Raw genomic sequence first — 56248 nt, 5'->3', positions numbered from 1 at the left:
CGGATCGGTGATGGTGTTCTCGGTGTGCTTCGGCATGCCCGTGCGCTGCAGCAGCTCGCGGACCTCGGCCTCCCGCAGCTGGGAGAAGATCGCCTTGCCCACAGCTGTGCAGTGGGGGAGCACCCGGCGCCCGACCTCGGTGAACATCCGCATCGAGTGACGGGAGGGGACCTGCGCGAGGTACACGATCTGGTCGCCGTCGAGCATCGCCATGTTGGCCGATTCGCCGAGCTCGTCGACCAGCCGGGCCAGGTGGGGGCGGGCCCAGACGCTCAGCATGTCGGACGAGCTCTCGCCGAGCCGGATCAGCTTGGGGCCGAGGACGTACTGCCGGGACGGCTCCTGGCGCAGGTAGCCGAGGTCGACGAGCGTGCGGACGAGTCGATGGATCGTCGGCAGCGGCAGACCTGAGGCGGCGGCCAGCTGGGACAGACCCATCATGCCGCCCGCGTCGGCCATAGTCTCGAGCAGCCCGAAGGCCCGCCCGATGGACTGGACGCTGCCGGAGCGGCCCTTGCCGCTGTTCTCTTCCGCCACTGGGGCCTCACTCTGCTCAGTACTTCCGGATGACGGAAGTTTAGCGCCAGATCCCGGAATACGACGCCGTTGCCACTTCCGCAGAGTAGATATTAGTATCCGCAATACGAAATCTGAAGAAGGTGGGTTCGGTCATGAGTGAGCTCGACGCTCTCGTCGATGAGCTGGATCGGCGGCTGGCCGATGCCGACGCGGCGCTGGCCGCGTACTACCCGGGCGATCGCGGAGTCCGGCAACCCGTCCACACTGTCTACGTTCCAGCCGACCAGTACGACGCCGGCACGGCGCGCGGGTGGGCCGAGGAGGCCAAGGCCGCGCTCGGTCGGCATGGCGGGTCGGCGGCGGAACTGGCCGATGCGCTGGAGTTGCCGGCCGGCCTGGCGGTCGAGGTGTATGAGCGGGTTCGCGCCAAACTTGATCGCGAGCCGATCGAGGACCTGCGCATCGACTTCGAGGACGGCTACGGAACCAGGCCTGACGAGCAGGAGGACGCGGCTGCGGTCGATGCCGCCCGTTCGCTGGCGGAGACCGTCAAGGCCGGCGCGGCCCCGCCGTACCACGGGCTTCGGATCAAGTCCCTGGAGGCGCCGACCCGCCGGCGCGGCGTCCGCACGCTCGACCTCTTCGTCCGCGAGCTGGCCGGCGCCGGGGCGCTCACGGATGGATTCGTGATCACGCTCGCGAAGGTGACCTCGGTCGAGCAGGTCGAGGCGATGATGCTCGTGCTGTCCGCGACCGAGCAGGCGCACGCGGTGCCCGCGGGGTCGCTGAAGTTCGAGATCCAGATCGAGACGCCTCAGGCGATCCTCGGCGCCGATGGCACCGCGCTGGTGGCCCGGATGATCAGGGCGGGCGCGGGGCGCGTCACCGGTCTGCACTACGGGACCTACGACTACTCGGCCTCGCTGGGCGTCGCCGCGGCGTACCAGAGCATGGATCACCCCGTCGCCGATCACGCCAAGGACGTGATGCAGCTGGCTGCCGCGGGCACGGGAGTGTTCGTCTCCGACGGCTCCACCAACGTTCTTCCGATCGGCGAGCGCGAGGCCGTGCACGCGGCCTGGCGGCTCCACCTGCGGCTGGTACGGCGTTCGCTTGCCCGCGGCATCTACCAGGGCTGGGACATGCATCCGGCCCAGTTGCCGAGCCGGTTCGTCGCGACGTACCTGTTCTACCGCGAGGGTCTGGAGTCCGCGGCCGCTCGGTTGCGCGCCTACGTGGGCGAGGGGGAGTCGGGCTACCTCGACGAGCCCGCGACGGCTGCCGCCCTGGCCGGCTACGTGCTGCGTGGACTGGAGTGTGGTGCCGTCGAGATGTCCGAGGTCGACAAGCTGATCGGTGTGGATGCCGCCGGATTGACGAAGTTGGCCCGCCGCCCCCTGCGGTCGTGACCGTTCCCGGTGGAGACAGCTAGCCTCGCGACATGCGACTGGTTGCGGAATTCACGACGGAGCCCTTCGAGGTCGAGGGGCAGCCGCCTGCCCACGCCACTGAGGCGCTGCGCGTGGCCGAGGAGGCCGGCCTGGAGTGCGACTTCGGGCCGTTGGGCACCCTGGTGCGCGGCGAGCAGGAGCTGTTGCTGCCGGCACTGACGGGGGTGCTGGAGACCGCGTTCGCGCACGGCGCCAGTCGAGTGACCTTGCAGGTGCGCAGCGATGGCTGAGCCCACGCATCCGCTCGTCGTGGCGATCTCGCCGCTGGTGGAGCGCCTGAACGCGGAACTGGTGGCTCCGGACGAGGCGCGCGCCGACGACGTACCGCTGGTCTGGGAAGGAAAGGCGGTCGCGGCCGTCCGCCTTCCCCGCAAGGCTCCGGCCGGCGGCGAGGGTGGCGTGAACGCGCTGCTCGAGGAGGTCGCCGAAGAGCTCGGTGGGCCGTTGCGCGAGTTGGCGCGTAATGACAAGCAGCGGGCGGTGCTGCTGCTCGAGGCCAAGGGGGCGTTCGACTACCGCAAGTCGGCGGAGATCGTGGCCGAGGCGCTCGGCGTCACCAGGTTCACCGTCTACAACTACCTCAACCGGGCTCGCGACTGACCCTGGCGCTGGCGCCGCCCGGCAAAATTCAACAAACTGTTGACGGAGTGCCAGGCTCATGCCACCCTCTCGTCATACGGAAATTCGATTTCGGGATTCGAGAAGGTGTGATCCGTGGATCTGCAGGAGTTCAACTCCGCTCCGGCCGGCCGGCTCCGTCCGATGCTGGCGGCCTGCTGCGACGTTCCCCGCTGGGTCGACGGCATCCTCGCCGGACGCCCGTACGGCGACGCCGTGGCACTGACCCAGGCCGCGGACCGGGCTGCGAGAGATCTCGGCGACGATGAGGTCGACCGAGCACTGGCAGCCCACCCGCGCATCGGGGACCGGCCGGAAGGTGCCGGCACCGAGGCCGCCTGGTCGCGCAACGAGCAGGCGGGCGTCGGCGACGACTCGGAGACTCGCGCGGCACTCGCGGCGGGCAATCGCGAGTACGAGCAGCGTTTCGGCCGGGTCTTCCTGATCTGCGCCACTGGCCTGTCGGCGCAGGAGATGCTCGCCAACCTGCGCGAACGGCTCACCCATGACGAGGCCACCGAGGCCGCCGTAGTACGGGACGAACTGCGCAAGATCGCCTTGCTCCGGCTCGCCAAAGTCGTCGATCAGGACATGGCAGACAAGGAGGCGCGGGCATGAGCTCGATCAGCACACACGTCCTCGATACCGGTCTCGGGCTGCCCGCTCGCGCTGTCCCGGTCCGGCTGTCGCGGATCACGGCCGATCAGACCGTCCTCCTCACAGAGGGCGCCACGGACGACGACGGCCGGATCACCGGGTGGGAGCCCGGACTCGAGCCGGGCACCTACCAGCTCCGCTTCGACGTCGCCGCCTACGCGAGCGCGTCCGGCCAGAGCATCTTCTTCCCCGAGGTCACCGTGACCTTCACGATCTCCGACGAGCGGCACTACCACGTTCCACTGCTGCTCAGCCCGTTCGCCTTTTCCACCTACCGAGGGAGCTGATCCCATGGCGATCCACCTGGGAGCCAATCAGTACGGCAAGGCCGAGAGCCGGGTCGTCCGCATCTACCGCGACACGCCCCGCCACCAGATCCGCGACCTGAACGTCTCGTCCGCCCTGCGGGGACGGTTCGAGGATGCGCACACGACCGGCGACCAGCGCGACGTGCTGCCCACCGACACCCAGAAGAACACCGCGTTCGCCTTCGCCAAGGAGAAGGGCATCGGCGCGATCGAGGACTTCGCGCTGACGCTGGGCGGTCACTTCATCGACTCCGCCCCGGCCGCCGACGGCGCGCGGATCGAGATCGAGGAGTATCCGTGGGAGCGGATCAGCGTCGACGGCGCGGGCCACGACCACTCCTTCGTCCGGGCCGGCAGCGGCATCCGGACGACGGTCGTCAACGTCGACGGGCGTGGCGCCGAGCGCAGGGCGCACGTCGTCTCCGGCGTCCACGACCTCACTCTGCTCAAGTCCACCGGTTCGGAGTTCCACGGCTTCCTCAAGGACAAGTACACGACGCTGCCGGAGACGGACGACCGCGTGCTCGCGACCTCGCTGGTCGCCCGCTGGCGCTACGACCACACCGAGGTCGACTGGGACAAGTCGTACGACGAGATCAAGGGGCTGCTGCTCGAGCAGTTCGCGCGGATCCACAGCTACGCGCTGCAGCAGACGCTCTACGGGATGGGCGAGGCGGTGCTCCAGCAGCACCCCGAGGTCGCGGAGATCAAGTTCTCGGCGCCGAACAAGCACCACTTCCTGGTGGACCTGAGCCCCTTCGGCGTGGAGAACCCGGGCGAGGTGTTCATCGCCGCTGACCGGCCGTACGGACTCATCGAGGCGACCGTCATCCGTGACGACGCCAGCGAGCCGGGCAGCGCCTGGCACGGCGTCCCGGGCTTCTGCTGACACGGGGTGTGTCTGCCGGGTCGCGCGGCAGACACACGCTAGGAGGAACCTCCAAGCCGCAGTGCCCATCGAGGGCCGAAGTTCGTGTCTCCTGCCGGTTACGGCTCATCGACCGGCGGAGTTGACTGACCCCACTGAGGTGACGCCGGTCGCCTTCCCGTGAGGAGCAGGACGTGGTCCGATGAGCACAGCCCCTATCGTGATCGACGGAGCGGCCGTGGTCACGCTCGACCGGGAGCGCCGCGAGCTCGCCACCGGGCATGTCGTTGCTGATGGCAACCGGATCGTCGCGGTCGGTGCCGGACCCGCGCCGCGGTACGACGGAGCGCGGGTGATCGACGGGCGTGGATGTCTGCTCACGCCCGGCTTCGTCAACACCCACGAGCATCTGTTCCAGTGGGCGACCCGTGGGCTCGCGGCCGACTCCACGCTGTTCGGCTGGCTGACCACGCTCTACCCGGTGTGGGCCGGCATCGACGAGGAGTCCGTTCACGTTGCCGCGCAGGCCGCGCTGGCTCAGCTCGCTCGCACCGGCTGTACCACCGCGGCCGATCACCACTACCTCTTCCCGCGGGCAGCCAACGACCTGCTCGGGGCGGAGATCCTCGCCGCCGCGGAGGTGGGACTGCGGTTCCACCCCGCGCGCGGCTCGATGGATCTCAGCGAGAAAGACGGCGGACTGCCGCCGGACTCGGTGGTCGAGGACCGCGACGAGATCCTGGCCGCGACCGAGGCCGCGATCGACCGTTGGCACGATCCGGGTCCCGGGTCGATGCTGCGGATCGTGGTCGGGCCCTGCTCGCCGTTCACCGTCACCGGCGAGCTGATGCAGGAGGCCGCCGAGCTGGCCCGCCGCAAAGGCGTCAGGCTGCACACGCACCTGGCCGAGACCACTGACGAGGCCGATTGGTGCCACGAGAAGTTCGACTGCGCCCCGTTGGAGTACGCCGCGCGCCTCGGCTGGACCGGTCCGGACGTGTGGTTCGCGCATGGCATCCACTTCGACGACGCGGAGATCAAGCAGCTTGGCCAGACCGCCACCGGTGTCGCGCACTGCCCGAGCTCCAACGCTCGCCTCGGCGCCGGAATCGCGCGCGTCGCCGACCTCCGGGCGGCCGGTAGTCCGGTCGGCCTCGGCGTGGATGGTGCCGCCAGCAACGAAGCCGGCAGCCTGGTCGAAGAGCTGCGCCATGCCTTGCTCTTCGCCCGTGCCCGGGGTGGTCCGCGGGCGCTCGACGTCCGTGCCGCGTTGGAGATGGCGACTCTCGACGGCGCCCGCATCCTGGGCCGTGACGACGAGATCGGCTCGGTGGAAGTGGGCAAACTCGCCGACCTCGCGCTCTGGCGAATCGACACCCTCGCGCATGCCGGCATCGCCGACCCAGTCGCCGCACTGGTCCTCGGCACCCCGCCGCCGCTGGAACTCCTCCTCGTGAACGGACGCCCCGTGGTCGAGCACGACACCGTCATCACCGTCGACGAGCCCACCCTGGCCAAGCAGGTGTCGAAGGTCCAGCACAACCTCCTCGCAAAGGCCGGCTGACACGCTCTGAGGGTTTGACCCCGGAGCGCAGGTAACCCTTGATCTGCGGCGTGGGGCGCGGCTGGCGGGTTGCACGGCTACTGGCGGCTTGTAGGGCGCCAGCGGTCGGACAACCCGCCAGCGGACGCCCTCGCTGGCCGCCGGGGAACTGGTGGCGGTGTGGCTGGGCGCTTCGGCGGGGTCAGGTGGCGGGAGCTAGGTGGGTGGGGCCGCTGGAGGATTCGTCCTGCAGGAGTTGGCCGTCGATCCAGACGGCGCGGACGTCGGCGGGGGTGCCCAGGGTGAAGATGCGGGCCAGGACCTCTTCGGCGTCGGCGGCGTGGGCGACTCCGACGGCCAGGGGTGAGCCGTCGGCCGGACGCAGAAGCTGGGCGTCGAAGCGCTTGCCGACGCTGAGATCGCCGACCTCGGAGCTCAGGCCGAGCGCCTCGGCGCCCGCTGTCGTTGCCAGGTGCAACAGGTGGGCGGCCGTGAGCGAACACCCCCGTTCGCCGAGCAACTGCTGGGCGAAGTACGCCTGCAGCCCTTCCTTGAGCAGCGAGAATCCCGTGCCTGCGCCGACGTCCGAGCCAAGCGCGACGCGTACGCCGGCTTGGAGGTGCCTTTCCAGCGGGAACAGACCGCTGCCGAGGGCGGCGTTGCTCGTCGGGCAGTGGGCGACCGATGCACTGCTCTCGGCGAGCACCTTGAGCTCCACGTCGGTCGGGTGGACGTTGTGGGCGAGCACGCTCCGGCGATCGACCAGCCCGTGCCGGTCGTACGTCGACACATAGTCGCTCCCGCCGAAGAGCTCGGCCACGGTCGCGATCTCCGCCTCGTTCTCGTTGAGGTGGGAGGTGAACAGCGCACCCGGGACCTCTTCGAGAACAGTGCGGCAGGCCGCGAGCATGTCGTCCGTGCAGGACAGGGAGAAGCGCGGAGTCACGGCGTACCGGTTGCGGCCGACGCCGTGCCACTTCTCTGCCAGGGCTAGCGATTCCGTGTACGCGCGCGCCGGGGTGGTGAGTAGGTCCGGCCGCAGCAGGCGGTCGCTCACGACCAACCCGCTGGTGATCCGGAGTCCGACCCGGGACGCCGCGGTGAACAGCACGTCCACGGCGTCGGCGTAATGGGCGCCGAAGACGAGCGCACTCGTAGTACCGGCGGCCGCTAGGCCACGGACGAACTCGGTGGCGACGCCCGTGGCGTAGCCGACGTCGGCCATGCGGGCCTCTTCAGGCAGCGCGTACTTGTCGAGCCACTCCATCAGAGGCAGACCCAGCCCACCGACTGCCCGGATCTGCGGGAAGTGGACGTGCGTGTCCACGAACCCGGGGAGCACCAGGCCGCCCGTCAGGTCTACGACCTCCTCGGCGGGATGTGCGCTACGGATGTCCGAAGCGTTGCCGCGAGCAACGATCAGGCCGTCCTGGACCAGTACTGCGGTGTCGGTGGCGACCCGCAGGCTGCCGCCGCTGAACGGGTTGTCCGGGGTGTCGAGGAACGTGCCTCGGAAGATCGTCATGCCTTTGCCTCACGATGAGCCGGCGCGGTGTTGCGCTCGGCAGAGAAGAGTTGGAGCAGCCAGGCCGCCACGCTGACCGCGATGGTGGCCGGCTCCTTGCCGGACAGTTCGGGTACGCCGATGGGCGTGGTGATCCTGGCGATCGCCTCGTCCGGATGGCCGTCGTCGGCCAGCTTGCGGCGGAACCGCGCCCACTTCGCACTGGACCCGATCAGCCCGATGGTGGCCATCCGGCCGTCGCGCAGGGTGGCGTCGCACAGGGCGGCGTCCTCGGCGTGGTCGTGGGTCATCACCAGCGCGTGGGTGCCCGGCGGGAGCTCGCTGATCACCAGTTCCGGCAGCACCGGCACGTGGTGCACGTGCACTCCCGCGACCGCGTCATCGAGCACGGACAGCCGCTCGGGGCTCAGTTGCTCGGGTCGCGAGTCGACCAGGTGCAGTTCTACGTCATGCCGAGCGAGGATCCGCGCGAGCTCGAGACCGACATGTCCGACGCCGAAGATCGCTACGGACGGAACCACCGGCAGCGGTTCGAGCAACAGCTTCACCTCGCCACCGCAGCACTGGACCCCGTGCTGGTACGGCGCCTTGTCCGAGAGCGCGAACTCGAGCACCTCCGGCTCGGTGCCACCCGTCGCGAGCAGTTCACGCGACCGGTCGATCGCGACCGACTCCAGATTGCCACCGCCGACTGTGGCCCAGACCTGGTCCTCCGCGACCACCATCTTGGCGCCGGCCTCGCGAGGAGCATGCCCGCGGACCGAAAGCACGGTAACCAGTACGCCGGGCCGTCGCTGCTCGCGTAGCCGGGTTACTGCCTTCATCCATTCCATCTCTGACGTCACACTCCACTCAATCCGGCGGGGGAGCGCATCAGCTCGACCGTCTCCAGTTGCTCCGCGCGGTGGCCGGACGATCGGGCCCCGTCCAGCGCCCAGTAGACGGCCTCGGGCGTCGCGGGCGAGCGCAGTACGACGCTCGTCCCAGGCGGGCCGAACGCCGCCGCGGCCTGCCGCAGCGCCTCTCGCACGGAGAAGGCGAGCATCAGAGGCGGCTCGCCGACCGCCTTCGAGCCGTAGACCGCGCCGTCCTCGTGGGCCTTCTCCAGCAGGCTGACGTTGAAGACCTCCGGCATCTCCGAGAAGCTGGGCAGCTTGTAGGTGCTGGCCGCCTGCGTGGCCAGCCGACCGCGGTTCGGGCCGTCGCTCTCGTCCCAGCGGAGATCCTCCAGGGTCAGCCAGCCGGCGCCCTGGACGAAGCCGCCCTCGATCTGGCCGAGGTCGATCAGCGGGCTGAGGCTGTCGCCCACGTCGTGGACGACGTCGACCCGGCGCAGGGTGTAGGCGCCGCTGAATCCGTCCACCTCGACCTCGGCGGCGGCCACCCCGTACGCGAAGTACTTGAAGGGTTCGCCCCGCATGGCGACGGGGTCCCAGTGCAGGCCTTCGGTGCGGTAGAAGCCGGCCGCCCACAGCTGGACGCGCTGGTGGTAGGCGTCATTCACGACGTCCTCCCACCGCAGCCCCTCGCCTTCGAAGGACAGCCCGCGGATGACGCCCTCGCTGAACCGCACGTCGCCGGGGCTGATGCCGAGGCGACCGCCGGCGACCCGCGCGAGGCGGTCGCGGATCTGCTCGCAGGCGTTCTTGATCGCCGCGCCGTTGAGGTCGGCGCCGGAGCTCGCCGCGGTGGCCGAGGTGTTGGGCACCTTGTCGGTGCGGGTCGGCGCCAGCCGGACACGCTCCAGCGGTAGGCCGAGCGTGGTGGCCGCCACCTGCAGCATCTTGGTGTGCAGGCCCTGCCCCATCTCGGTGCCGCCGTGGTTGATCAGCACCGAGCCGTCCTTGTAGACGTGCACGAGCGCCCCGGCCTGGTTGAACGCGGTCAGGTTGAACGAGATGCCGAACTTCACCGGCGTCATCGCCAGCGCCCGCTTCGTGTCCGGGTGGGTCGCGTTGAACTGCTCGATCTCCACCCGCCGGCGTTCGACCTCGCCGGTCTCGACCACCTCGCTCCAGCACGCCTCCAGCCGCTCCGCGTGGCGGACCGGCTGCCCGTACGGCGTGGTGTCGTGCGGCCGGTAGAGATTGCGGCGGCGTAGGTCCATCGCGTCGCGCCCGAGCAGCGGCGCGCACCTGCCCAGCACCTCCTCCACGACCAGCATGCCCTGGGGGCCGCCGAAGCCGCGGAAGGCTGTCTGGGAGGTCTTGTTCGTCTTGGCGATCCGGCCGTCGACGCGGACGTTCGGGATCCAGTACGCGTTGTCGACGTGGCACATCGCGCGGGCGAGGACCGGCTCGGACAGGTCGAGGCTCCAGCCTCCGTCGGCGGTGAGGGTGGCGTCGAGCGCCACCAGGCGGCCGTCGTCGTCGAAGCCGGCCGCCCACTCGGTGTGGAAGCCGTGGCGCTTGCCGGACATCGTCATGTCCTGCGTGCGGTTGAGCCGCAGCCGTACCGGCCGGCCGGTCAGGGTCGCGCCGAGGGCCGCGATGGCGGCGAAGCCGTGGGGCTGCATCTCCTTGCCGCCGAAGCCGCCGCCCATCCGCAGGCACTGCACGGTCACCGCATGGCTGGGCACGCCCAGAACGTGGGCGATGATCTCCTGGGTCTCCGACGGGTGCTGGGTGCTGCTCTGCGCGAAGATCTGGCCCGCCTCGTCGACCAGGGCCAGCGCGACGTGGGTCTCGAGGTAGAAGTGCTCCTGGCCGGCGAACTCGAACTCGCCCCGGAACACGTGGCTCGCCTGAGACAACGCCGTACCGACGTCACCGCGGTTCAGGTGCCGCCCGGTGCCCTGGAAGCTGCCGGCGGCGATCGCCTCGGGGACTGTCACGAGCGAGGGGAGTGACTCGTACTCGACTTCCACGGCCGCGGCGCCGAGCCGCGCTGCCTCCAAGGTCTCCCCGAGAACCCAGCAGATCGCGTGTCCGTGGAACATCACCTCGGTCGGGAAGAGCGGCTCGTCGTGCTTCACCCCGGCGTCGTTGATCCCAGGCACGTCGTCGGCCGTCAGCACCCGGACCACCCCCGGTACGTCGTACGCGGGCTTCACCTTCAGCGAGGTGATCCGGGCATGGGCATGGGGTGACTGGACAGGCCAGGCGTGGAGCGCGTCCTTGGTCCGGACGACGAGGTCGTCGGTGTAGAGGGCGTTGCCGGTGACGTGCAGTGCGGCGCTCTCGTGCGGCAGCGGCAGGCCGACGATGGCCTGCCGTGGACGTTCGGACAGCTGGCTCATGTGCGTACTCCTTCCGGTGCACGGTGTTCGGCGTAGAACCGGAGCAGCGACTGGCCGAGCATCGCGGAGCGGTACGACGCGCTGGCGCGGTGGTCGTCCATCGGCGTGCCCTCGGTGGCCATCACGGCGGCGGCCTCACGCACCGTCCGCTCGGTCCACGGCCGGCCGGTGAGCGCCTCTTCGGTGGCTCGGGCGCGCAGCGGCGTGGCCGCCACCCCGCCGAGCCCGATCCGGGCCTGGCGAATGACACCGTCCTCAAACTCGACGGCATAGCCGATGGCGACGCTCGAGATGTCGTCGAAGCGGCGCTTGGCGATCTTGTGGAAGGCGGTCAGCGGTGCGAGCGGCAGCGGAACCAGGATGTTCCGGATCAGCTCGTCGGGAGCCTTCAGCGTCTGCCTGTATCCCGTGAAGTAGTCCGCGAGCGGCACCACCCGGTCCCCGCGGCGGGAGACCAGCACGAGCGAGGCATCGAGAGCCAGCAGCGCCGGCGGCATATCGCCGATCGGTGACCCGGTGCCGAGGTTCCCGCCGATGGTGGCGCCGTTGCGGATCAGGCGGGAGGCGAACTGCGGGAACATCTGCGCCAGCAGCGGAACCCGTCCGTCGAGCAGCCGCTCGATCTCGCTCAATGTCAGGGCGGCACCGATACGCACCTCGTCAGCCCCGAACTCGAACTCCCGCAGCTCGGCAAGCCGATCGACGGCGACGACCAGAGCAGGCCGGGCGCCGCGCAGGTTCACTTCCACGCCGGCGTCGGTCGACCCCGCCACGACCTGCGCGTCGGCCCGGTCGGCCAGCACCTCGAGTACGCCGTCGAGGTTCGCCGGCCGGAGGAATTCTGATCCGGCGACCTCCATCGCGGTCGGCGCCGGCGGGGGCGGCGGGGCCAGCCTGCGCGCCGCGAACTTGTCGTCCGCGACCGGAGTACCGAGCGCGTACGCCGCGTCCCGGATCGGGCGATACCCCGTGCACCGGCACAGGTTTCCGCTGAGCGCGTGGATGTCGAAGCCGTTGGGGCCGTGCTCGTGGTCGCACGCCTCGGCCGCGGGCGCCGTACGGGCGGAACGGTAGTACTCGGCGGCCATGCTGCACACGAAGCCCGGGGTACAGAAGCCACACTGGGATCCGCCGCGGACGGCGAGCTCCTCCTGCACCGGGTGCAGCGAGGCCGGCGAGCCCAGTCCCTCTGAGGTGACGATCTCCTGACCATCGAGGGCCGCCACTGGCAGCAGGCAGGCGTTCACCGCGGTCCACTCGGTCGGGGTGTCGATCCCCGGGCGGGCGACGAGTACGGAGCACGCGCCGCATTCACCCTCGGCGCAACCCTCCTTGGCTCCGGTCAGGCCACGGTCGCGGAGCCAGTCCAGCGCGGTCGTGTGGACGGCCACCTCACCGATGGCGGTGTCCTCGCCGTTGACCTTGAGCGCGGGTGCGCTCAGGGCCACGGGCCGGTGGTCGGCTGTTGTAGTCATCGGTTGCTGCTCCAGCGGGTTCGTGCGCTGTGGATGGGGTTCGCTTCCTGGAGGAAGTCGTCGTACCGGTAGCCGGCGATCTTCGCGATCTCGAGCAGCGCGGCCGCGTGCTCCTGGTTCTCGCAGTTGCCCAGTCGCTCGCGGCCCTGCTCGACGATCCGGTCGAACGAGTCCGCGTCGCGAACCGAGATGACCAGCGGGAAACCGAAGCGCTCGCGGTACGCCGCGGTGATCGTCTCCAGTTCATCGCGTTCCGGCTCGGCAAGGAAGGTCAGCCCGCGTGCGGCCTGGTCCCGCAGTGACGCCTCACCGCTGAGGCCGTCGGCGACGAACTGCGAGCCGAGCTGCGGGTAGGCCTCGATCAGCTGGCGCTGTTCGTCGTGCGAGCCGGAGAAGAGTGCCTCCTGGAACGAACGGCGCAAGGCGTGAGTGTCGGCGAAGGGCCGCATGTTCCAGGCGCGTTCGACCATCCAGCGGGGACCCTGGAACAGGCCGGCGAAGGTCTCCACGAACTCCTCGCGGCTCATCTTGTTCACCTGGTCCAGCCGGACCGTGTCGCCCGGCTGCCCGGCCACCGCGGGGCCGTAGTCCTTGCCCACGTGGTGGAAGAGGATGTTGAGCCCGATCGCGGTCAGGCTGCCGAGCGTGATGCCGCTGCCGAAGATGATCTCGGCCCAGCCCGGCACCGCCTGGGCGACCTCTGGCTGCGCCGTGACGTACATGGCGAGGCCGACGCTGGTCGCCACGATGACGACGTTGCGGTGGTCATGGAAGTCGACCTTGGCCAGTGTCTGGAAACCGACGACGGCCACGGTGGCGAACATCGCCAGCGCAGCACCGCCCAGTACCGGGTGCGGGATGCCGGCGACGATGGCGCCCGCCTTGGGCACCAGGCCGAGCAGGATCATGATCGCGCCGGCCGCGGCGACCACCCAGCGGCTCCTGACCCGGGTGAGCCGGACCAGGCCGACGTTCTCGGCGAAACACGTGTAGGGGAAGGAGTTGAAGACACCGCCGATGGTGGTGGCCAGGCCGTCCGCGCGGAGCGCCCGGGCGATGTCCTCACGGCCGATCCGCTTCTCGACGATCTCGCCGGTCGCGAACACGTCACCGGTGGTCTCGACCGCGGTGATCAGCATGACCACGATCATCGAGATGATGGCGGCGACCGAGAACTGCGGCCAGCCGAAGTAGAACGGCGTGGTGACGCCGACCCAGCCCGAGTCACTCACCGCGCCGAAGTGGGCGTCGCCGAAGGCCCACGCGACCAGGGTGCCGGCGACCAGGCCGGCGAGCACGGCGATCGTGGCCATGAATCCCTTGAAGACCCGCTGGATCAGCACGATGAGCGCGAGCGTTCCCAGCGCATAGGCCAGGTTCTTGCCACTGGTCGGGTCCGAGGTCGGCCCGGCGCCACCGGTGGCGTCCCCGGCCGCGACCGGCAGCAGCGCCAGGCCGATGATCGTGATCACCGAGCCGGTGACGACTGGCGGGAAGAACCGGATCAGCCGGCTGAAGTACGGCGCGATAAAGAAGGTAGCCAGACCGGCGACCAGTACTGCGCCGTAGATCACCAGCAGGCCGTCCGTGCCGCCGCCCGCGGCGAGGCCGATCGCGATCATCGGCGACACCGCCGTGAACGTGACGCCCTGGAGCAGCGGGAGCCGTACGCCGACCTTCCAGAACCCGACCGACTGGATGATCGACGCGATGCCGCAGGTGAACAGGTCCGCGTTGATCAGGTGCACGAGTTGTTGCGTGCTCAGTCCGATCGAGTTCGCCAGCAGGATCGGGACGATCACCGCGCCGGCGTAGAACGCGAGGACGTGCTGGGTGCCGTAGACAACGAGCTTGCCAGCGGGCAGGACCTCGTCGACGGGGTGCCGGCCGGCGTTGCGGCTCGGTCGCGGGATTGCCTTCATCGGGCACCTTCCTCAGGGGCTCAGGCCTCAGGGGCTCAGGAGGTCGCGGCGTTTGTGTGACCTGCACGACAGCATCGGCTCGTCACGGCCGCGGGGGCACCCGGTGAACCTCCGAAAGTCGGCCCGCTGGAGCGTCCGGATCTGTGCGATCACCCAAACCGGGCGGTTCAGAGCGACTTGAGCGCCAGGAACACGTCGACCTTGTCCTCGAGCCGGGACAGATCGCGACCGGTCAGTTGCTCCACGCGTTCGATCCGGTACCGGACGGTGTTGACGTGCAGGTGCATCGCCTCGGCGGTCCGCGACCACGAACCCGAGCAGGCGAGGAACTCCTGCAGCGTGGCGAGCAGGTCGGACTGGGTCCGGCGGTCGTGGTCGAGCACCGGCCCGAGGACCCGGTGGGTGTAGGTCCGCCGGACGTCGTCGGGCAAGGTGGCGAGCAGGAGCACGTGTGAGGCGACCTGGTCCGAGGTCACCACCGACACCGACGTGCTGCCGGAACTGGCCACCCGGTGGGCGAACCGCGCCTCCTCGAGCGCTCCCGCCAGCGCGTCGATGCCGGTCTCGCCGCTGACCCCGACCGCGAGTCTCGTCCGTACGAGTCCAGGCGAGAGCCGACCGAACGCCCGGCGCAAAAGGTCCGGCAGCTCGGGGGACGACGGCAACAATGCGACCAGTACGCCGTCCCGCCCCGGCGCCACCACAGCCGGCCCCACCGTCAGAGCAACGTCCTCGAGCACCGTGACCGCCACCGCGCCCGGTCCGTCCTCGCGGAGACCGTGGCCGGGGCGGCCCGGTGGGGTGAGAGTCAGCTCCACCACCGCGACCACCATCGGCCGATCCGAGTGCGCACCGGCCTGGCGGAGCCGCGTGGCGACGTCCGTGTGCGGTGCGCCTGACTCGACCAGTTCCAGTGCCTCAGCCACCAGGGGTCGCAGCGCGAGCCGCCCCTCGTCCCGGCGCGCGCGGTCCAGCGCGGCGATCGTGCACAGCTCGTGCACGGCCTCGACATGGTCGCGAGACCACTGCGTGTGGTCGCCGTCGATGACCAGCACCCACGAGGTCAGCCGGTTGCCCAGGCCCGATCCGACCGGGAAGAGGCTGTACGACGTGTCGCCGGCGACGGCGACTGCCGGGGTGCGGGCCGCGGTGAGGAATGTGCGGGTGACCGCGTCGAGCGTCTCGTCGTCCAGCTCACCAGGACCCGGTACGACGTGGCGTCCGGTGGGCGTGATCACCCGGCAGTCATGGCCGATCTCGTCGGAGATCCTGGCCGCGAGCTCGTCGAGGCTCCGGCCGGAGGCGATCGAGGACAGCAGTTGGCGCTGGCGGACGAGACTCGCGGACAACCGGGCGCCGGTCTCGGCCGAACCCGCGGCGGCCACGTGCTCGGTCACATCGGCGAACGCGACCTCGGTGGGTACCTCGACGAGCGTGACCTGGTGCCGGCGGCAAGCTTCGAGCAAGTCGTCGGGGACGGTGCCGAACAACGCCTTGCCGGCCAGGATGGTGGCCGCGCCCCGCCCGGCCACCGAGGCCACGAAGACCTCGCTGTCGGTGTCGCTGCGGCGCCAGACCAGACCGGTGAGAACCAGTTCGCCGCCACTGAGGTAGCGGCCGGGCTCGAGCAGGTCGGTGGTGACGAGGCGGCCGATCGGGCGCTCCAGCGCGCCGGGAGCCGCGTGCAGGAGGCGGAGCCGCAGTTCCGGCGCGTCGAGCAGGTCGGGAAGCAGCACGGCACACCTCCTCTGGCCGATCCGATGGATGAAGCCGGCCCTTCAGAGGAACGTACAACGCGCGGACGCGCGCCTGATACCTCGCCTCGGCTCCCGGCGAAGGCCTCGGGCCCCGTACTCCGCCGGTGCTTGACGCATTCGCCGCTGTCATTCTATGGTCCTTTCGCAGAACAGAATTGCATTTCCACAATGCGGAATATCTCGGAAGGGACGCCATGAGCCACGAGCCGCGCTACACGGTGAACTGCTCGATCCTGTTCACCGAACTGCCGCTGCTGGAGCGCCCCGCAGCGGCCCGCCGGGCCGGCTTCGGCGCCGTCGAGTTCTGGTGGCCGTTCGCCGAGGCGGTGCCGTCGGACGCGGAGGTCGACGCGTTCGTGACCGCCATCCAGGACGCCGGCCTGCAGCTGACCGGTCTCAACTTCTTCGCCGGCGACATGCCCGGCGGCGATCGCGGCCTGGTGTCCTCACCCAAGCGATCCAGCGAGTTCCGGGACAACATCGACGCCACGGTCGGCATTGGTGAACGGCTCGGCTGCCGGGCCTTCAACGCCCTCTACGGCAACCGGGACAACCGTCATTCCGCGGGCGAACAGGACGATCTGGCCGTCGAGAACCTCGGGCTCGCCGCCCGGGCGGCCGCCCGGATCCAGGGCACCGTGCTGGTGGAGGCGGTTAGCGGCGCGGCGCAGTACCCGCTGCTGACCGCGGCCGACGCGCTGACCGTGATCGACCGGGTGCAGGCGTCGTACGGCGTGCAGAACCTCGGCCTGCTCGCCGATCTCTACCACCTCGCGGTCAACGGCGACGACGTCGATCGGGTGATCGCGGACCACGCCGACCGGATCGCCCACGTTCAGATCGCCGACGCCCCCGGCCGCAACGAGCCCGGCACCGGCACGCTTCCGCTCGAACGCCAGTTGGGCGCCCTTGCGGCCGGCGGCTACACCGGCTGGATCGGCCTTGAGTACAAGCCGTCCACCACCACCGTCGAGAGCTTCGGCTGGCTGCCGCGCGAGCATCGCGCCGTCGCCGGCTGACCCAGCATTGGAGATTCAGACATGACGAACATCGCTTTCATCGGCCTCGGCATCATGGGCAGCCCGATGGCCGTCCACCTGGCGAACGCCGGGCACCGGGTGGCCGGCTACAACCTCGACCCCGAGCGGGCCAAGCCGCTGGCCGAAGCGGGTGGCCGGGCCGCGGAGTCGATCGCCGACGCCGTGCAGGACGCCGACGTGGTCTGCGTGATGGTGCCGGACTCCCCGGACGTGGAGCTGGTGCTCACCGGCGAGGGCGGCGTGTTCCAGCACGCCAGGTCCGGCGCGCTGATCATCGACTTCTCCAGCATCCGGCCCGACGTCACCATCGAGCTGGCCGCCCAAGGCCGGGAGCAAGGCTTCCGGGTGCTCGATGCCCCGGTCTCCGGTGGCGAGGTGGGAGCCAAGAACGCCGCGCTGTCGATCATGGTCGGCGGCGAGGCCGGTGACTTCCAGACCGCGAAGCCGCTGTTCGACGCGGTCGGCAAGACCGTCGTCCATGTCGGCGCGAGCGGATCCGGGCAGACGGTGAAGGCCGCCAACCAGCTGATCGTCGCCGCGAACATCCAGGCGCTGTCAGAGGCGGTCGTCTTCCTGGAGGCGTACGGCGTCGACACCAAGGCTGCCCTCGAGGTGCTCGGCGGGGGCCTGGCCGGTTCGGCGGTGCTGAACCAGAAGCAGGAGAACATGCTGTCGCGCTCCTTCCAGCCTGGCTTCCGGATCGACCTGCACCACAAGGACATGGGCATCGTCACCTCGGCGGCCCGCGAGCGCGGCGTCGTCGTACCGCTCGGCTCACTGGTGGCCCAGCTGGTCGCCTCCGCCCGCGCGAACGGCGACGGCGGCCTCGACCACTCGGCGCTGCTCCGAGGCGTCGAACGCCTTTCCGGCAAGACCCAGGACTGAGGAGACGAGAACGATGACACGTATGCGCGCGGTCGATGCCGCGGTCCTGATCCTGGAGAAGGAAGGTGCCACCCAGACGTTCGGTCTGCCCGGCGCCGCGATCAACCCCTTCTACAGCGCGATGAAGAAGCACGGCGGGATCAAGCATGTGCTGGCCCGGCACGTCGAGGCCGCTTCCCACATGGCCGAGGGCTACACCCGCGCCAAGGCAGGCAACATCGGCGTCTGCATCGGTACGTCGGGTCCGGCCGGCACCGACATGATCACCGGCCTGTACTCCGCGTCGGCCGACTCCATCCCGATCCTGTGCATCACCGGCCAGGCGCCGGTGGCCAAGCTGCACAAGGAAGACTTCCAGGCGGTCGATATCACCTCGATCGCCAAGCCGGTCGCCAAGTGGGCAGTCACCGTGATGGAGGCCGCCCAGGTGCCGGGGACGTTCCAGCGGGCCTTCCACCTGATGCGCGAGGGTCGTCCGGGCCCGGTGCTGATCGACCTGCCGATCGACGTCCAGCTGGCCGAGATCGACTTTGACATCGCCACCTACGAGCCGCTGCCCATAGCCAGGCCGGCCGCGACCCGGGCCCAGGTGGAGAAGGCGCTCGCGTTGCTCAACGACGCCGACCGGCCGCTGATCGTCGCCGGTGGCGGGGTGGTCAACGCGGATGCATCCGACCTGCTCGTCGAGTTCGCCGAGCTCGTCGGGGTGCCGGTCGTCCCGACGCTGATGGGTTGGGGCACGATCCCGGACGACCATCCGCTGGCCGCCGGCATGGTGGGCCTGCAGACCTCGCACCGCTACGGCAACGCCACCCTGCTGGCCTCCGACCTCGTGCTCGGGATCGGAAACCGCTGGGCCAACCGGCACACCGGATCGGTGGGGACCTACACCGAGGGCCGGAAGTTCGTCCACGTCGACATCGAGCCGACGCAGATCGGCCGGGTGTTCGCACCGGACTACAGCATCGTCTCCGACGCTCGCGCCGCCCTCGAGGTGTTCGTCGAGGTCGCGAAGGACTGGGCCGCCGAGAGCAGACTGGCCGACCGCTCCGCCTGGGTGGAGGAGTGCAGGCAGCGCCGGACCACGCTGCAACGCAAGACACACTTCGACAACGTCCCGATCAAGCCGCAGCGCGTGTACGAGGAGATGAACCGGGCGTTCGGACCGGACACCCGCTACGTCAGCACGATCGGGCTTTCGCAGATCCAGGCCGCGCAGATGCTCCACGTCTACCGGCCGCGGCACTGGATCAACGCCGGCCAGGCGGGTCCGCTCGGCTGGACCGTGCCCGCCACGCTGGGCGTCGCCACCGCCGACCCGGACAGCACCGTCGTGGCGCTGTCGGGTGACTACGACTTCCAGTTCCTGATCGAGGAACTCGCGGTCGGCGCGCAGTTCAACATCCCCTACATCCACGTCGTCGTGAACAACTCCTACCTGGGGCTGATCCGGCAGGCACAGCGCGGCCTGGAGATGGACTACTGCGTGCAGCTGTCGTTCGAGAACATCAACAGTCCCGAGCTCAACGGCTACGGCGTCGACCACGTCAAGGTCGCCGAGGGCCTGGGCTGCAAGGCGCTGCGGGTGTCCGAGCCGGACGAGATCCTGCCGGCGCTGGAGCAGGCCAAGAAGCTGATGGTCGAGTTCCGGGTGCCGATCGTGGTGGAGATCATCCTGGAGCGGGTCACCAACGTCGCCATGGGCACCGAGATCGACAACATCGTCGAGTTCGAGGAGCCGGCCGAGCGCCCCGAGGACGCCCCGACCGCGATCGCGCTTGTCGGCTGACGATGGTTGATCTCCGGGTGGTCGTTGCCTCTGACAAGTTCAAGGGCACCCTGAGCAGTGACGAGGTCGCGGTCGCGGTCGGCATCGGCGTACGGCGGGTCCGCCCCGAGGCGTCCGTCGACTCGGTGCCCGTGGCCGACGGCGGTGATGGCACGCTCGCCGCAGCCGTGGCCTCGGGGTTCGAGTTGGTGCCGGTGACCGCCAGCGGACCAACCGGTGAGCCGGTGCGCAGTGGCTTCGTCCGGCGCGGCGAGGTGGCCGTGGTGGAGCTGGCCGACGTCTCCGGGCTGATCCGGCTGCCCGGCGCCAGGCCGGCTCCGATGACGGCGACCTCACGCGGTACGGGCGAGTTGGTGGCGGCGGCGATCGACAGCGGCTGCAGGCGGGTGATCCTCGGTATCGGCGGCAGCGCCTGTACCGACGGCGGAGCCGGTCTGATCCGGGCACTCGGCGGCCGGCTGCTCGACGGCAACGGTGCCGACCTCGCCGAGGGTGGCGCAGCCTTGACCGCGGCGGCGTCTCTCGACCTGACCGCACTCCACGAGCGGCTGGCGGGAGTCGAGATCGTTGTCGCGTGCGACGTGGACAACCCGTTGACCGGATCGGACGGCGCGGCAGCGACGTACGGAGGTCAGAAGGGCGCTAGCCCCACGCAGATCGAGCAGCTCGACGCCGCTCTCACGCATTGGGCCGACATCGTGGCTCGGGAAACCGCGCGCGATCTCCGGGACACCGCCGGTGCCGGCGCCGCTGGGGGAGTGGGCTTCGCGGCGCTGGCGCTGCTCGGCGCGGAACTGCGCCCGGGCATCGACCTCATGCTCGACCTGGCCGGCTTCTACCAGCAGCTCACCGGCGTGGACCTGGTGATCACCGGCGAAGGCGCACTCGACGAGCAGACGCTGCACGGCAAGGCGGCCGCCGGAGTGGCCGCGGCGGCCGGAGCGGCAGGCATCCCCGTGGTCGCCGTCTGCGGGACCAACCGGCTCGATCCTGGTCAGTTGCGCGCGGCCGGCATCGCCGCGGCGTACGCGCTGACCGATCTCGAGCCCGACGTACGAAGGTGCATCGCCGATCCGGCCCCACTGCTCCGCGGGCTCGGTGAGCGGATCGCGGCCGAGCACCTCCCGATCGCGGGCTCCCCGTGCGCCGACCAGGAGTAGACCTACGATGACAGCAACGGAGAGGGGCCTCGCATGACCGCGTTGGAGCTCGTGATCCGGGCTCGCCGGGTGGTGAGCACTGCCGGCGAGGTGGCGCGCGTCGTCGGTGTCCGAGACGGCCGGATCGTTGCCGTCGAGCCTTATGAGTCCGCACTCTGGGGTGAGGCTGCGGACCGGGTGGAGCTGGCCGACGACGAGGTGCTCATGCCGGGGCTGGTGGATTCCCATGTCCACGTGAACGATCCCGGGCGCACCGAGTGGGAGGGTTTCACCTCCGCGACCAGGGCGGCAGCGGCCGGCGGGGTCACCACGATCATCGACATGCCGCTCAACAGCATCCCCCCGACGTGCGACGTACCGGCGCTCGAGGTGAAGCGGAAGACAGCGCAGACCCAGGTGTACGTCGATGTCGGGTTCTGGGGTGGCGCGATCCCCGGCAACGTCTCGCAGTTGCAACCGCTGCATGAGGCAGGGGTGTTGGGGTTCAAGTGCTTCCTGCTGCACTCGGGCGTCGACGAGTTCCCGCCGCTGAATCCCGCCGAGCTCGAGCTCGCGATGCGCGAGATCAGCTCGTTCGACGGACTGCTGATCGTGCACGCCGAGGACGCGCACAGGATCGACCATGCCCCGGCGGCACATGGCGGGAGCTATCTCGGCTTCCTGCGCTCGCGACCGCGCGAAGCGGAGTACGCAGCCGTTGCCGACGTCATCGGCCTCGCCGCCCTGACCGGCTGCCGAGTGCACATCCTGCACGTGTCCAGCGCGGACGTCCTGCCGTTGTTGGCCGAGGCTCGCCAGGACGGAGTCCGGATCACCGCGGAGACCTGCCCGCACTACCTCACGTTCACCGCCGAGGAGATCCCCGACGGCGCCACGCAGTACAAGTGCTGCCCACCCATCCGTGAGGCCGAGAACCGGGAGCTGCTCTGGGAGGGCTTGCGCGACGGAGTGATCGACCTGGTCGTCTCCGACCACTCGCCGTCGACGATCGACCTCAAGTGCCTGGACACTGGCGACTTCGGAGCTGCTTGGGGCGGAATCGCCTCGCTTCAGCTCGGCCTGCCGGCGGTATGGACGCAGGCGCGCGAGCGAGGGTTCGACCTGGTCGACGTCGCCCGCTGGATGTGCCAGACCCCCGCGGCGGAGGCGACACTGCTGCACAAGGGCAGGATCGAGCCCGGGTACGACGCGGACTTCTGCGTGTTCGCGCCGGACGAGACCTTTGTGGTGAACGCCGCCACCCTGCACCACAAGAACGCCCTCACGCCGTACGACGGGAAGCCGCTCGCCGGGGTCGTCCGGAGTACGTGGCTGCGTGGCGAGCCCATCGACATCGAGGCCGGCCCACGGGGGCGGCTGCTGAACCGAGGAGGACAAGGATGACAGCGCCGCGCTACTACTCTCCGACCGGCGGACTGCCCGCGCAGAGCGAGCTGACCACCGACCGGGCCGTCTTCACCGAGGCGTACGCCGTGCTGCCGCGCGGCACGATGCGCGACATCGTCACCAGCCGCCTGCCGTTCTGGGAGGACACCCGGCTGTGGGTGCTGGCCCGGCCGCTGTCGGGGTTCGCCGAGACGTTCTCGCAGTACATCGTCGAGGTCGCACCGGGCGGCGGTAGCGACCGGCCCGAGACCGAACCGGGTGCCGAGGCCGTCCTGTTCGTTGTCGATGGCAACCTGACGCTTACCGTCGCGGGCGAGAAGCACGAGCTCGGGCCGGGCGGGTACGCGTTCGTACCACCGGCCGCCGACTGGACGCTGCGCAACACCAGCGACCGGGTCGCCCGGTTCCACTTCGTCCGCAAGGCCTACCAGCGGGTGGAGGGGATCGACGTCCCCGAAGCGTTCGTCACCAACGAGGTCGACGTCCAGGGCCACGAGATGCCGGACACGCAGGGCCGGTGGTCGACCCAGCGGTTCGTCGATCCGGGCGATCTGCGCCACGACATGCACGTCAACATCGTCACCTTCGAGCCCGGTGGCGTGATCCCGTTCCCCGAGACCCACGTGATGGAGCACGGCCTCTACGTGCTCGAGGGCAAGGCGGTCTACCTGCTGAACAAGGACTGGGTCGAGGTGCAGGAGGGCGACTTCATGTGGCTGCGGGCGTTCTGCCCCCAGGCCTGCTACGCCGGTGGTCCGGGCCGCTTCCGCTACCTCCTCTACAAGGACGTCAACCGGCACGCCAACCTGTCCAGGCAACTCCTCTGACTCGAATCCCGCTGAGCGCCGAGCTGGGCGTCAGTTCGTCCAGGGGCGGAGCTTCTCGGGATTGCGCACGGCCCAGATGTTCCTGATCCGGTCGCCCGCGATGTCGAAGGCGATCACCACCACGGTGACGCCGTCCTGCTGAGCCACCAGGCCGGGCTGACCGTTGACCGTGCGCTCCAGGAGCGTCAGCGTCTCAGCCCTTTCGGCGAGATCGACGTAGTAGCGCGCGATCTGCTCGCCGCCTTCGACCGGGTAGAGCGCGGCGGTGGCGAGGCCGCCGCCGTCGCCGATCGCGGTGGCGTCGGGGTCGAGCAGGTTGATCAGGGCGTCGATGTCCTTGGCCTGCCAGGCCTGCTTGAAGTCCCTGACGATGTCGGCGCGCTGTGCCGCCGGAGTCGGGGGGCTCTGCGCCTCGCGCAGCCGCCGGCGGGCGGACGAGGCCAGCTGGCGGCAGGCGGCCGGCGTACGGCCGACGATCCCGGCCACGTCGGCGAACGGGTAGCGGAAGACGTCGTGCAGGATGAACGTGACGCGCTCGGCCGGAGTCATCGCTTCGAGGACGACGAGAAAGGCCATGTTGATCGACTCGTCGAGGGTGACCCGATCGGCCGGGTCCGCCGTGGGGTCGCCCGGCCGCGCGTCGAGCCACTCCGTGCCATCGGGCAGCGGCTCCGGGATCCATTCGCCGACGTAGTTCTCCCTCCGGACCCGCGCCGACCCGAGCAGGTCGAGGCAGATACGACTCGTGACCGTCGTCAGCCAGGCGCCGGGAGACTCGATGGCCTCCCGCTGCTGCTCGGACTGGGCGTACCAGCGGGCGTACGTCTCCTGGACGACGTCCTCGGCATCGGCCAGGGAGCCGAGCAGCCGGTAAGCGACGTTGATCAGCTGACGCCGCTCGCTCATGATCGCGCTCAGGCTCGGATCCGGCTCTGACTCGGTACCCATGATGTCGACGACTCCCTTGCTCGCAGCTGCTCTTACCCGTTCGACGAAACAGCGCACCGAACTGTGAGGTCTGGCGTCGTCACCTCACATTCCACCGGGCTGCCTCGTCGTACCGCTGAGACACAACACCATGCCAACACCATGCCACTCAGCGAAATCAGACAAGGGAGCAAGACCGATGAGCGACGTTCAGAGCATCGTCGACCGCTTCGAGATCGAGGCGCTCCGCGGCGAGTTCACCGACGCGGGGATGATGCGCGACCCCGATCGGTTCGCGGCGCTGTTCACACCGGACGGCGTCTGGCGGATGTCGCACATCGACGTCGAGCTCGTCGGCCCGGACGAGATCCGCGCCTGGATCGGGCGGGCCTGGCCGCTGTGGGAGTACTTCGTGCAGACCGTGCACCCGGGCACGATCCGGCTCGACGGCGACACCGCGACCGGCCGCTCCTACGTCGAGGAGTTCGGGCGATTCGGCGACGGCGGGTCCCACCGGAACTACGCCATCTACCACGACCGCTACCGGCGTACCCCGGACGGCTGGAGGTTCACCGAGCGTGCCTATGAGATCAGGTACGCCGACTCCACTCCACTGGCGGGCTCGCCCGACCTAGCGCCATTCCCCTTCAGGAGCGACGAAGCATGACAACCACCAAACTCAACGAGCTGACCGGCGACTACGTCCTCGACACCTCCCACACGCGGATCGGCTTCGCCGTACGCCAGACGATCACCAAGGTTCGCGGGCAGTTCGACGAGTTCGAGGGCAGCGTGTACCTGGATGGCGACGACCCGTCGAAGTCCAGCGCCCAGCTCACGATCCGGGCGAACAGCATCCAGACCCGGAACCAACGGCGCGACGCCCACTTGTGCAGGAGCTTCCTGGACACTGCCGACCATCCGAGCATCACCTTCAACTCCACCGACGTGGCGCAGGCCGGCGAGACCACCTTCAAGGTCACCGGCGACCTGACCATCCGCGGCGTGACCAAGCCGCTCACCCTGTACTTCGACCTGACCGGCGCCGAGGACGACCCGGAGGGCAACCTCCGGGCCACCCTCGAGGGCAGAGCCACCATCAACCGCAAGGACTGGGGCGCCGTCTGGAACGCCGCCGCGGAAGGCGCCGGCCTCCTGCTCGGCTACAAGGTGTCCCTGGAGTTCGAGGCCACCGCGATCCGCCGGCCCTGACCGGCACCCCGGCCCTCGGCGGTCACCCCACTCGGGTCGAGCGCACCGCGTGTTCGATGAGCGCGGTGAACTGTGACGCCAGCCGGGTGATTCCGCCGACGTGACTGGCGGTGGGGTATTCGACGACGGTGGCGCCGACGCGTGCTGCCATCCAGCGTTCCTGGGCCGGGTCGATCATGCGGTCCTGGCCGGACACGGCGTACCAGGCCGGGACGTTGTGCCAGCCGACCGGGCCGGAAGGTGTCGTGACGATGGGGAAGTTGAGCGGCAGCTGTGCGGCGCTCAACGTGGCCGCCTGCCGGTTGCTGAGGTCTTGAGCGAAGTACTGATGGAAGAAGGCCGGGTCGATGAAGGCCGGCGAGGCGAAGGGTTCGCCGGTGAAGATCAGGTGCCCGAAGGCCTCGGACGGGGTGAAATCGGCGCCGAGGCTGCCGATCGAGTCGCCCTCGTCAGGTACGAGCGCCGCCGCGTAGACGAACGCGGAGATGTCCGTGCGGCCGTAGGAGGCGCCGGCGGTGACGATGCCGCCGTACGAGTGGCCGACCAGCACCTTCTTGCCCGAGATCTTGTCCACGGCAGTGCGGACGATCGCGACGTCCTCGGCGACGCTGTTGAGGCCGAGCTCGGGGGTCACGGTGCGGTAGCCGTCGTCCTTGAGTTGCCGGGCGACCTTGTCCCAACTGGTGCTGTCGGCCCAGGCGCCGTGGACGAGCACGATCGTCGGTTTGGTGGTGTGCGCCTCGGCAGGCGCCGCGAGGGACACGGCGGCGATCAGGACGGCCAGTACGGCGGCCCCGAGGGCGGCGATTCTCCGGCGGCGGCCTGGGGGAGTGGCGGTCTTGTGCTTGGGATGGGCGTGCATGAGGTCCTCCTATTGCGTGGATCCCTTGATGACGGGATGCCGCCACTCTGGGTGGGAAGGTCGGCCCTGGGCGCCTGGGTAGTCCCGGGTCAATGCCCGGGCCGGCCACCTGGGGCTCGGACCCGGGGGGTGGCCGGGGTACTCACAGGCGCGCGTCCACGTGCTCGGCTCCGACAGTTGAGCATGACCTGGACCCCCACCATTCAGTCCTGCGACTCCTACCTGGACGATCGCACCGGCAAGTACGAGTTCCGTGCTGTCCGGTACCGCGCTGCCGCCGACTGGCTGACAGCGAGCGGCCTCACCCACGACATGACGATCGTGGACGTCGGCGCGGGCATGACCGAGCTGGACTACTGCCTGCGCGCGGAGTACGGATGGCGGGGACGGTACATCCCCGTGGACGGCGGCATCGACGGTGTCAATCTGAACTACTGGACGCCACCACGCGAGGCGCATTTCTTCGTCGCCCTGGAGATCATCGAGCACCTGGCCAACTGGCGCGCCCTGATCGAGCGGATGCAGCGGAAGGCGCTGATCGGGGTGGTCATGTCGACGCCGAATCCGCGCACCACGGACGTGATCGGGATGGACCCGACGCACATGGTCGAGGTGTACTCCAAGGATCTGGAGCCCTACGCGTTCAAGGTCTCGGAGGAGACGTTCTACGGGGGCGTATTTTCAGATGGTGCACCGGACGCGCTGTTCGCGACCTGGAGACGCTGAGTTGAGCAAGCTCCGCGACCCCTACCGCAGTTCCGCTGGGAGGACGAGTGATGTCGACCGACGATCGCCGGCCGCAGCCGATGCCCACTTCGGCGAGCGCGATGCTGGCCACGCTGACAGACGAGCGCTTCTCCGATCCGGCGTGGTTGTTCGAGCGGAAGTGGGACGGCGTGCGGTGCCTGGCGTTCCGTACCGCGTCAGGCGAGGTGCGACTGCGCACGCGCAACGACAAGCCGCTCGAAGGCACCTATCCCGAGATCGCCGAGGCGGTGGCGAGCGAGTGCGAGGTCGCCGCGGTGCTGGACGGCGAGGTGGTGGCGTTCGTCGGCCGGCGGACCAGTTTCGAGCGCCTGCAGGGCCGCCTGGGGCTGACCGATCCTGTCGCGGCAAGAGCAACCGGCATCGCTGTGTACTACTACGTGTTCGACGTGTTGCATCTCGACGGGTACGACGTTCGGGCCTTGCCGTTGCGGGAGCGCAAGCGCTTGCTCCGCGACGCCGTCCATTTCGCCGATCCGCTGCGATTTACGGCGCACCGCAACACCACCGGTGAGGAGGAGTTCCGCAAGGCTTGCGCGCGAGGTGACGAGGGCGTGATCGCGAAGCGGGCCGATTCGCCGTACGCCGCAGGCCGGTCGCACGACTGGCTGAAGTTCAAGTGCGTGCGTGACCAGGAACTGGTGATCGGCGGCTACACCGCACCGAAGGGCTCCCGGACCGAATTCGGCGCGTTGCTCGTCGGCTACTTCGACGGCGCCGATTTCGTCTATGCCGGGAAGGTGGGAACCGGCTTCAACGTCTCGGTGCTCACCGACCTCCACGCGCGAATGCAGCGCCTCGAGCAGGAGCACTCGCCGTTCACTCGGGGGCGGGTTCGTGAGCGGGACGTGCACTGGGTCGAACCGCGGCTCGTGGCGCAGATCGGCTTCACCGAGTGGACCCGGGACGGCCTGCTCCGGCATCCGCGGTACACCGGGTTGCGCGACGACAAGTTTGCACTCGAGGTCGTGCGCGAAAGCTGATCAGTTCTTCCCCGGCGGCGATGCCGCGATCAGAAGCGGCTGGCGTTCTAGCCTCTGGGCCGGCACATCGCCTGGTCTATCGCGGTCATCGCGGCCATCACGGCGACGTCCGGATCGGGGTCGGCCAGGTTGTGCCAGACCTGGGGATCGCACGGGCGGCCGCCGAGGTCCGGAGGTGTCCTCGAGCTGTCCCAGACGGCCCGTGCGGTCGCGCCGCTGGAGGCGAGCGGGATGACGCTCACGCCGCGTTCGAGTGCCCAGCGCACCTCCTCGCTGGTGCCGCTTCCACCGCAGATGACCAGCAGGGCGCGGCAGTCGTCGAGGACGCTGCCGACGAGTTCTTCCCGCTCGAGGTCGGTGAAGATCGCGGTACCGACGTGCGCATCCATCAGTGGCGCTTGTTCTCCTGGATCGTTCCGGAAGTAGATGCGGAACCGGTCGGGCTTGTAGCGACCGTTGGCCCGGAGGAGCTCGGCGAGCCGGCTCGTGACGCCCCACCCCGCCGGTCCGCCGAGCGAGGCGAGCTGCCACGACGGGGGACGAGCGGTGAGCGCGACCGCGAGCTTGTCGTACCACGGTTTCAGCAGTGTCTTGTCGCCGCTCCCGCTGACGAACAGGCGTTCCGGGCGGGTGCGGGTGGTGATTGCCTGCAGCATCGGGGTGAGTTCGCTGAAGTCGCTGATCTCGCAGACGTGCACACCGCTGTTCTCCAGGTCGCGGACTCGCAGTTCGTGGAGCTGGACCCCCTCGGGGTCGGCCGGTCGACGCAGGACGGTGAGGTGCCGGTCGGCTGCAGTTGTGCCGTAGCGACGGGCGAGTCGCAGCAGAACGTCGATGTTGGGGTCGGCGAAGCTGAACCCGAGGAACAGCATGGTGCGGGTGAGGTACGACGCTCGCAGCAGCGCCCACATCCGCGGATGCGTGTCCTCGTACTGCTCGAAGTCGCTGCGGGTGATCACCGGTGGGGCGGTCCAGGTCGGCGGGGTGTCGAGACTGAGGCCGCCGTGCATCTTGATGATCGTCCGGCGCCCGGTGCCGATGTCGAGAGCGTCGTTGTCCTGCGCGGCGACACTGGCATCGGGAGCTGCCGTCTCCAGCAGCGAATCGAAGTTGGTCGTCCAGATCTCGTCGATCGGGAGTTTGGCGATGAGGTGATGGCTCACCGCCGGTGTCCGGTACGCCGACAGCTCGTTGCGCAGGTGATTCTCCAACGCCGGGCGCCGGCCGGGACCGTTCTGCTCGTAGTACTCGGCGAGCAGCGGCAGGTCCGCGAACTCACCGGCTACACCGATCTCGGCGGCGAGCGGGCTCAGGAGATCGCCCCAGGTCGGCAGTCCGGCCGCCGCGGACAGACCGGCGCCCACGAACAGCGAGGCGACGCCGGCATCGACGGCGCCGCCGAAGATCCCCACGAGCTCGTACCGGTCGATGGTCACCCGAACAGCGTGCCACGTCGGGCCCGCGCTCGTTCCACGCCGAGGATCCCTGAGACCTTCGTGCCACCGGCTGTCGTGCCGCGGCTGTGAGATAATCCGGCGGAGGTTTTCCGTGACGTCACCCCGGCTGCCCAGAGAACTCCGCGGCAGGCAGAGCGAGTGCGCGACCCTTGACGCCCTCGTGGCCGGCGTGCGCGCCGGCGCGAGCCAGGTGCTGGTACTGCGTGGCGAGGCCGGCGTCGGCAAGACGGCTCTGCTGGACTACCTGGCGAGTGGGCTCGGGCCGAGCTGCCGGCTCGCCCGAGCGGCGGGTGTCGAGTCCGAGATGGAGCTGCCCTTCTCCGGCTTGCACCAGTTGTGCGCGCCGATGCTGGACCACCTCGATCGCCTGCCCGGGCCGCAACGTGATGCGCTGGCGACGGCTTTCGGGATGCACACCGGGCAGCCGCCGGACCGATTCCTGGTCGGACTTGCCGTGCTGAGTCTGCTCGCCGACGTGGCGGAGGAGCAGCCGTTGGTGTGCATGATCGATGACGCGCAGTGGTTCGACCCCATCTCGGCCCAGACGCTCGCGTTCGTGGCCCGTCGTCAGCTGGCCGATCCGGTCGCGCTGGTCTTCGCGCTGCGGGGAGAGCACGAGGACGAGGAACTGACCGGGCAACCGACGATGGTCGTCCGGGGACTGAGGGACGCCGATGCTCACGCGCTGCTCGACACCGTCCTGACCGGCCACGTCGACCATCGCGTGCGCGAGACGATCGTGGCCGAGGCCCGGGGCAACCCGCTGGCGCTGCTGGAACTGCCTCGCGGCCTTTCGAGAGCCGAGCTCAGTTTCGGGTTCGGTCTCGCGCACGCGGTGCCGCTGGAGACTCAGCTGGAGCAGGGTTTCTCGCAGCGCTGGGGGGCACTTCCGAGGCCGACCCGCCTGTTCCTGCTGGCAGCTGCCCTCGAACCCGTCGGGGACCTGAGCCTGCTGAGACGAGCCTTGCGGCGGCTCGAGGTCGACTTCGCAGCCTCGGTGCCGGCGGTGCGGGTGGGCCTGATCGAGCTGGGCGCACGAGTCCGGTTCCGGCACCCGTTGGTGCGATCCGCCGTTGCCCGAGCCGGGGAGGTGACCGACTTGCGAGCCGTCCATCTCGCGCTGGCCGAGGAGACCGATCCGGTGCTGGATCCCGCCCGACGGGCCTGGCACCGGGCGTACGCGGCAAGCAGGCCTGATGAGGAGGTCGCCGTCGAGCTGGAAAGGTCCGCGGATCGGGCGCGGGCCCGGGGCGGTCTGGCGGCGCAGGCGGCATTTCTCGAACGTGCCATCGAACTGACCCAGGACCCGGCCCGGCGCCCGGCCCGCGTCCTTGCCGCAGCCAGGGCCCGGCACCAATCCGGCTCGTCGGACGCGGCACTGGCGCTGCTGGCGAGAATCGAGACCGCGAACCTCCACCTCGACGAGCCGACTCACGCCGAGGTGGAGGTTCTCCGGGCGCAGATAGCGTTCTTCTCCAGCCGTGGCCGCGATGCGCCGCCTCTCCTGTTGTCAGCCGCCCAGCGGATGGAAGCGTTGAACAGAACCGCTGCCCGCGACATCTACCTCGACGCGTTGGCGGCAGGGCTTCTGGTCGGACGTCTGGCCGGCGATGTCGGCGCCCGTGAGGTCGCCGAGGCGGCCCGCGCGGCACTTCCATCGACCGCTCGGCCTACCGATCTCCTGCTGGACGGCCTGGCGTCGCTGATAACCGATGGGTATGCGGAAGGCGTCCCACCGGTGCGGCGCGCCCTGAACGCCTGGCGCACCGACGAGGTGTCGACCCCCGATGCCCTTCGCTGGCTGTGGCTCGCCACCCACGCTGCCCACGACGTCTGGGACGACGAGAGCTGGGAGGTGTTCTGCACACGTCACCTCCGCCTTGCGCGCGAAGCTGGAGCACTGGCCGTGCTGCCGATCGCACTCAACAGCCGGATGGGCCTGCATTTCCTCGCCGGCGAGTTCGCAGCGGCCGCCGCGCTGGTCAACGAGTTCGCGACCGTCAACGAGGTCATGGGCAATCACCTGCTGCCGTACGGCGCTCTGGCGCTCGCGGCATGGCAGGGCCGGAAAGACATCGTCTCCGGGCTCACCCGAACCATCCTCGTGGAGGTCGGGGCACGAGGTGAGGGCATGGGACTCACCATCGTCGATTACTCGACGGCTGTCCTCCACAACGGTCTGGGGCAGTACCAGGAAGCCATGAGAGCAGCTGAGCAAGGAGCCGGATACCCCGACGAGCTCGGCTTCTCCACCTGGTCGCTGGTGGAACTCGTCGAGGCCGCTGCGCGAAGCGGACACCCTGACCGCGCAGCGGACGCACTCAAGTCGCTGATTCGGACCACGAGCGCCAGCGGCACCGACTGGGCACTCGGAATCGAAGCCCGAGCTCGCGCACAGGTGAGTCAGGGTGAGGCTGCCGAGGCCTACCACGCCGAGGCCGTAGAGCGGCTCGGCCAGACTCGCATGCGCGTCGAACACGCTCGCGCTCAGCTGCTGTACGGCGAGTGGTTGCGGCGGGAGAACCGTCGTCGCGATGCACGCAGCCACCTGAGGTCGGCGTACGACATCCTCACTGAGATGGGCGCCGAAGCCTTCGCCGAACGAGCTCGTCGCGAACTGGTCGCCACCGGGGAGACGCTCCGCCGGCGATCCGTCGAGGCCAGGGAGGAATTCACGGCGCAGGAGGCGCAGATCGCACGGCTGGCGGCGGAGGGCCGAACGAACCCCGAGATCGGTGCGGAGTTGTTCCTCAGCCCCCGCACGGTCGAGTGGCACCTCCACAAGGTCTTCGCCAAGCTCGGGATCGGCTCCCGCCGAGAACTCTCCAGCACCCTCCTCAACGCCTGAGGCGGGTCCGCTCGTCCTGGCTCATCGGCGGAGTTCGGGTTCGACGTACTCGAAGGTCGGGCCGGCGGTGCAGCCGTCTCCGTCGGGCATCTCCATCAGGCTCTGCGCCTGGGTCTTGAGCGCGTACATGGTGCGGATAGCGGGTCCGAGCGTCTTCGGCCAGCCATTGAACGATTGTTCCAGCGACTGGAGCAGTGTGCAGTAGGTGCGGTTGAACTCCTGCTGGGCGGTGCGGATCGGGCTGTCCAGCGGGTGATCGGCCAGGCGCGGGTTGCGCCGCATCGGGCGGACGCCGGCGAAGTCGACGGAGAGAGCCTCGCCGGTGGGACCGGATTGCGGCGTGTCACCGCGTCGGTAGCGCCGGCCCAGCTTGAGTTCCACGAACCGGTAGTAGTGGGCGACCTCGTCCCGGTCGGGGTGGAAGATGTCCTGGTCGCCGTCCCAGACCTCGCCGCGGGCGGTGCCTTCCCCCTGCTCGACGATCTCCTTCAACGCAGCGAGGGCCGTGTCGAGATCGTCGACCCGGTCCAGTCGTCCGGCGGTGTGGCTGAAGTGGTCTGCGGTGACCTGGCGAGACGGGTCGCCGGAGAAGACCTCTCGCTCGCCGAGTTCAGCGCACAAGTGGCGTAGTGCTTGTTCGATCGCGTCGTAGAACTGCCCGATCGTCTCGTAGTGGTCGCCTTCGGCCGGAGCTCCGGGTGGTGCGGGCTGTTCCAGGCGGAGGAACATCTCGAGTGCTTCCGGCCCGAAAGGAACCAGCGACAACTCCAGCGAGTGCTCGCCATGGGGGAGGCGGCGGGGGTAGCAGGGCAGCATCTCGGGTGTGTCGAGCCGGGGCTTCCCGCCGACGGCGTTGAGCAGGTTCGCCGCCAGGGCCAGGTGGATCATCTCCTCGACGAAGACGCTGCTCACCACTTGAACGGCGTCCGGGTTCTGCTCCGGGTCGAGGGAGTAGAGCGCGCACAGGTAGGACGGCAGGGTGGCGTGCTCCAGTTCGACCGCCCACTGCAGGTGCTCGCGAAGACTCTCGAGCGTCTCGATCCGTGCCCTGGTTGGCGCCACGGCGGTCCGTTGCTGTCCTGCGTGATTCATGAGTGCCTCACTTCTGCTGTCGACAACGGTCGTTGGGGTGCGGGCAAATCAACTGTGCGAGCCAGGCGGGAGGGGGCGCGCCCGTGAGTACCCCGGTCATCCCCGGGTCCGTGGTCCCGGTGGGTCATGGCGGGGTCCTTCGTCATCCAGGTCACGCAGTAGCTGACTTGACTGCGCTGTAGTCAGCTCCTACAGTTCAGAATATCAAACCTGGACATCAAACATCCAGGATCTAAACAGAGTTGAGGAGAAGTCATGGCGATGAGGATCTTTCTGGCCGGCGCGTCCGGAGTGATCGGGCAGCGGTTGATTCCCCGGTTGGTTCAGCAGGGGCACGTGGTCGGCGCCATGACGCGCTCGGCCGGCAAGACGGAGCTCCTGCGCGGCCTCGGCGGCCAAGCGATTCTTTGTGATGTCTTCGACCGGGAGGCGCTGATCCAGGCGGTGGTCGACTTCCAGCCGGACGTCATCCTGAACGAGCTGACCGACCTGCCGGACGATGTGACGAAGATCGGCGACCACGAAGACCTGAACGCCCGGATCCGGACCGAGGGCAACCAGAACCTGATCGAGGCCGCGCGGAAGAGCGGGTCGCCGAAGATCCTGGCCCAGAGCGTCGCCTGGCAGCTGCCTGACGGGCCTGACGCTCGGGCTCTCGCAGAGCTGGAGGCTTCGGTTCTCGCCGAGGGCGGGGTCGTGCTGAGCTACGGACAGTTCTACGGGCCCGGCACCTACAACGAGCAGGGGCAGCCCGCGGAGCCCCGGGTCCACATCGACCGAGCCGCCGACCGGACGGTGGAGGTGCTGGGCGAGCCATCCGGCGTCATCGTCATCACCGACTGAGGATCAGGTGTCCTGTGGCTCGGCCCAATCACCGTTGGCCACGATCGCGAGATCGTCGAGGTCGAGGTTCCGCCCGGATTCGGTGCGCGGACCGATCACCACAGGCTCGCCGGTACCTCGTTCCACCAGGCGCAGCGGCCCGCCTTCTTCCGCCTGCAGGTACTTGTTGCCCCACTGCATGAGCGCGAAGACGGCGGGCAGCAGATCTCGGCCCCTGTCGGTCAGGTGGTACTCGTCGCGGGTGCGCTTGCCCGGCTCCCGGTAGGGCTGCTTGGTGAACAGTCCGAGCTCGGTGAGTTCCTTGAGCCGCGCCGCCACGATCGCATCGGTGACCCTCGTACGCCGGGCGAAGTCGTCGAACCGGGTGGTGCCGTAGAGGGCCTCGCGAAGGATCAGCATCGACGACCGGGTGCCGATGACATCCATCGCCAGCGCGATCGAGCAGTTCTCCAGCCGCCACGTACTCCGGTCGGCCAGCACACCTTCGAACGTGATCGCCATGACTTCATCCACCTCGTAACCGCAAGGAGCTTCTCGTGTCATCATCTCAGGTCTCCACCAGGGCGCCGGCCAGCCGGCGCCGTCCGCTCCTGCCCGCCGGACTGGCGTTGGCGGGCGCGGCGATCACGTTCACGAGCCTGTACCTCGCGGCAGGCGCGCTGACGCCGTTGCTCGTGGTCTACAAGGAGCAGTGGAACTTTCCCGCGTCGCTTCTCACGGTGGCGTTCGCCGTCTACGCGATCGGCTTCCTCGCCGCCGTCCTGACGGTCGGGTCACTGTCCGACCACATCGGCCGGCGCCCAGTGCTGATCGGCGCACTCGTCGTTCAGGTCGCGTCGAACCTCCTGTTCCTCGTGGCCAGTGACATCGGCTGGGTGATCGCCGGTCGCATCGTGCAGGGCGTTGCCAGCGGCGCGGCGACAACTGCCTTCACCGCGGCGCTCGTCGAACTCGCTCCGCCCAGCCGGAAGAGACTGGGCATGATCCTCGGCAGCGTCGGCCTGACCGGAGGCCTCGGCTTCGGCTCCTTGCTGGCCGGCTTGGCGATCCAGCTCACGACCGCGGCGAACACCATCATCTTCGTCGTCCTCACCGTCGTCACGATCCTCGGCACTGTCGTCGTCGCCCTGTCTCCCGAGAGTGTGACCCGCTCACCGGGCGCGCTCCGCTCGCTGATCCCGCGGATCGCCTTCCCGCCCGCCACCCGCCGGGAGTTCGCCGCGGCGGCGCCGGTCGTGGCCGCGGTCTGGATGCTCGCCGGACTCTCGGGTGGGATCGCGCCGAACATGGTTCGCAGCGTCTTCCATCTGAACAGCGGCCTGCTCAACGGCCTGGCCGGCTTCATCGCGCCGGCCACCTCGGCCGTCATCGGACTGGTGTTCGCCCGCGTCGACTCCCGGCGCGCGATGACCATCGGCATCTACGCGTCCATCATCGGGGCCGTCGGCATCATCAGCGGCGTGTACGCCGGAAGTCTGGCCATCATGATCCTCGGACAGGCCATCGCCGGTGTCGGCTTCGGCGCATCCTTCACCGCGGCCCTCCGCCTCATCTTCCCGCTCGCGGCGGAGCACCAACGCGCGGGAGTCGTCGGCGGGATCTACTTGGTCTCGTACGTCGCTCTCGGCCTCCCCATCGTCATCGAAGGCCAACTGACCGGCCCCCTCGGGGAGATCCCGGCAGTCACCTGGTACACCGGAGCGGCCATCCTCCTCGCCCTGATGAGCCTCGTCGCCCAGCTCCGCCTCAAGCGCAGTACTCCCAGTGTCAGTGGACCAACTAGCAGCTCCGTACTGCGATCCAGCGACGCGCGCACGCCGGAGCGAGACGACATCCCCGCATGACCACGACCGACTCAGCAGCCATAAAGTTGCCAAAGGCAATGTCAGGCGCCCCGCCAGCGTGACACCGGCTCGAACAGTTCACACGCACCTTGGTTGTCGCCGGCAACGCCGGCTACCAGTCTTGATGCGCGCGACATGCCGGAAGTTGCGAGCCGGCCGCTGTTGTGAGCAGCAGGAGTGCCGGACCAACTGGTGGAAGTCGGGCGGCGAGGTCGGTGCATCTCGGCTACGGTGGATCGCGGTTGGCCGTTGGATATTCACGCGACCTCGTGCGAGGAGGAGAAGGTGTCGAAGCCGCTCAAGATCGCGGTACTGGGGTTCTGGCATGTTCATGCGAAGGACTACGCCCGGCAGACCCAGGAGCATCCCGGCACGGAGCTCGTCGCGGTGTGGGATGACGACCTGGCGCTGGGGGAGGCCGGTGCGGAGCAGTTCGGCGTTCCGTTCACCGCGGATCTCGAGGCTCTGCTGGGCCGTGACGACCTCGATGGTGTCGTCATCAGCACGGCCACGAACGCTCATCGCGACCTGATGGTCAGGGCGGCGAAGGCGGGCAAGCACATCTTCACCGAGAAGGTGCTCGCGCCGACCGTGACCGAGGCGGAGGAGATCATCGCCGCGGCCGACGACAACGGCGTGAAACTCGTGGTCTCCCTGCCCCGGCTCGCGCACGGCTACACGCAGGCGATCCGTGACGTGATCGGCGCCGGCGGGCTAGGGCGGCTCACCTACGGCCGGGTCCGGCTCTCCCACGACGGAGCTGTTCCGCGGGATGGAAACGAAGGCTGGCTGCCCCAGCGCTTCTTCGACCGGGAGACCGCCATCGGTGGCGCCCTGACCGACCTCGGCTGCCACCCGGTCTACCTGATCCAGCTGTTCCTCGGCGCCGATCCCGAGACCGTCAGCGCGACCTATCGCTCCGTGAACGGTCGCGGCCTGGAGGACAACGCCGTCGTCACCGCCGGCTATCGCGACCAGAAGATCGGCGTGATCGAGGCAGGGTTCGCCAGCCGGAACCCCTTCACGATCGAGATCTTCGGCACCGACGGCAGCCTGACCTACACCGAGACAGGCAACGTACTGCGGGTCTCGGGGCCGGCGTTCGGCGGCGAGGACCAGCAGCTGCCGGTGCCGGACCATGGCAACGATCCCTTCGCCCAGTGGGTCGACCACATCACCAACGACACCCGGGCGGATGACAACCTGGCCCGGGCAGTGGAGCTGACCCGGATGGTTGCCGCTGCCAACGAATCCGCGGCGCAGGGCCGGACCATCCCGTACTCCGCGTCGGACGGCGTCTGACCTTCCCACCCTTCCTCACCACCCCAGGCAACCGAGGAGAAGACTGCTATGCCTCAGATCAAGGTCGGGCTCGTCGGGGGTGGTGGCATCGCGGCCGCCCACATCCGTGGTTATCGGGAGCACGCCGACAGGATCGGCATCACCGCCGTGGCCGACGCAGTGCAGCAGACGGCGGTGGACCGCGGCGGCGAGCTGGGCGCCACGCCGTACACCGACTATCACCGGATGCTCGAAGCCGAGGACCTCGATGCGGTCGACATCTGCCTGCCCCACCACCTGCACAGGGACGCGATCGTCGCCGCTGCCCAAGCCGGCAAGCACATCTTGTGCGAGAAGCCGCTCTGCCTCACCGCGGACGAAGCGGCGGACGTTCGGGCGGCAGTCCGGACCAACGACGTGACGCTGATGTGCGCGCACAACCAACTGTTCCTGCCTGCTGTGGCCAAGGCGAAGGAGTTGCTGGACGCCGGAACCATCGGCGACGTGTACGAGGTCCGGACCACCGACAGCTTCTACAACGACTTCGATCCGGCCACCATGGGCTGGCGCGCGAGCAGCAAGACGAGCGGTGGTGGCGAGCTGATCGACACCGGTTACCACCCGACGTACCTGATGTTGCACCTGGCCGGTGGTTCCCCGGTGGAAGCCACGGCGATGTTGTCCACCCACCGGCTGAAGTTCATGGAGGGCGAGGATTCGGCGCAGGTCCTGATCAGGTTCGACAACGGCGTCGTCGGACAGCTGGTGACCAGCTGGGCCTACCAGCCGGCGCCCGTCACCGAGCGGTTCTCCATCGTCGGGGAGCTCGGATCCCTGCACAGCAACGGCAACTCGCTGACCTACCAGCTCCGGTCCGGTGAGACCGACACCTTCCACTGGGAGCCGGTGGACACCTTCGTCGCCGAGGTCGGTCACTTCGCCGATTCCCTGCTCAACAAGACCCGTCCGCTGCATACGGACGAGGAGGGCATCGCAGTACTCGGGATCCTCCTGGCCGCCTATGAAGGCGCGCGGACGAAGACCATCGCCCCGGTCCTCCAGACCTAGTGTCCCGTAAGCGAGACACTAGCTGGTTGCGCTCGTGTAGCGGCGCAGGCCCGCGCGCCAGACCAGTCCGGCAGCTAGGCAGGCAGCGGCGGCGATGGCTATCGCGATCGGTACTGCGGCCAGTCCGCCGCCGCGGGCGAGTACATCGACAGGCACGGTCGCAACGAGCGCGACGGGCAGCAGGTAGGTGAAGATCAGCTGGAGTGGTTGCCGGTAGATCTGGACGGGATAGCGGGCGAACTGCCAGATCGCGTCGTAGACGACATCGAGGCTGAGCCCGAAGGCCCAGAACACGACCGCAGCGATGATCACGCGGGTCGCCCACATGATGACAGTGGCTGTCACCACCAGGACCAGCCAGGCGAGGACCCCGACCACGGTGAGCGCGACAGCCGCGTGGACGACCCCGAAGGCCACGACGGCGAGGCCGAGCGCGACCTGGATCAGACTGATCGGTGCGCAAGCGCCGAGGCTGGCCAGGAAGATGGCGGGCGCCGGCTGCACCAGGACGGCATCGAACTTGCCGCTCTTCACCTGCTCACCGAACCACTCGATGTTCGGCTCGACGAAGACCGTCCGGAGGCCGCTGACGACCTGGAAGGTCCCGAGCAGGGCGATCGCTTCTCCCGGTGTCCAGCCGCCAAGGGTGTCGGTGCGGGTGTAGACAACACTCAGCGCGGCGAGCGAGGAGGCGGCCGCGACGAGTGTCAGCAGGAGTTCGAACAGCATGTCGGTGCGAAAGGTAACGCTGCGCCGAAGCGACATGGAGAAGAGCGCGCTGAAGAGCCTGAGGAGCTTGAACACCTCTACCCTCCAACAGCCGTGAAGCGTCGAACGCCAAGGCGCCAAACGAACGCGGCCAGCCCGCTCAGGACGATCAGCCAAGCGACCTGTACGCCGTACACGGTCGTGACTTCGGACCGCGCGATGTTGCCTGCGGCAATTTCTGCCGGCGCTCCGAGCATCGACCAGAAGGGGAGGAGCCGGCCGACCTCTTGGATCGGCTGGGGGAGGAAGCTCAGTGGGGCCGCTGATCCGCCGAGCAGGAAGATCAACGACTCGCCGATCCCGACCACGCCATGCGCACGCTGCGTCCAGACCGCTGTGATCGCCAGGGTGTAGGTGAACACGAACCGGAGCGCCGCGGCGAGAAGAACGGCCGGTACCGCGAACAGCACGTTGCCAGCCGTCAACGACAGACCCGCGAGCCAACCCACCACCAGGATCAACGGCAGCCCGAACAGCAGGTGCCACAGCCGGATGGCGAGGTTCGTCGCCAGATAGTCGAGTACGACGGGCCGAGGCTTCGTCAGCTCGATCGCGAAGTCGCCGCCGTAGATCCCGTTCGCCAGGGTGTGGTGCTCATAGGAGACGGTCATCAACTGAACGCCGAGCAGCACCACGTAGTACGTCGCCACCGTCGGATTCCCAGGGACGGCCGACGACCACACGAAGAGCCCCAGCAACGGGGTGACCGCCTGCCCGATCACCAAGGTGATGACGAACGTGCGGAAGCTCCACCACTGGACCGAGCTTCGCCAGATCCCCAGCCCCAGCAGCCGGAACAGCCTTTCGACCTGCGTTGCCATCACGCTCGTGGCCGTCATCGGCGGCCTGCTTGGTAGAACTGATCGATGACGAGGTCGAGGGGTGGATCCTCGACCGTCAGGTCGACGATCGCGAGTTGTCGCAGCAGTTCACTCGTCACCTCGGGTACAGCCTCGCGACGTACTCGTAGCGAGACCTGTTCTTGCTCCAGGTCCTGGGTTGTGTCCAGTTCGCCGAAGCGTTCCCAGTCGATGCCCGTCCGGTCGGGCATCGAGAGCTTGATCAGCTTGTACGGCGACAGGGTGGTGGCCAGTGAGTTCAGGTCACCGTCGTAGCGGACCCGGCTCCGATCGATCAGGATCACTCGCCGGCACAACGACGCCACATCGGCCATGTAGTGGCTGGTGAGCAGAACCGTCGCGCCCGTTCGGACCGCGTATTCCGCGACGAATCGGCGCAGCGCGGCCGCCGCGGACACGTCGAGTCCGAGTGTCGGCTCGTCCAGGAACAGCACCTTCGGCCGGTACACGAGGGTCGTGGCGAGCCCGGCCCGCATCCGTTCGCCCAGACTCAGGGCGCGCACCTGGCGGTCCAGCAACGACTCGAGGTCGAGCATGCCGACCAGTTCGGCGACGTTGGCGCGGAAGTCGGCGTGCGACACCTCATAGAGAAGCTGCTGGTAGCGCAAGGAATCCATCACCGTCAGCTCAGCGGGCCCACCAATGGGCTGGCTGCCTCGGACGAGGGCGATCTTCTTGAGATAGTCGTGCTGCCGTCGCCAGGGGACGAAACCGAGCACCCGGGCTTCACCGACAGTCGGATGCAAGATGCCGGACAGGATCTTCATCGTCGTCGTCTTGCCTGCCCCATTGGGTCCGATGAACCCGACGACCTCGCCGGCGCGAAGCTCGAAGGACACCTCGGCCACCGCTTCGATGTCCCGGTACTCGCGTTTCACCACCGAACGCAACGCCGCCCGCAGTCCTGCCTCCCGCACCGCCGCGCGGTACGTCATACCGAGTCGCCGCACGGAAACAACCGGTCCGGACTCACTGTCGGTGACCCCATCTGTCCTCATAAGCTCAAACTAGGAGTTTGATGCAAGCTGAAGGGTTGGGGAGCTCGCTCGTGCCAGATGTCGCCTCAGGCGCGGCCAAAAGCCTGCGCCGTAGGTCAAACCCCCGGACGCAGCTGCGGCCGATCGACCTGGCCCGGATGGCCGGCCTCGGCGTCACCCAGATCCGCACGTACGAGCGGGTCGGCTTCCTGCCGGCGGCAGAGCGCGGCGCCAACGGTTACCGCCGCTACTCGGCCGACCACGTCGAGGCGCTCCGGGTCTCGAGGATCCTGATCGACGGCTACGGCTGGCAGGGCGCCCTCGAGGTCATGCGCGCCGTTCATCTCGGCGATCGCCCGACCGCCTATGGCCTCGTCAACTCGCGGCATGCGGCGCTCGACAGCCAACGCATCCGGATCGCTGCGGCTCTTGAGGCCACCGACGCCGTACTGCGCCGATCCAAGGAGGCCTCGCAGGCGCGCGGCCGAGCGGCGGTCCGAATCAAGGAAGCCGCAAGGACCGTCGGCGTGAGACCTTCCGCCGTGCGCTTCTGGGAACGCCAGGGACTGCTCCACCCCGCCCGCGAGCCGTCGACCGAGTACCGCCTGTACGACGCCGAGCAACTCGGCCGGCTCAATGTGATAGCACTGCTTCGAGATGTCGGGTACCGCTTCGACACGATTCGTCAGGTACTCGACGAGTTGGCCGGCGGCCGACCCGACCAGATCCGGCACGCGCTCGACGAACGGCTCGAGAGACTGAACCAGATGACCTGGTCATGCATCACCGCCACCAGCACCTTGCACAACTACCTGGAATCGGCACTGCCCGGCGCCGGTCGAAGTCGTTAGGCTGGCGCCAAGACACTCTGGGCCGCCCCAAACCGATCAACGGAGGCACGGAATGGGAACGATCACGACCAGCGACGGCATCGAGATCTTCTTCAAGGATTGGGGAAGCGGCCAGCCGATCGTCTTCAGTCACGGATGGCCGCTGTCGGCCGACGACTGGGACAACCAGATGCTGTTCTTCCTGCAGCAGGGGTATCGCGTCATCGCCCATGACCGTCGCGGTCACGGCCGGTCCACGCAGACCGCCGACGGCCACGACATGGACCACTACGCGGACGACCTGGCCGCTGTCGTCGAGCATCTCGACCTGCACGACGCCATCCACGTCGGCCATTCGACCGGTGGCGGGGAGGTCACTCACTACCTGGCCCGGCACGGCGAGAGCCGGGCCGTCAAAGCCGCGCTGATCAGCGCGGTGCCACCGCTGATGGTGAAGACCGACGCCAACCCGGACGGCCTGCCGAAGGAGGTCTTCGACGATCTGCAGGCACAACTGGCCGCGAACCGCTCGGTGTTCTACCGGGCGCTGCCGACCGGGCCGTTCTACGGATACAACCGGCCGGGCGTCGAGTCGTCCGAGGCGGTCATCGCCAACTGGTGGCGCCAGGGCATGATGGGCGGGGCGAAGGCCCACTACGACGGCATCGTCGCCTTCTCCCAGACCGACTTCACCGAAGACCTGAAGAAGATCACCATCCCGGTGCTGGTGATCCACAGTGAGGACGACCAGATCGTGCCGTACGTCGCAGCGGGCCCCCGAGCGGCCGAGCTGCTGGCGAACGGGACCCTCAAGACCTACAAGGACTTCCCGCACGGCATGCCGACCACCCAGGCTGACGCCGTCAACGCCGACCTGCTCGCCTTCTTCCAGTCCTGACAGGCAGGCTCCAGTCCCTGACGCCGCGTGGCGGGCCGAGCTGGCTCACCAGCCCACGGGACAGCGCGCCCGGGCGCGCTGTCCGAGGGGCTGGGCGAGCTCGCCGAGGCGCGGTTCGACGCCGAGGCACCCGCTGAGCAGGTTCTCGCCGGTCAGCGAGCGGCAGCCGCCGTGATAGCCAGCAGGTCTGCCAGGCCGAAGCCGGGTCGGGCTGCAGGCACGGTCGGCTCCCAGTCAGATTCCAGGCTGAGGTAGCTCGCCGGGTCGGCGCGCAGCAGTCCGATCAGGACCTCTGCCACGATCTGGCCGCCGACCGGGCCCAGCCGGTCTCCGTCGCCACGGTGCTCTGCCTCCTTGAGGATGTAGAACCACAGCGGGGTGCCGTGCGGCCAGGCCTGTTCGAGTTCGTCGGAGGTCAGCGGCGCCGCGCCGACGAGCCGGGCGATCGCCTCACCGCTGGGCAGCCCGGTGGTCTCGCCGCGCAGCAGGTCGCGGACCGCCAGGGAGCGGTAGGAGTTGTTGTCGACCGCGCCGGTGACCTGCTCGGGAAGTCCGATGAGGCTGGCGGCGAGGCGGCCGTCGAGCCGTTTGGCACGCTGCGCGGGCGGGTGTCCGGGTATGTCGAAGACCTGGCTGAGATCCAGGCGCCGGTCGGCGGACAAGGGGCGGAACCCGACCAGGTCGGGGAACAGCGGTACGGCGGGACCACCTTCGACCAGCCGGTAGGTGTGCCGGATCTGGCCGTGGCCGTAGCGGTAGGCCGCGTCGGCGAACTCCAGCGGGATGTACGCCTCCAACGGCCCCGGCGCGTACCAGCGCCCGCCCTCGGCGAGCACTTGCTCCGTCAGAGGAGCCCCGACCAGCCGGGGCAGGAAGTCGTGGACCACGATCCACTGGTAGTGCCAGGTGAGGGTGATCCGTGCCCGGTCGAAGACCTCGGCCTCGGACACCCCCTCATCGCGCAGCAGGTCGACGATTCGGTTGTGCGCGTGCAGCAGGGCGACGTGCAGCGTCAGCGAGAACAGGTGCACGTCGTTGCGAGGGTCGCCGATCAGGGCCACGCCCTGCTGGTTGCGCGGTACGTCGCCGCCGTCGGGGCCGAGCAGGAACTTCGCCGGGTCGGCGAGGTCGAACAGGTACGGCGAGCCGATCGGGCCGTCGGAGTAGGCCATCTCCAGGTTGAGCTTCGGGGCGCGGGCGTTGCGCAGCGCCTCGGAACTGACGCCGCCGGCGATGGGCGAACGATCGGCGGTGATGTCGTGCGCGATCAACTGGCCGAAGAACGGCCAGCCGGCGGCCTCGGTGGCGTCGTCTCCGGCTGCTACCTCGTCCCGGACCGCGGCGGCGTCGCAGATACCGCCGTCGCCGCCGGCACGCATCAGCAGTCCGGGGTCGGTGCGCAGCGGGTCCAGCCCCGGGAACATGCGCCCGTAGCGGGCTGCCCCGGTCGGCCGGTCCACAGCGCGTACGGCGCTGAGGCAATGGTCACGCGCGGCCAGGTGGCTGCCATGCGAGTGTCGCGGGGCCGTGGTTGACGCTTCCGGCACTGAAAGACCTCCGGTGAGACTGGGGTGCACCTGCTAGGACAGGGCAGCCGCGGTTTGTGACAGGCCTCCTAGCCGGTGAGACCGGGGTCGGCCGGCGTGGTCTCGGCGACCGGTGGGCGGAGCTGCCGTCGGGAGGTGATGCCCAGCTTGGTGAAGACCTTGCGCAGATGCCACTCGACCGTGTGCTGGCTGAGGAACATCTGGGCTCCGATCTGGGCATTGGTCAGGCCGGCGCCGGCGAGCTCGGCGATCTGCGCCTCCTGCGCGGTCAAGCTGTCACCGGACCGTCGTGCGCGCTCGTCGACGACCTCACCGGTGGCCGCGAGCTCACGGCGTGCCCGGTCGGCGAACGCGTCGGCACCGGCCGCGGAGAGGATGTCGTACGCCGTCCGCAGTTCGCCGCGGGCATCCTGACGCCGGCCCTCCCGGCGGAGCCACTCGCCGTAGACCAGATGAGCCCGGGCGAGATCCATCCGGACCCGCGTCCGGCCGAGTCGCTCGATGGCCTCCAGATACTCGGACTCGGCCGCCGGGCCGGTCGCCAGCAGGGCTCTCGAGCGAGCGAGCAGGCCCAGCGCCCAGTCCGTACTGCTTGCCTTCGCCATCTCGGTCAGCCGGTCGAAGCCCTCGGCCGCCAGCTCGGGCCGCCCGCTCCGCGCTGCTGCCTCGACCAGTTCTGGCAGGGCCCAGTCGGCGACGCCGTAGTCTTTCGGATCCTCGGTGGCGGCTCTGGCCGCCGCCAGCGCCTCCTGGTACCTGGAGAGGCTGATCATGAGCACGGAGTTGGCCCAGTGGGCGAAGGACAACCCGCCGCCTTCGCCCCGCGCCGTGACGTCGTCGATCGTCGTGGCGATCAGGCGGCCGGCTTCGTCCGGATCGCCCCGCCAGACCGCCACAGCGATAGCGCCGTACGGCGCCAGGCCGATCCCGGTCGCCTCGGCGATCGTCCGGATCTCCGCGACCAGCGAGGAGGCCGCCGCGAACTCCCCGGCGAACAGGTGCAGGAGGACCCGGGAGTTCATCACCAGCGGAAGCTCGGTGAGATCGCCCAGCTCACGGGCGATCCTGAGGTGCCGCGCGGTGAGGACGTCCCAGTTCTCGTCGTCCCACAGATCGACGGCGGTGCGCGATGCCAGCCAGAGCCAGCGCAGGTCGCTCTGCTCCGCCAGCTCCTCGTCCGAGAACAGCCGGAGCGCCTTCCTGGCCAGGGGTACCGCCGCCGGATAGCCGTCGGTGAACAGCACAGCCACGGTTTCCAGCAGCAGATCGTGCTTGCGGGGTGCCTTCGGCCGCGGCGCCGCGCGGGCTGCTCGCGCCACTTCGGTCTGCGGGGAACTGGGCGCGAGACGCCCGGCGAACGTCGAGGCCGCGATCGCGTCCAGATAGGTGTCGCGGGCGAGTTCGAGGTCGAGCGGCTCGAGCCGCCGGGCGGCGTCCAGAAGCAGATGAGCGCCGTCCACGCTGTGACCGGAGGCGAACGCGATCTGCGCCCGCAGGAGATTCACGTGGGCCCGGTGCAGGGGGTTCGCCGGCCCTTCGTCGGCGGTGACGAGCAGCCTCAGCGCGGTATCGAAAGCGCCGGCGTGGAGGGTGGCCCGGGCGGCGGCCAGGGCGCGGGCCGCCCGCTCGGCCGGGTCCGGGGTGAGCTCGGTCGCCCGCTGGAGGAAGGCGGCCGTGGCCGCGACACCGCCGCGGCGCTGGGCCCGGTCGGCGGAGCTGACCAGCTCGCAGGCGACGTCCTCATCGGGACCGGCCGCTCCCTGGGCGCGATGCCAGGCACGCCGATCGGGATCGAGGTGCGGATCGATCGCCTCGGCGAGAGCCCGGTGTACTTCGCGGCGGTCGGCCGAGGCCCTCGTCCGGTACGTCGCCGACCGCACCAGAGGATGCCGGAAGCGGACTCGCGCACCGAGTTCGATCAGGCCGGCCGCTTCGGCAGGTGTTGCCGCGCTGACCGGGACGCCCAGGATGGTGAGAGCCCGGAGCAGGAGTGGTAGGTCGCCGACGGACTCGGCGGCGGCTGTCAGCAACAACTGCTGCGTCTGCGGCGGAAGCGACTGCACCCGTTGAGCGAAGTTCTGCTCGATCTGGCTCGCCAGGGGTCGAGTGTCCGGCCCCTCGAACCCACCGGCCAACTGGATGGTGGTCAGCCCCCGGGGCAGCTCCAGCAGCGCCAGCGGATTGCCGCGGGTCTCCGCCACGATCCGGTCCCGGATGTGGACGTCCAGCCGCCCGGGGACCGCGGCGTCGAGCAAGGCCCCGGCATGCTCGTCCGCCAGGCCGCCGACGACCAGATCCTGGAAGCCTCGCCACTGGGGACCGGCCACGGGCTCCCGGACGGCGAAAACCATCCCGATGCGCTCGGCGAACAGACGCCGGCCGACGAAGGCCAGTGTCTGCGCCGAAGCCTGATCCAGCCACTGCGCGTCGTCGATGACGCACAGCAGCGGCTCTCGGCCGGACGCCTCCGCCAGCAGACTCAGCGCCGCCACGCCGAGCAGGAACCTGTCCGGCGGGCCCCCGACACTCTCGGCGAACGCGACAGCCAGCGCCTCGCGCTGCAGTCGTGGCAGGTGATCGCCGAGGTTCAGCATCGGAGCGCACAACTGGTGCAGGCCGGCGAAAGGGAGCTCCATCTCGGACTCGACCCCAGCCGCGCGGGCAACCCGCATCCCGTCGGCCTGCCCGGCCAGGTAGTCGAGCAGAGCGGACTTTCCGATGCCTGCCTCACCACGGACGATCAGGACCTGACCCTGGCCCGAGCGCACGTCGGCCACCAGACGGTCCAGCCGCGCACACTCCGCTCGCCGACCGCGAAGCCCGTGCGCCCCGCCACCAATCGTCATCTCTCCAACGAGATTAGAGCTCTTCGCCGGTCCGCGACAGCGTGGCCCACCCGCCGGACACGAATGCGCCACCCGATCTCTCGGAGTGTGAGACTCACCGGACTGAGCATGATCGGCAGCGATCGGTCAGTAGTCGGTTGGAGCCGCGATGGGGGACCGCGCGCTCCGGTAGCAGGAGGAGAACAGATGTCCTTGGATCGCCATTTCGTCCGCAGCGTAGAGCTCTCGACCATCCGCACCCGCTATCCCCGGACGGTCGGTCGGAACGCTCGTCTCGGGAGCCATGGCAGTGGCGGCGAGTCCGACATCGTGGTAATCCGCACCGACACCGGCAAGGTCGGCTGGGGACTGGTTGCCGGTGACGTCCCGGCCGAACAGGTGACCGGACGGTCGGTGGCCGGCCTGATCGATCCCGGCAGCGGAGTACGTCACGAAGAGCTGCGCGGTCTGGACTTTGCGTTGCACGACCTGGTCGGCCAGATCGAGGATCTGCCCGTCCACGCGCTGCTCGGAGGACACGGTCAACGCACTGTCCCGTGCTACGACGGGGCGATCTACTTCGCCGATCTCGATCCGGACGACGGCCCGCGCGGAGTGCCCGCCGTACTGGCAGACTGTGCCGCCGACGACGCGGCCGGGTACCGGGCGTTCAAGCTGAAGATCGGCCGCGGCAACCGGTGGATGGACCGCGCCGCCGGCGACGCCAGGGACATCGAGGTGACCAGAGCCGTCCGGGAGGCCTATCCGGATCACCGGATCCTCGTGGACGCCAACGACGGCTACGACTGCACCGGGTTCCTCAAGTACCTACGGGCGGTCACCGACTGCGGGCTCTACTGGGTGGAGGAGCCGTTCCTCGACGGCGCGGCAGACCTCGCCCGCCTGCGGAGTCACCTGCGCGACGCAGGGTCGGCGACGTTGATCGCCGAGGGGGAGACCGATCCTGAGCTGGAGACCTTGCTGGAGATCGCCGGTCGTGGGGACATCGACGTCCTGCTGATGGACGTGGTCTCGTTCGGGCTGACGAGTTGGCGCGCGGTCATGCCGAGGATCGCCGAGCTCGGCGTACGCGCGTCACCGCACGCCTGGGGTCTGCCCCTCAAGACTCTGTACGCGGCTCAGCTCGCCGCCGGACTGGGCCACGTGGACACGGTCGAGGGCGTTCCCGGTGAGACGATCGGGGTGGACACCAGCGGATACCTCTGGCGGGACGGCGAACTGACCGTCCCCGACCGCCCGGGCTTCGGCCTGAGTCTGCAGAGTGGTAAGTAGCGCAACTCTCGAGAACGGAAACGCGGATGTCGACGATCCATCTCAAAGAAACGACCACCTCCACGCCCGAGCAGTTCATCGCCGGGCTCACCGACTTCGGGCCGGGCCGCTCGAAGCTCTTCGGCAACAGCGCGGACGGATACCTCGAGGTGCACAGCCAGAGTCCCGGTCACGCCGACGTGACCGAGGGCTCGAGCGGTATCTGGGAGCGCCTGGACTACGACTGGACCGACCCCCACCACGTCGTTCTCACCACCACCGACTCCAACATCTGGGGCGGCGGGTCGGGCCACACCTACACCTTGACGCCGCGACCCGACGGCAGGACCGACATCGACGCCGTCATCGTCCGCGAGGGCAAGAACGCGAAGGGACGCCTGCTGGGGATCCTGGTCGGGCTCGCCGGCAGCCGGCTCCTGGGAAAGGGATTCGCAAACACCGTCAAGGCCATCGAAGCCCGCACCAACGGAACCACGCCAACCGATCCCGCCTAGCCGCCCGTGCCGCGCCGGCCGGCGCCCATCTGCTTGCCCAAGGCCCCTTCCTCCGTTCCTTGGTGGACGGGGACCCCCACCGTCCTGTACGTCCATGGCGGCGGCTGGATCCTCGGCAACGCGGGAACCCACGACCGGCTCGTCCGGGAACTGGCCGTCGACGTCAACGCCGCCGTCGTGTTCGGCGAGTACGACCGTTCACCGGAGGCACTCCTACCGTCACCGCCTAGGCCATGCCGCCGGTTCGGCCGCCTACGCGGAGCAAGAACGCGTACTCGCCACCGCGCCTGCGATCGTGGTTCCGGCGGTGACGCTGGACGGCGTGGCCGATGGCAACTTTCCCGCCACCGTCGGCAGGGCCGGCGCCGCACACTTCGTCGGTCCGCGGGTCCACCATCAGGTGCCGAACGCCGGCCACAACCTTCCGCGTGAAGCACCTGCCGCCTTCGTGCGGGCTGTCGCCGAGGTGTTCGAGCTGGCTGTCACAGGTCGTGGGGCTGTCCTGTCATAGCTGCTGACCGGACGGCAACCCGTGCCCCGGCTGTCAGGAAGGTTTGCAATGAAGATCGTGGTTATCGGCGGTACCGGCCTGATCGGATCGAAGCTCGTGACGAAGCTCGGCGAGCACGGTCATGAGGCGGTAGCGGCGTCGCCGAACACAGGAGTCAACACCATCACGGGTGAAGGACTCGCCGACGCTCTCGCCGGGGCCTCCGTGGTGATCGATGTCTCGAACTCACCGAACTGGGAGGACGCCGCGGTACTGGAGTTCTTCGAGACCTCCACCCGCAACCTGCTCGCCGCGGAGGCCGAGGCGGGAGTCGGCCACCACGTCGCGCTGTCGGTCGTCGGCACCGAGCGGCTCCTCGAGAGCGGATACTTCCGGGCGAAGCTGGCGCAGGAGAATCTGATCGAGAGCTCCTCGATCCCTTACTCGATCGTGCGCGCCACCCAGTTCTTCGAGTTCGTGCCGAGCATCGCGGACGCCGCCACCCAGGACGGCAAGGTCCATCTGGCCCACGTGTTCTTCCAGCCCATCGCCGGCGAAGAGGTCGCCCAGGCGGTCGGCCGGGTCGCGGTCGCCGCGCCGCTGAACGGCCAGGCCGAGGTCGCGGGTCCGGACCGGTTCCGGATGGACGAGTTCTTCCGGCAGGTGCTTGCTGCCGGTAACGACAGCCGCGAGGTCGTGACCGACCCCGACGCCATGTACTACGGAATCTCACCCGCCGAGAGTGCCCTCGTGCCGGACGGCGACGCGATCCTCGGTGAGACCAGCTACACCACCTGGTCGGGCCGCGCAGCCGCGGACTCCTAGACCACTCGCTCGCCTCGCCATCACCCCGACTCGCCCTGGAGGTAAGCCATGCCCGAAACCGAACCGGTCACTGCTGCGCAGCCGCCGAGATCAACCGCCTGGCAGACGGCCCTGACCGTGCTGCAGGAGGTGGAGCCGCCCACCGTCACGCCTGGATCCCACGCGATGACCGTGGTCATCGAGTACCCGCCGGGCGACCCGGGTGCGCCGCCGCACCGGCACCCCGGCGGTCCGGCCTTCGGCTACGTGGTCGAAGGCGAGATGCTGTTCGAGCTCGAGGGCGAGGCCCCGCGGGTCGTTCGGGCCGGCGAGGCGTTCTGGGAACCAGGTGGCGACCTCATTCACTACCAGGACGGGAACAACCGCGATGACACCAAGCTGCGCTTCACGGTGACGATGCTGTGTCAGCCGGACCAGCCGATGCTCGTGCTGGTGGACGACGAAGAGCTTGCCCAGCGCAAGGATCGCCGAGTACCCCGGCCCGCCTGACCAGTACCCGGACCAGACGGGAGTTCTGTCGTGACCGCAGCGGCGATGGTTGCCGAGTTCGACGATGTCGCGGGGTGGACCGCCGACGCCGTCGAGGAGCTCGGCGTCCGGTACGCGATACCGGCCGCCTGTCGTGGCAGTGCGAGCCCGGCTGCGCTGGCCTGGCTCGCCGAGGTGCGGACGGGCTCCGTTGATGCCGCCTGGTGCCTGGGTGTGCTGTGCACTGTCGAGGACAAGCCCGCGCTGCTCGGCGAGATCCATCGGGTGCTGACCCCTGGTGCCTCGCTGGGTCTCCTGGTGGTCGTTGCCCGGAGCCCCCAAGGTCTTCCAGGTCCTGAGGGCAACCACTTCCCGACCCAGGACGAGCTGGCCGGGCTCCTCGACCGTACTGGTTTCACGCTGCTCGAGCAGACCGGCCGCCCGGATGCCGCTCCGTTGTCCTGGTCGCGGCGAGTGGAGCAGGTCAATGCCGCCATCGCCGCGAGACATCAGTCGGCGCGTGCCTACACGCTGGCCGCCCGTCAAGGCGAGCGCCTCAGCCGCCTGTTCGCCACCGGACAGGTCTCGATGCAGCTGATCCATGCGGTCAGCCGTCCAGCATCTGATACCTCCTTCGACAGCGGAGATGGCAGCACCGCCGGCCCGACCTTCGCGACCGCACGCTGATCAGTCGGAGAATCGCACCGGAAAGACGTCACAATCGGGAGGGTTGTCTGGTCTTAGCTGGCACTACCTAGAGAACAGAGGACATCGTGCGGACGACCCTGGTGGCCGGCGTACGGGCGAGAACCGCCCACGATGGCTGAGACGCGGCCTGCCGTCGAGTCGCTCGTGGAGTTGCTCGACGAACGGCAGTACCTGCTCGAGATCGGGTTGTGGATCTTCGACTCTGCCACCACGGCCGACCGGATGGTCCAGGAGACCTATCGCCGCTGGTACGCCCTCGACGAAGACGAGCGCGCCGCCGTCGCCGTACCGCGAGCTTGGCTCACCAGGGCGGCAGGATCGGTGTGCCTCGAGTTGCTCGGTTCCCTCAGTGCCGTGGAGTCTCCGGTGACCGCGCCCGCAGCGCAGTCCGACCGTGCCAGCCTGGTTCACTCCCCGCCACTCGCTCAGGTGGCACAGCTGGATGCCGGGCTGGAGGACGGTCGTCGCCATCTGCGGAGATCCACCCAGGCGATGCTCAGGAGGCACGCCCGGGTCGTGCAGCGGTTCGCCGCGGCATGCGAGAAGGGAGACACCGCTGCGTTGGAGACGATCCTGGCCGCCGACGCCATCGTGGTCAGCGATGGTGGCGGCAAGGTGCGGGCTCCGCTCACTCCGGTGCAGGGAGCAAGTGAGGCCGCCCGGTTCGTCTCGGCTCTACTGGCCGGTCGGCAGAGCCTTGCTCTGGCCGTCGAGCCCGTCAACGGCAGGATGGGCCTGGCGCTGCGTCGCGCGGGCCAGGCGATCGCTGTGATCGCCCTGACCGTCGCCGGGCACGAGGTCACCGCTGTGTGGGTTGTACTGAACCCGGACAAGCTGAGCAGCTGGCACCGCCCGTGACCAGGCGGCTCCAGGGACTGACCAGGGTGTCCCACTGGTGCGGGAACGCGGTGAAGGCGACAAGCTTGTGCTTGACAGCGACCCGACCAGGAGGCAATCAATGAGCGGCACCGAACCCAGCACAGCTTCTACCAACGACCCGACCGCCGGCACCGTCGACCTGAAGCTCGAGGTCATCGTCATCCCGGTGACGGATGTCGACCGGGCGAAGACGTTCTACGGCAACCTCGGCTGGAGGCTCGACGCCGACTTCGCTTTCGACAACGGCTTCCGGGTCGTCCAGTACACCTCGCCGGGCTCGCCGGCCTCGGTCCAGTTCGGTTCGAACATCACCTCGGCCACGCCCGGTTCGGCCCAGGGCCTCTACCTGGTCGTCTCCGACATCGAGGCCGCGCGTGAGGACCTCGTCGCCCACGGGGCCGCGGTCAGCGAGGTGTTCCACCCCGAGTCGCCGGGCGCTCAGTTCCAGGCCGACGGCACCGGTCGTGGCAGCGGCCGGGCGGACGACCAGGCCAGCTACGGTTCCTTCGCCACGTTCAGCGACCCGGATGGCAACACGTGGCTGCTGCAGGAGGTCACGACCCGGCTTCCCGGCCGCATCGACACCGGCGTGACGTCGTACGCCTCGGTGAAGGACCTCATGGACGCCCTGCTGCGGGCGGCGCTGGCCCACGGCGAGCACGAGAAGCTCACCGGGGAACACGACGAGCAGTGGCCGGCGTGGTACGCCGACTACATGGTCGCCGAGCAGGCGGGCACAGAACTGCCGACCTGATCCCGTACGGCTGTCGCGGTGGCCGCGCGCGGGAATACACTCAGGGCGTGCCGTGGGTGCCTGATCTGTTCAGCGCGCGGGCGCTGGAGCGACTGCTGGAGAAGCGGCGCCGCGCCGAGGTGGTGGCTGTCCCCTTCTTCGACGGCTTGCTGTCCGGTGAGCTCGACGCGTTGCTGGAGTCGTTCGCCGGTGAGCCTCTGCTGCACCATCCCGTCCTCGGCCGGATCCAGGGCAGGCAGGCGTTCGAGGCGTACGTCGCGGAGATGAACGTGTGGTTCGCGGAGCACGAGGTCTCGATCGAGGACGGCGGCCACGTCGTCCTCGAAACGCGTGGCTTCGAGGAAGTGGTCCTGCACATCGACGGCGGAGCGGTAGCTCTGCCGCTTGCGATCGTCGCGGACCATCCGCACGACGGCCGGCTGACCGAGCTGCGGATCTACTACAGCTCGTGGCCGGTCACCGGCCGCCACGCCGTCCGTCCGCCGCTGCTGCAGTCCGACTCGACCGTGCGCACCTCAGGCGTCATCGCCGAGTATCAGAGCGCCCTCGCGGCCGGTGATGTGGACGCGATCGTCTCCACCTTCGAAGCCGACGGCTACGCCCGGGAACCGGCGGGCGACCCTTATCGACACTCAGGCACGCGCGGCCTCCGCACGTTCTACGAGCAGCTGTTCTCCAACGGCGGCGGCATTCCGCTCGAGCACTGTTCGGTGGCCGACGACGGCCACACGTGCGCGCTGGAGTACAACGTCACGCGGTGGGGCAAGACCGACCTGCCACCCCAGGCCGGCGTCGCGGTCTACGCACGGGGCCCGAGTGGCAAACTCGCCGCCGCCCGCATCTACGACGACGTCGACCCACCGCTGTAACGATCTTCAGGGCTCCTCGCCGAGCTCAGGTGAGTTGCTGGCCTCCGTCGATGTCGAAGGTGGCGCCGGTGACGGCCGTGTTGGCCATCAGGTGGACGGCGAGGTTGGCGATGTCCTCGGGGCCGACGACCCGTCCGATCGGGAGCGTCGTGCGGAGTTCCTCGCGGCGCGCGTCCAGCTCGTCGCCGAGGAGCGTGGCCGACAGCGGCGTGTCGACGAACCCGGCAGCGATCAGGTTGACCCGGATCGGCGCCAGTTCGAGCGCGAGGTTCCTCGTCATGGCCGGCATCGCGGCGGTCAGCGCGCCGATGACCGACATGCCCGGCGCCGTACTGCGGCCGCCTGTGCCGCCCATGAAGAGCAGGGTCCCACCTGGGCGCACCCTGCCGATGGCGTTCCGGGCGATCGCCAGGGGGAGCAGGAGATGCGACTCGACATCGTCGCGAACCCGGTCGAGCTCCACGTCCGCCAGCGGCGCGTAGTACGGGCCGGGTCCGGTCACCAGCACGTGGTCGATCGGCGTGGGGAGCTCGCCGAAGAAGGCATCGAGCTGGTCGAAGTCGGTCGCGTCGAAAGCGGCGGTGTCGGCTCCCAGCTCACGACCTGCTTGCGCCAGGCGGTCCGGGTTGCGCGCGGTGATGATCACCGCGGCGCCCTCCTCCCGAGCGCGCCGGGCAGTCTCCAGCCCGATGCCCAGGCTGCCTCCGATCACCACGACCGTCTGGCCGAGCAGCTCGGGTGCCCGACCGGTGGCCCGACGTGCCGACGCCTCTGTCATCGTTCCTCCATTCATTGGTGTCTCCAGGAGCACGACTCCTCTGTTCCCAGCATCGCGCGTCAGGTGGGCAATCGCGCCCGTGACTGCCCGGGTCAGCTCTCTGGCCCGCGGGTTCCGGCTGACAGCAGTCTCTCGGCCAGTATGCGACAGCGCTCCCTGAGCTCCGGAGGGTCGAGTGCCTCGAAGCCGTGCCCCAGTAGGAGCACGTGCAGGAGGATGAAGTCGAGGCTGCCGGCGCCACTGACCACCTCGCACCGGTCGTCCCCTCGCCGTCGTACGACGGCCGCCGACGCCGGCATCTGCGCGCGCACCGTCTCGGCCGACGCGTGCACGAGGAAGCGCGCCTGGTGCGGGTAGACCCGGCTCGCCACGCTCTCCTGCACGTACGCCGCCGCATCGGGCGCCGGCCGCGGGCGGAAGTGCCAGGTCCGTGCCGACACCTCGGTCATCCGATCGACGCGGAAGCTGCGCCAGTCGTCGCGATCGAGGTCATAGGCGAGGAGGTACCACCGCCGGTCGGAGGCCACCAGACGGTAGGGCTCGACCCGCCGCCGTCGCACCTCGCTCCCGGACGGGTAGTCGAAGCCGGCCTCGACCTCGTCGCGGCAGGCTCTGGCCAGCGTCATGAGCACGTCGGGGTCGACGGGCGTACGGCCTCCGCCGAAGGACTCGACCGAGCCGGAGAGCGCGCGCACCTCGGGCCGCAGCCGGGTGGGCAGCACCCGGTCGAGCTTGGTCAGCGCCCGTACAGCGGCGTCGCCGGCGTTGGCGACCGCGCCACCCGCCCCGGCGAGCAGCGAGACCGCGACCGCGATCGCCTCCTCGTCGTCGAGCAGCAGCGGCGGCAGGTCCTGCCCCGGGCCGAGCTGGTAGCCGCCGCCGGCCCCCTGGCTGGCGTGCACCGGGTAGCCGAGAATGCGCAGCCGCTCGACGTCACGCCGTACCGTGCGCGGCGTGACCCCGAGGCGGTCGGCGAGCTCGGGGCCGGTCCAGACCTGGCGCTGCTGCAGCAGCCCGAGCAGGGTGAGCACCCGCTCCGTCGTACCGAGCTCGTCACCGTTTGCGGTGTTCATGTCTCCCACCTTGCCAGAGATAGCGGACCGATCCTGTCCGCTTGGGGTGTCAGGGTGTGTCCATGGATGCTGACGAGATCGACTGGAACCGGACCTTGCGCGAGCAGTGGGAGCACCACTGGAACCACCAGCTTCGAGACCGGCTCGACGGCCTCACCGACGACGAGTACTTCTGGTCGCCGGTGCCGGACGCCTGGAGCGTGCGGCCGCGCGGTACCTCGACGGCGCCCGTACAGGTCGGTGCCGGGGACTTCACGATGGACTACGCGATCCCGGAGCCGGTCCCGGCGGCCTTCACCACGATCGCCTGGCGACTCGGTCACGTCATCGTGGGCGTGCTCGCAGCGCGCAACGCGTCGCACTTCGGCGCACCGGCGGCGTCGTACGACACTTGGGAGTACGCCGGTACCGCGGCCGGCGCGCTCGACCAGCTCGAGGCCCAGGTCGACGTGTGGACGGCCGGGGTACTCGCCCTCGATGAAGCCGAGCTCCGGGTTCCGGTCGGCGCGAAAGAGCCGTATCCCGAAGCGCCGATGGCCGACCTGGTGCTGCACATCCACCGCGAACTGATCCACCACCTGTCGGAGGTCTGCCTGCTGCGGGACCTCTACCTTCACACCACGAACGGAGCAATTCGATGAGCCGCGAGATCCAGGTCACCTTCGATGCCCGCGACCCGCGGGCGCTGTCGTCCTTCTGGCGCGACGTGCTGGGCTATGTCCATCCCGGACCGCCCGGAGTCGACGTGCCCGAGGGCGCGGA

General features: G+C 69.1%; 54 protein-coding genes and 1 pseudogene (2 of these 55 only partly in view). 36 read left to right on the top strand and 19 right to left on the bottom strand.

Annotated elements, in window-relative coordinates; all coding sequences use genetic code 11:
• On the bottom strand, window positions 1-537 hold the 5' portion of the coding sequence (locus EV644_RS13580) for an IclR family transcriptional regulator (RefSeq protein WP_132188606.1). The gene continues 228 nt to the left of window position 1, outside the view; the window shows 537 of its 765 coding nt (coding positions 1-537); it begins with the start codon at window positions 535-537; its stop codon lies beyond the left edge, outside the window.
• 134 nt (window positions 538-671) lie between these two features.
• On the opposite strand from EV644_RS13580, the gene EV644_RS13575 reads away from it, so the two are divergent.
• From EV644_RS13575 to EV644_RS13545, 7 genes are all read left to right on the top strand, one after another.
• Window positions 672-1928 carry a DUF6986 family protein gene (locus tag EV644_RS13575; protein WP_132188605.1) on the top strand — a complete coding sequence of 419 codons (1257 nt, stop codon included), beginning with the start codon at window positions 672-674 and terminating at the stop codon, window positions 1926-1928.
• A gap of 32 nt (window positions 1929-1960) precedes the next feature.
• Window positions 1961-2200, top strand: coding sequence for a thiamine-binding protein (locus EV644_RS13570; protein WP_132188604.1), 240 nt, complete (start codon window positions 1961-1963; stop codon window positions 2198-2200).
• On the top strand, window positions 2193-2570 hold the full coding sequence (locus EV644_RS13565) for a helix-turn-helix domain-containing protein (RefSeq protein WP_132188603.1): 378 nt from the start codon (window positions 2193-2195) through the stop codon (window positions 2568-2570). The genes EV644_RS13570 and EV644_RS13565 overlap by 8 nt, the downstream gene beginning before the upstream one ends.
• Window positions 2571-2684: 114 nt before the next feature.
• Window positions 2685-3206 carry a 2-oxo-4-hydroxy-4-carboxy-5-ureidoimidazoline decarboxylase gene (uraD, locus tag EV644_RS13560; protein ID WP_132188602.1) on the top strand — a complete coding sequence of 174 codons (522 nt, stop codon included), beginning with the start codon at window positions 2685-2687 and terminating at the stop codon, window positions 3204-3206.
• Window positions 3203-3532 (top strand): hydroxyisourate hydrolase, encoded by a 330-nt coding sequence (gene uraH, locus EV644_RS13555; protein WP_132188601.1) that lies wholly within the window; start codon window positions 3203-3205, stop codon window positions 3530-3532. The genes uraD (EV644_RS13560) and uraH overlap by 4 nt, the downstream gene beginning before the upstream one ends.
• A gap of 4 nt (window positions 3533-3536) precedes the next feature.
• Window positions 3537-4442 carry a factor-independent urate hydroxylase gene (gene pucL / locus EV644_RS13550; protein ID WP_132188600.1) on the top strand — a complete coding sequence of 302 codons (906 nt, stop codon included), beginning with the start codon at window positions 3537-3539 and terminating at the stop codon, window positions 4440-4442.
• Window positions 4443-4623: 181 nt separating this feature from the next.
• Window positions 4624-5985, top strand: coding sequence for an 8-oxoguanine deaminase (locus tag EV644_RS13545; RefSeq protein WP_132188599.1), 1362 nt, complete (start codon window positions 4624-4626; stop codon window positions 5983-5985).
• Between the two features lie 181 nt (window positions 5986-6166).
• Here the strand turns inward: EV644_RS13545 and guaD are convergent, their stop codons facing one another.
• The 6 genes from guaD to EV644_RS13515 form a co-directional block, all read right to left on the bottom strand.
• On the bottom strand, window positions 6167-7489 hold the full coding sequence (gene guaD / locus EV644_RS13540; RefSeq protein ID WP_132188598.1) for a guanine deaminase: 1323 nt from the start codon (window positions 7487-7489) through the stop codon (window positions 6167-6169).
• The gene (gene xdhC / locus EV644_RS13535) at window positions 7486-8313 is read right to left on the bottom strand and encodes a xanthine dehydrogenase accessory protein XdhC (RefSeq protein WP_241998129.1); all 828 of its coding nucleotides are present in this window, start codon (window positions 8311-8313) and stop codon (window positions 7486-7488) included. Before xdhC ends, guaD begins: the two co-directional genes overlap by 4 nt.
• A 17-nt stretch (window positions 8314-8330) precedes the next feature.
• Entirely contained in the window at window positions 8331-10727 is a 2397-nt protein-coding gene (gene xdhB / locus EV644_RS13530) for a xanthine dehydrogenase molybdopterin binding subunit (protein ID WP_132188597.1), read from the bottom strand.
• On the bottom strand, window positions 10724-12202 hold the full coding sequence (locus EV644_RS13525) for a xanthine dehydrogenase small subunit (RefSeq protein ID WP_199239794.1): 1479 nt from the start codon (window positions 12200-12202) through the stop codon (window positions 10724-10726). Before EV644_RS13525 ends, xdhB begins: the two co-directional genes overlap by 4 nt.
• Complete coding sequence (gene uraD, locus EV644_RS13520; protein WP_132188596.1) at window positions 12199-14124, bottom strand: 2-oxo-4-hydroxy-4-carboxy-5-ureidoimidazoline decarboxylase; 1926 nt, start codon at window positions 14122-14124, stop codon at window positions 12199-12201. Before uraD (EV644_RS13520) ends, EV644_RS13525 begins: the two co-directional genes overlap by 4 nt.
• 167 nt (window positions 14125-14291) lie before the next feature.
• Window positions 14292-15860, bottom strand: coding sequence for a PucR family transcriptional regulator (locus tag EV644_RS13515; RefSeq protein WP_132188595.1), 1569 nt, complete (start codon window positions 15858-15860; stop codon window positions 14292-14294).
• Between the two features lie 215 nt (window positions 15861-16075).
• Between EV644_RS13515 and EV644_RS13510 the strand changes: the two genes are divergently transcribed.
• Genes EV644_RS13510 through EV644_RS13485 form a run of 6 tightly spaced genes read left to right on the top strand, consistent with a single transcriptional unit; the run spans window position 16076 to window position 22968 of the window.
• Window positions 16076-16900: a hydroxypyruvate isomerase family protein gene (locus EV644_RS13510; RefSeq protein ID WP_132188594.1), complete on the top strand. Its 825-nt coding sequence runs from the start codon at window positions 16076-16078 to the stop codon at window positions 16898-16900.
• 21 nt (window positions 16901-16921) lie between these two features.
• Window positions 16922-17806, top strand: coding sequence for a 2-hydroxy-3-oxopropionate reductase (locus EV644_RS13505; RefSeq protein WP_132188593.1), 885 nt, complete (start codon window positions 16922-16924; stop codon window positions 17804-17806).
• 13 nt (window positions 17807-17819) lie between these two features.
• Window positions 17820-19595: a glyoxylate carboligase gene (gene gcl / locus EV644_RS13500; protein WP_132188592.1), complete on the top strand. Its 1776-nt coding sequence runs from the start codon at window positions 17820-17822 to the stop codon at window positions 19593-19595.
• A gap of 17 nt (window positions 19596-19612) precedes the next feature.
• Window positions 19613-20755, top strand: coding sequence for a glycerate kinase (locus EV644_RS13495; RefSeq protein ID WP_241998128.1), 1143 nt, complete (start codon window positions 19613-19615; stop codon window positions 20753-20755).
• Between the two features lie 33 nt (window positions 20756-20788).
• Complete coding sequence (gene allB, locus EV644_RS13490) at window positions 20789-22138, top strand: allantoinase AllB (protein WP_132188590.1); 1350 nt, start codon at window positions 20789-20791, stop codon at window positions 22136-22138.
• Window positions 22135-22968 carry a bifunctional allantoicase/(S)-ureidoglycine aminohydrolase gene (locus EV644_RS13485; protein WP_132188589.1) on the top strand — a complete coding sequence of 278 codons (834 nt, stop codon included), beginning with the start codon at window positions 22135-22137 and terminating at the stop codon, window positions 22966-22968. Before allB ends, EV644_RS13485 begins: the two co-directional genes overlap by 4 nt.
• A 30-nt stretch (window positions 22969-22998) precedes the next feature.
• Here EV644_RS13485 and sigJ read toward each other — a convergent pair whose 3' ends face one another.
• Window positions 22999-23916 (bottom strand): RNA polymerase sigma factor SigJ, encoded by a 918-nt coding sequence (gene sigJ, locus EV644_RS13480; protein ID WP_132188588.1) that lies wholly within the window; start codon window positions 23914-23916, stop codon window positions 22999-23001.
• A gap of 178 nt (window positions 23917-24094) precedes the next feature.
• Here sigJ and EV644_RS13475 point away from each other — a divergent pair, with 178 nt between their 5' ends.
• Together EV644_RS13475 and EV644_RS13470 are read left to right on the top strand one after the other, a co-directional pair.
• The gene (locus EV644_RS13475; RefSeq protein ID WP_132188587.1) at window positions 24095-24562 is read left to right on the top strand and encodes a nuclear transport factor 2 family protein; all 468 of its coding nucleotides are present in this window, start codon (window positions 24095-24097) and stop codon (window positions 24560-24562) included.
• Window positions 24559-25107 (top strand): YceI family protein, encoded by a 549-nt coding sequence (locus EV644_RS13470; RefSeq protein ID WP_132188586.1) that lies wholly within the window; start codon window positions 24559-24561, stop codon window positions 25105-25107. The genes EV644_RS13475 and EV644_RS13470 overlap by 4 nt, the downstream gene beginning before the upstream one ends.
• 22 nt (window positions 25108-25129) lie before the next feature.
• On the opposite strand, the gene EV644_RS13465 is transcribed toward EV644_RS13470, so the two are convergent.
• Window positions 25130-25969: an alpha/beta fold hydrolase gene (locus EV644_RS13465; protein ID WP_132188585.1), complete on the bottom strand. Its 840-nt coding sequence runs from the start codon at window positions 25967-25969 to the stop codon at window positions 25130-25132.
• 183 nt (window positions 25970-26152) lie between these two features.
• Here EV644_RS13465 and EV644_RS13460 point away from each other — a divergent pair, with 183 nt between their 5' ends.
• Window positions 26153-26695, top strand: a complete 543-nt coding sequence (locus EV644_RS13460) for a hypothetical protein (protein WP_132188584.1) — start codon at window positions 26153-26155, stop codon at window positions 26693-26695.
• A 50-nt stretch (window positions 26696-26745) separates the two neighbouring features.
• On the top strand, window positions 26746-27717 hold the full coding sequence (gene ligD / locus EV644_RS13455; protein WP_132188583.1) for a non-homologous end-joining DNA ligase: 972 nt from the start codon (window positions 26746-26748) through the stop codon (window positions 27715-27717).
• Window positions 27718-27764: 47 nt separating this feature from the next.
• On the opposite strand, the gene EV644_RS13450 is transcribed toward ligD, so the two are convergent.
• The gene (locus EV644_RS13450; RefSeq protein WP_158292819.1) at window positions 27765-29153 is read right to left on the bottom strand and encodes an SIR2 family protein; all 1389 of its coding nucleotides are present in this window, start codon (window positions 29151-29153) and stop codon (window positions 27765-27767) included.
• A 112-nt stretch (window positions 29154-29265) separates the two neighbouring features.
• Here EV644_RS13450 and EV644_RS13445 point away from each other — a divergent pair, with 112 nt between their 5' ends.
• Window positions 29266-32022, top strand: coding sequence for an ATP-binding protein (locus EV644_RS13445; protein WP_241998127.1), 2757 nt, complete (start codon window positions 29266-29268; stop codon window positions 32020-32022).
• Window positions 32023-32043: 21 nt separating this feature from the next.
• On the opposite strand, the gene EV644_RS13440 is transcribed toward EV644_RS13445, so the two are convergent.
• The gene (locus tag EV644_RS13440; RefSeq protein ID WP_132188580.1) at window positions 32044-33114 is read right to left on the bottom strand and encodes a ferritin-like domain-containing protein; all 1071 of its coding nucleotides are present in this window, start codon (window positions 33112-33114) and stop codon (window positions 32044-32046) included.
• Between the two features lie 261 nt (window positions 33115-33375).
• Here EV644_RS13440 and EV644_RS13435 point away from each other — a divergent pair, with 261 nt between their 5' ends.
• A complete protein-coding gene (locus tag EV644_RS13435) occupies window positions 33376-33957 on the top strand; it encodes an NAD-dependent epimerase/dehydratase family protein (RefSeq protein WP_132188579.1) in 582 nt (193 codons plus the stop codon).
• A 3-nt stretch (window positions 33958-33960) separates the two neighbouring features.
• On the opposite strand, the gene EV644_RS13430 is transcribed toward EV644_RS13435, so the two are convergent.
• Complete coding sequence (locus EV644_RS13430; protein WP_132188578.1) at window positions 33961-34458, bottom strand: winged helix-turn-helix transcriptional regulator; 498 nt, start codon at window positions 34456-34458, stop codon at window positions 33961-33963.
• Window positions 34459-34493: 35 nt separating this feature from the next.
• Here EV644_RS13430 and EV644_RS13425 point away from each other — a divergent pair, with 35 nt between their 5' ends.
• The 3 genes from EV644_RS13425 to EV644_RS13415 all read left to right on the top strand — a co-directional run bounded on the left by EV644_RS13425 (window position 34494) and on the right by EV644_RS13415 (window position 38150).
• A complete protein-coding gene (locus EV644_RS13425) occupies window positions 34494-35801 on the top strand; it encodes an MFS transporter (RefSeq protein ID WP_132188577.1) in 1308 nt (435 codons plus the stop codon).
• 285 nt (window positions 35802-36086) lie between these two features.
• Window positions 36087-37103 (top strand): Gfo/Idh/MocA family protein, encoded by a 1017-nt coding sequence (locus EV644_RS13420; RefSeq protein ID WP_132188576.1) that lies wholly within the window; start codon window positions 36087-36089, stop codon window positions 37101-37103.
• Window positions 37104-37151: 48 nt separating this feature from the next.
• Window positions 37152-38150: a Gfo/Idh/MocA family protein gene (locus EV644_RS13415; RefSeq protein ID WP_132188575.1), complete on the top strand. Its 999-nt coding sequence runs from the start codon at window positions 37152-37154 to the stop codon at window positions 38148-38150.
• Between the two features lie 18 nt (window positions 38151-38168).
• Here EV644_RS13415 and EV644_RS13410 read toward each other — a convergent pair whose 3' ends face one another.
• From EV644_RS13410 to EV644_RS13400, 3 genes are read right to left on the bottom strand one after another with little or no spacing between them, the layout of a single operon-like run.
• Window positions 38169-38954 (bottom strand): ABC transporter permease, encoded by a 786-nt coding sequence (locus EV644_RS13410; protein ID WP_132188574.1) that lies wholly within the window; start codon window positions 38952-38954, stop codon window positions 38169-38171.
• Window positions 38955-38956: 2 nt separating this feature from the next.
• Entirely contained in the window at window positions 38957-39757 is an 801-nt protein-coding gene (locus EV644_RS13405; protein ID WP_241998126.1) for an ABC-2 family transporter protein, read from the bottom strand.
• Window positions 39754-40776 carry an ABC transporter ATP-binding protein gene (locus EV644_RS13400; RefSeq protein WP_132188573.1) on the bottom strand — a complete coding sequence of 341 codons (1023 nt, stop codon included), beginning with the start codon at window positions 40774-40776 and terminating at the stop codon, window positions 39754-39756. Before EV644_RS13400 ends, EV644_RS13405 begins: the two co-directional genes overlap by 4 nt.
• A gap of 50 nt (window positions 40777-40826) precedes the next feature.
• Here EV644_RS13400 and EV644_RS13395 point away from each other — a divergent pair, with 50 nt between their 5' ends.
• Together EV644_RS13395 and EV644_RS13390 are read left to right on the top strand one after the other, a co-directional pair.
• Window positions 40827-41606, top strand: coding sequence for a MerR family transcriptional regulator (locus EV644_RS13395; RefSeq protein WP_158292818.1), 780 nt, complete (start codon window positions 40827-40829; stop codon window positions 41604-41606).
• Between the two features lie 52 nt (window positions 41607-41658).
• A complete protein-coding gene (locus tag EV644_RS13390; protein ID WP_132188571.1) occupies window positions 41659-42483 on the top strand; it encodes an alpha/beta fold hydrolase in 825 nt (274 codons plus the stop codon).
• Between the two features lie 152 nt (window positions 42484-42635).
• On the opposite strand, the gene EV644_RS13385 is transcribed toward EV644_RS13390, so the two are convergent.
• The gene (locus EV644_RS13385; RefSeq protein WP_199239793.1) at window positions 42636-43943 is read right to left on the bottom strand and encodes a peroxidase family protein; all 1308 of its coding nucleotides are present in this window, start codon (window positions 43941-43943) and stop codon (window positions 42636-42638) included.
• A 155-nt stretch (window positions 43944-44098) separates the two neighbouring features.
• Complete coding sequence (locus EV644_RS13380; RefSeq protein WP_132188569.1) at window positions 44099-46876, bottom strand: helix-turn-helix transcriptional regulator; 2778 nt, start codon at window positions 46874-46876, stop codon at window positions 44099-44101.
• A gap of 186 nt (window positions 46877-47062) precedes the next feature.
• Between EV644_RS13380 and EV644_RS13375 the strand changes: the two genes are divergently transcribed.
• From EV644_RS13375 to EV644_RS13335, 10 genes and pseudogenes are all read left to right on the top strand, one after another.
• Window positions 47063-48148 (top strand): mandelate racemase/muconate lactonizing enzyme family protein, encoded by a 1086-nt coding sequence (locus tag EV644_RS13375; RefSeq protein WP_132188568.1) that lies wholly within the window; start codon window positions 47063-47065, stop codon window positions 48146-48148.
• Between the two features lie 26 nt (window positions 48149-48174).
• Window positions 48175-48642 carry a hypothetical protein gene (locus EV644_RS13370; RefSeq protein WP_132188567.1) on the top strand — a complete coding sequence of 156 codons (468 nt, stop codon included), beginning with the start codon at window positions 48175-48177 and terminating at the stop codon, window positions 48640-48642.
• Between the two features lie 6 nt (window positions 48643-48648).
• Window positions 48649-48855 (top strand): annotated as a pseudogene (locus EV644_RS46250) (alpha/beta hydrolase fold domain-containing protein); the annotation flags it as partial.
• A gap of 94 nt (window positions 48856-48949) precedes the next feature.
• Window positions 48950-49153 carry a hypothetical protein gene (locus tag EV644_RS46245; protein WP_241998171.1) on the top strand — a complete coding sequence of 68 codons (204 nt, stop codon included), beginning with the start codon at window positions 48950-48952 and terminating at the stop codon, window positions 49151-49153.
• A 48-nt stretch (window positions 49154-49201) separates the two neighbouring features.
• Window positions 49202-49957 (top strand): SDR family oxidoreductase, encoded by a 756-nt coding sequence (locus EV644_RS13360; RefSeq protein WP_132188566.1) that lies wholly within the window; start codon window positions 49202-49204, stop codon window positions 49955-49957.
• A gap of 48 nt (window positions 49958-50005) precedes the next feature.
• A complete protein-coding gene (locus tag EV644_RS13355) occupies window positions 50006-50446 on the top strand; it encodes a cupin domain-containing protein (protein ID WP_132188565.1) in 441 nt (146 codons plus the stop codon).
• A gap of 30 nt (window positions 50447-50476) precedes the next feature.
• The gene (locus EV644_RS13350; protein ID WP_132188564.1) at window positions 50477-51112 is read left to right on the top strand and encodes a class I SAM-dependent methyltransferase; all 636 of its coding nucleotides are present in this window, start codon (window positions 50477-50479) and stop codon (window positions 51110-51112) included.
• 132 nt (window positions 51113-51244) lie between these two features.
• The gene (locus tag EV644_RS13345; RefSeq protein WP_132188563.1) at window positions 51245-51991 is read left to right on the top strand and encodes a sigma-70 family RNA polymerase sigma factor family protein; all 747 of its coding nucleotides are present in this window, start codon (window positions 51245-51247) and stop codon (window positions 51989-51991) included.
• 100 nt (window positions 51992-52091) lie between these two features.
• The gene (locus EV644_RS13340; protein WP_132188562.1) at window positions 52092-52766 is read left to right on the top strand and encodes a VOC family protein; all 675 of its coding nucleotides are present in this window, start codon (window positions 52092-52094) and stop codon (window positions 52764-52766) included.
• 47 nt (window positions 52767-52813) lie between these two features.
• Entirely contained in the window at window positions 52814-53635 is an 822-nt protein-coding gene (locus EV644_RS13335; protein ID WP_132188561.1) for a nuclear transport factor 2 family protein, read from the top strand.
• Between the two features lie 25 nt (window positions 53636-53660).
• Here EV644_RS13335 and EV644_RS13330 read toward each other — a convergent pair whose 3' ends face one another.
• A complete protein-coding gene (locus tag EV644_RS13330) occupies window positions 53661-54413 on the bottom strand; it encodes an SDR family oxidoreductase (RefSeq protein WP_132188560.1) in 753 nt (250 codons plus the stop codon).
• Between the two features lie 92 nt (window positions 54414-54505).
• Complete coding sequence (locus EV644_RS13325; RefSeq protein ID WP_132188559.1) at window positions 54506-55486, bottom strand: helix-turn-helix transcriptional regulator; 981 nt, start codon at window positions 55484-55486, stop codon at window positions 54506-54508.
• 62 nt (window positions 55487-55548) lie between these two features.
• Here EV644_RS13325 and EV644_RS13320 point away from each other — a divergent pair, with 62 nt between their 5' ends.
• Complete coding sequence (locus EV644_RS13320) at window positions 55549-56127, top strand: DinB family protein (protein WP_132188558.1); 579 nt, start codon at window positions 55549-55551, stop codon at window positions 56125-56127.
• Window positions 56124-56248, top strand: the 5' portion of a protein-coding gene (locus EV644_RS13315; protein ID WP_132188557.1) for a VOC family protein. 337 nt of this gene lie beyond the right edge of the window; only the first 125 of its 462 coding nucleotides appear in the window; it begins with the start codon at window positions 56124-56126; its stop codon lies beyond the right edge, outside the window. Before EV644_RS13320 ends, EV644_RS13315 begins: the two co-directional genes overlap by 4 nt.

Origin of the sequence: Kribbella orskensis (assembly GCF_004342085.1) — a bacterium.
Lineage (GTDB): Bacteria > Actinomycetota > Actinomycetes > Propionibacteriales > Kribbellaceae > Kribbella > Kribbella orskensis.
The sequence above is the reverse complement of the archived record's forward strand: the minus strand, read 5'-3'. Positions and strand labels throughout refer to the sequence as shown.

Coding starts and splice junctions, on each gene's coding strand:
- EV644_RS13575 (WP_132188605.1), top strand. CDS start 672: ATGAGTGAGCTCGACGCTCTCGTCGATGAGCTGGATCGGCGGCTGGCC.
- EV644_RS13570 (WP_132188604.1), top strand. CDS start 1,961: ATGCGACTGGTTGCGGAATTCACGACGGAGCCCTTCGAGGTCGAGGGG.
- EV644_RS13565 (WP_132188603.1), top strand. CDS start 2,193: ATGGCTGAGCCCACGCATCCGCTCGTCGTGGCGATCTCGCCGCTGGTG.
- uraH (WP_132188601.1), top strand. CDS start 3,203: ATGAGCTCGATCAGCACACACGTCCTCGATACCGGTCTCGGGCTGCCC.
- pucL (WP_132188600.1), top strand. CDS start 3,537: ATGGCGATCCACCTGGGAGCCAATCAGTACGGCAAGGCCGAGAGCCGG.
- EV644_RS13545 (WP_132188599.1), top strand. CDS start 4,624: ATGAGCACAGCCCCTATCGTGATCGACGGAGCGGCCGTGGTCACGCTC.
- guaD (WP_132188598.1), bottom strand. CDS start 7,489: ATGACGATCTTCCGAGGCACGTTCCTCGACACCCCGGACAACCCGTTC.
- xdhC (WP_241998129.1), bottom strand. CDS start 8,313: ATGAAGGCAGTAACCCGGCTACGCGAGCAGCGACGGCCCGGCGTACTG.
- xdhB (WP_132188597.1), bottom strand. CDS start 10,727: ATGAGCCAGCTGTCCGAACGTCCACGGCAGGCCATCGTCGGCCTGCCG.
- EV644_RS13525 (WP_199239794.1), bottom strand. CDS start 12,202: ATGACTACAACAGCCGACCACCGGCCCGTGGCCCTGAGCGCACCCGCG.
- uraD (WP_132188596.1), bottom strand. CDS start 14,124: ATGAAGGCAATCCCGCGACCGAGCCGCAACGCCGGCCGGCACCCCGTC.
- EV644_RS13510 (WP_132188594.1), top strand. CDS start 16,076: ATGAGCCACGAGCCGCGCTACACGGTGAACTGCTCGATCCTGTTCACC.
- EV644_RS13505 (WP_132188593.1), top strand. CDS start 16,922: ATGACGAACATCGCTTTCATCGGCCTCGGCATCATGGGCAGCCCGATG.
- gcl (WP_132188592.1), top strand. CDS start 17,820: ATGACACGTATGCGCGCGGTCGATGCCGCGGTCCTGATCCTGGAGAAG.
- allB (WP_132188590.1), top strand. CDS start 20,789: ATGACCGCGTTGGAGCTCGTGATCCGGGCTCGCCGGGTGGTGAGCACT.
- EV644_RS13485 (WP_132188589.1), top strand. CDS start 22,135: ATGACAGCGCCGCGCTACTACTCTCCGACCGGCGGACTGCCCGCGCAG.
- sigJ (WP_132188588.1), bottom strand. CDS start 23,916: ATGGGTACCGAGTCAGAGCCGGATCCGAGCCTGAGCGCGATCATGAGC.
- EV644_RS13475 (WP_132188587.1), top strand. CDS start 24,095: ATGAGCGACGTTCAGAGCATCGTCGACCGCTTCGAGATCGAGGCGCTC.
- EV644_RS13470 (WP_132188586.1), top strand. CDS start 24,559: ATGACAACCACCAAACTCAACGAGCTGACCGGCGACTACGTCCTCGAC.
- EV644_RS13465 (WP_132188585.1), bottom strand. CDS start 25,969: ATGCACGCCCATCCCAAGCACAAGACCGCCACTCCCCCAGGCCGCCGC.
- EV644_RS13460 (WP_132188584.1), top strand. CDS start 26,153: ATGACCTGGACCCCCACCATTCAGTCCTGCGACTCCTACCTGGACGAT.
- ligD (WP_132188583.1), top strand. CDS start 26,746: ATGTCGACCGACGATCGCCGGCCGCAGCCGATGCCCACTTCGGCGAGC.
- EV644_RS13440 (WP_132188580.1), bottom strand. CDS start 33,114: ATGAATCACGCAGGACAGCAACGGACCGCCGTGGCGCCAACCAGGGCA.
- EV644_RS13435 (WP_132188579.1), top strand. CDS start 33,376: ATGAGGATCTTTCTGGCCGGCGCGTCCGGAGTGATCGGGCAGCGGTTG.
- EV644_RS13430 (WP_132188578.1), bottom strand. CDS start 34,458: ATGGCGATCACGTTCGAAGGTGTGCTGGCCGACCGGAGTACGTGGCGG.
- EV644_RS13415 (WP_132188575.1), top strand. CDS start 37,152: ATGCCTCAGATCAAGGTCGGGCTCGTCGGGGGTGGTGGCATCGCGGCC.
- EV644_RS13405 (WP_241998126.1), bottom strand. CDS start 39,757: ATGACGGCCACGAGCGTGATGGCAACGCAGGTCGAAAGGCTGTTCCGG.
- EV644_RS13400 (WP_132188573.1), bottom strand. CDS start 40,776: ATGAGGACAGATGGGGTCACCGACAGTGAGTCCGGACCGGTTGTTTCC.
- EV644_RS13390 (WP_132188571.1), top strand. CDS start 41,659: ATGGGAACGATCACGACCAGCGACGGCATCGAGATCTTCTTCAAGGAT.
- EV644_RS13380 (WP_132188569.1), bottom strand. CDS start 46,876: ATGACGATTGGTGGCGGGGCGCACGGGCTTCGCGGTCGGCGAGCGGAG.
- EV644_RS13375 (WP_132188568.1), top strand. CDS start 47,063: ATGTCCTTGGATCGCCATTTCGTCCGCAGCGTAGAGCTCTCGACCATC.
- EV644_RS13370 (WP_132188567.1), top strand. CDS start 48,175: ATGTCGACGATCCATCTCAAAGAAACGACCACCTCCACGCCCGAGCAG.
- EV644_RS13360 (WP_132188566.1), top strand. CDS start 49,202: ATGAAGATCGTGGTTATCGGCGGTACCGGCCTGATCGGATCGAAGCTC.
- EV644_RS13355 (WP_132188565.1), top strand. CDS start 50,006: ATGCCCGAAACCGAACCGGTCACTGCTGCGCAGCCGCCGAGATCAACC.
- EV644_RS13345 (WP_132188563.1), top strand. CDS start 51,245: ATGGCTGAGACGCGGCCTGCCGTCGAGTCGCTCGTGGAGTTGCTCGAC.
- EV644_RS13340 (WP_132188562.1), top strand. CDS start 52,092: ATGAGCGGCACCGAACCCAGCACAGCTTCTACCAACGACCCGACCGCC.
- EV644_RS13330 (WP_132188560.1), bottom strand. CDS start 54,413: ATGACAGAGGCGTCGGCACGTCGGGCCACCGGTCGGGCACCCGAGCTG.
- EV644_RS13325 (WP_132188559.1), bottom strand. CDS start 55,486: ATGAACACCGCAAACGGTGACGAGCTCGGTACGACGGAGCGGGTGCTC.
- EV644_RS13320 (WP_132188558.1), top strand. CDS start 55,549: ATGGATGCTGACGAGATCGACTGGAACCGGACCTTGCGCGAGCAGTGG.